The organism is Olsenella sp. SW781 (assembly GCF_012027725.1).
Taxonomy (GTDB): Bacteria; Actinomycetota; Coriobacteriia; order Coriobacteriales; family Atopobiaceae; genus Thermophilibacter.
Window position 1 is genome coordinate 1 of sequence record NZ_SJOU01000007.1, and the last position, 57,286, is coordinate 57,286.

Below are 57,286 nucleotides of genomic sequence, written 5' to 3' on the forward strand. Positions count from 1 at the left end.
GTCTCACCCGTCCCCCTTCGTCTCGCCCGCCCTTCGTCTCACCCGTCCCTGCGCTACAATGCGGCGTCGGACGAGGCTCAGGCGAGAGGAACCCTATGCAGACGCCCCAGGCGGTCATCTTCGACATGGACGGAACGCTCGTCGACACCGAGCGCGTGAGCCAGACGGCATGGCGGCGCGCGGCGTCCGACCTCGGAATCGAGGTCCCCGAGCGCATCTGGGACGCCTTCGTCGGCTGCAGCATGCCCGACGCCCACGCGATGGTCGACGCCGAGTTCGGCGACCCGGCCCTCACCGACCGGCTCTTCTCGCACCAGCACGAGCTCTACTTCGCCATCCGCGAGCAGAGCCTCGAGCCCTGCGAGGGCGCGCTCGACGCGCTCCGGGCGCTCGCGGAGGCCGGCATGACGCTCGCGCTGGCCACCTCCACCGCCTGCGAGCACGCGCTGCCCCTCATGGACCGCTTTGGGATGACGCCGTTCTTCTCGTCCATGACCTTCGGAGACCAGATCGGGCGCGCCAAGCCGGCGCCCGACATCTACCTCGAGGCCGCCAGCCGGCTTGGCCTCGGCCCCGCCCGCTGCGCCGCCGTGGAGGACTCGGTCAACGGGGCGCTTGCCGCCTGCGCCGCGGGCATGGCCACCTACCTCGTGCCCGAGTGGGCCACCCCCACCCCCGAGGTCGTCGAGCGGTGCGCCGCCGTGCTGGGAAGCCTGCGTGAGCTCCCCGCCGCCGTGCTGGGCCGGGACGCCCGCTAGACGAGAGAGGTGGGCCCGGAGGCCCCCGAGGGGAACGACCGGAGCCCGCCCGAAGCGGATCGTGTGGGTGCGGGGGCTACTTCTGCGGGGCCGCCGGCGGAACCTTGGAGCCCTCGTTCGCCTGCCCGGCGGCGAGCATCTGCTCGAACATGCCCGCGGTCTGCGTGAAGTCGCTCGGCAGCACCACGGTGGAGCTCTTGCCCGCCTTGGCGAACTCGCCCATCATCTCGGTCCACTGCGTGAACATGAAGAGCTGGTTGGCCTCGGCGGCGGAGACGCCCGTCTCCTGGATCGTGGCGAGCGAGTCGGAGATGCCGGCGGCGATGGCCTTGCGCTGGTTGGCGATGCCCTCGCCGGACTTCTCCATGGCCTCGGCCTCGGCCTGCGCCTCGGTCACGCGGCGGATGCGGTCGGCCTCGGCCAGGTCCTGCGCCGCGGCCTTGGTGCGCTGGGCGGCGTTGATCTGGTTCATCGAGTCCTCGACCTCGGCCGGCAGCGCGATCTTGGTGATGAGCGTGGAGACGAGCGTGAAGCCGTAGGCGGTCATCTGCTCGGACACGGTGTCGTTGACGTCGCGTGCGATGTCGTCCTTCTTGGCGAAGACCTCGTCGAGCGTGTAGACGGGGATCGACGAGCGCAGGGCGTCGGTGATGAAGTCGCGCATCTGCGCCACGGGCTGCTGCAGCATGTAGTAGCTCTTGTAGACGCCGGACTGCTGCGGCGTGGCCCCGGTCTCGTAGCTCACGTGGTACTGCGCGGAGACCTCGAGGCCGATGGTGACGTTGTCCTGCGTCTTGACGTCGATGTTGAAGCCGTTCTTCATCGTGCGCAGGGAGACCGTGGCGGCCTTGCGGTCAACGAACGGAATCTTGGCGTGGAAGCCCGCGCCCACGATGCGGTGGAACTTGCCCAGGCGCTCGATGATCACGGCGTGCTGCTGCTTGACCACGTAGAACAGGTTGCCCGTGACCAGCCCCACGATCAAGAACACGACAAGGACGAGAAGAACGAAGCCTAAGAGCTCCATAGTCACTCCCTAGAACGACCAACAGGTTCTTCTCAGCATACCCATCTGGCCGGACAACAATATACTGGAAGCTGAGTTTTTACCGTGAGCTGGCATTTCCGCCGGACGGAGGGAGCACCCATGCCCGCTTTCCGCTTCTCGCGCCGCGACGAGTCCCAGATCGACCCCTTCAACGCGGGCGAGCCCGTCCTGCCCTGGGATGACCCGGGCGCGCTGGCTGACGAGGGGGACGTCTTCGACGACCGCCCGTACGAGGGGGCGGGCGAGCCGGGGCCCCAGGCGGAGCCCGTCGAGTACGCGCCGCACGGCGAGCCGGGCGGCCAGCCCCACAAGCGCGAGGACAACTACCGGGCGCCCACCACGCGGGGGCACGACTACGACGCCCCCTCCATCGACGGGCCGCCGGCGGGCGGGCGCCGGGCGCGCCGGGCGCGACGGCCCGCGGCGGCCGAGCCCGTCAGCGCCCGCGGGGCCTCGGGCTCGAGGCTCGGGAAGCTCATCGCGGCGGTCGTCGCCGTCCTCATCGCCGTGAACGTGGCGGTGCCCGTCCTCATGCTCGTGGGCGAGTTCGTGGAAAACGTGTCCTCGTCCGCCGGAAGCGCCTTCGACGCCGCCGAGGACACGTCCTACCCGACCTCCTACGAGAGCGACGAGGCCGACGAGGGCGCCATGGAGCTCGCCGCCTCGGCCGCCCTCTCGGGCGCGCTCGCAGACCCCGAGTCCGGCGCCCTGCACGACCTCATCGCCGGCTACCTGGACGACAAGCTCCTCTCCGTCGAGGGCTACACCGCCGAGGAGCTGGGGATAGACGCGGACGCCTTCGCCGCGTGGGCGATCACCAGCACGTCCTTCTCGACCAGCGGCGCGTACGACCGCGGGGACGGGACGGCCGTCGTGTACGCCGACGTCGTCGCGCCCAGCGTCAACGACGTCTTCTGGGCCTTCGACGACGCGATCGCGGGATACCTCGTCGAGCAGGACCTCTGGGGCGTCTACGGCGGGGACCAGGCCACTGACCTCACCGACGAGCAGCGGGCGCACGTGGGCGACGTCTTTGCGGGCGTGCTCGAGGACGCCGAGGGCATCGAGGCCTTCAGCTCGATCGGCCTCCTGCGCGAGGGCGACGGGTGGGTCGCCGACGCCGACGGGCTCGCCGACGCCTTCACGAGCATCTACGGCCTCTGGTAGGGAGATTCTTTCCGCATGCCGCCTGACCTCTGATATCCTCGTGTCGTCCACAACCCCAAGGTCGACGGGAGGAGCCTCATGGCAAAGCCCGAGGAGCCGCCGGCGTATGCCTACGCGTCGCTCGCGGAGCGCGTTCGCGCGGAATGGAAGACCTATCTCGTGGCGCTGGTGTTCGCGGTCATAGCGAGCGCCATCGGCCAGATCTCGATCCCCCTGGGGCCGGGGACGCTCATCCTCTTCCCCATCTTCTACTCGCTCATCATGGGCGTCCTCTCGGGCCCGAGCGTGGCCAAGATCTTCAAGACCCCTCAGGTGAAGGCCGCCTCCAAGCTCGTGATCGTGGCAATCTGCCCCTTCATCGCCAAGCTCGGCATCAACGCGGGCGCCTCGCTCGACACCGTCATCTCGGCGGGGCCGGCGCTCTTCGCGCACGCCTTCGGCGACATCCTCACGATCCTCATCGCCGTGCCGGTGGCCCTGGCGCTCGGCCTCAAGCGCGAGACCATCGGCGCCGCGAGCTCGATCAACCGCGAGACCAACCTCGCCGTCACCACGGACGTCTACGGCGCGGAGAGCCCGGAGGCCAAGGGCAGCCTCGCCATCTACGTGGTGGGCGGCATGCTCGGCACCATCTACTTCGGGCTTCTCGCCAGCCTCGTGGCGGCGTTCGGCCTCTTTGACCCACTCTCCCTCGGCCTTGCCGCCGGCGTGGGCGCGGGCATCATGATGGCCGCGGCCACGGGCGTGCTCGGCGCCATCTACCCCGGGCAGGCCGACCAGATCACGGCGCTCGCCTCCGCGAGCCAGACCATCGCCGGCATCGACGGCGTGTACCTGGCGATGTTCGTCGCGCTGCCGCTCGCCGCCGGGCTCTACAGGACCCTCGAGCCGCGCTTCGCGGCGCTGAGGCACGAGCCCTCCGCGGTCCTCGCCGAACGCGAGGCGGCCGCGGCGGGCAGGGGCGACGCGGGCGAGAAGGACGGTGAGTAGCGTGCGCAGCATCGAATGGGCGTTTCTCTTCGTGGTGTCCGCGGTGGGCATCGCGCTGGCCAACCTCGTGGGCTTTCAGGTGGGCATCGTGGAGAGCCTGCCGGGGATCCTCATCCTCGTGGCGCTCTCCCTCGCGGGCATGGCGTGCACCAAGCTCATCCCGCTCAAGCTCCCGATCGTGGCCTATGTCTCGATCCTGGGCCTGCTCGTGGCCGGCCCGTGGAGCCCGGTGCGCGACTTTGTGATCGCCTCGGTGGGCGTGATCAACCTCACGGCGCCGCTCGCGCTCGTGGGCGCGTTCGCCGGCATCGGCGTGGCCGACCAGCTCGGCTTCTTCGCGCGCCAGGGCTGGAAGATGGTCGTCGTGGGCATCGTCTTCATGACGGGCTCCTTCGTCATCACCGCCATCATCTCCCAGCTCCTGCTCACCCTCACCGGCGCCGGTGGCACGCCCTTCGCACCGTTTCCTCTCAACATCCCCAGGAGGTAACCATGCTCGACATCCTCATCACGGACGCGACCGTCCTGCTCCCCCACGCCGCCGGCGTGGCCCGCCACCAGACCGTCGGCATCGAGGCGGGGCGCATCGCCCTGCTGCGCGCGGCGGACGCAGAGGCCGACGCCGCCCTCGGGGCCGCCGAGCGCATCGACGGCCGCGGCAAGCTCGTCATGCCCGGCCTCGTGGACTGCCACACCCACACCGGCCAGCAGCTGCTCAAGGGCCGCGTCCTCGACGAGCTCCCCATGATCTGGACGCGCATCATGCTGCCCTTCGAGTCCACGCTCACGCCCGAGCTCATGCGCCTCTCGGCCGAGCTCTCCGCGCTCGAGATGATCAAGTCCGGCACCACCTCGCTTGTGGACGCCGGCAGCTACTTCATGGACGAGGCCGCCTCCGTCTACGAGGCCGCCGGCCTGCGCGCCACGTTCTCCGTCTCCACGATGGACCAGCCGGGCCTTCCCGCCTCCATCGCCACCACGACCGACGAGGCCGTGGCCGTGGCCGACGCCCTCTACGAGCGCTGGGACGGCGCCGCGGGCGGCCGCATCCGTGTGGCCTACGCCCTGCGCGCGCTCATGAGCTGCTCCGAGGAGCTCATCCGCCGCACGGCAGAGCACGCCAACGAGCGCGGCGCCCTCATCCAGGCCCACATGAACGAGTACGCGGCCGAGGTCAACTACACCCTCCAGAGCCAGGGCGTGCGGCCCTTCGAGTACCTCGAGCGCCTGGGCGGCGTGCTCTCCGAGCGCTTCCTCGGCGCGCACTGCCTCATGCTCTCCGAGGTCGAGAAGAACATCCTCGTCGAGCGCGGCGTCAAGGTCTGCCACTGCCCGTTCTCCAACTGCGCCAAGGCCACGCCCGAGACCCCGAGCCTGCGCTCCCGCGGCGTCGTCGAGGGCCTCGGCACCGACGGCGCGGCCCACGGCGGGCTCTCCCTCTGGGCGGAGATGCACCTCTTCCGCTCGATCATGAACGTCACCCACGGCGTGCCCATCGCCGACCCCGCCGTCATGCCCGCCCGCGCGATCGTCAACATGGCCACCGAGAACGGCGCCGCCTTCATGGGCACCGAGGGCGCGGGCGCAGTCGAGCTCGGCGCCGTGGCCGACCTCATCACCGTCGACCTGGTGAACCCGGGCATGTATCCCACCGGCAACGTCGTGAACACCCTCGTGGAGTGCGCGGGCGCGGCAGACGTGCGCGACATGGTCGTGGACGGGCGGCTCGTCATGCGCGACCGCGAGGTCCTCACGCTCGACGAGGCCGCCATCATGGACCGCGCCGCGGACTACCAGGCCCACCTCGACGAGCTCGCCGACGCCGCCGCGCATGAGGCCGAGAAGAGCGGGGCGGTCGCGTAGTGGGCGCCGGCACGCTCGCGCTCGTCGCGGCCGCCAACGCGCTCGTGGGCGCCTGCGTGGGCCTCACGGGCATCGCGGGCTTCCTGCTGCCGATGTTCTACGCCGGCTTTCTCGGCCTCGCACCCGTGGAAGGCCTCGCGCTCTCCTTCGCGGCCTTCATCGTCTCCGGCGCCCTGGGCTGCCCCGCCTACCGCCGCACCGGCGACCTGCCGCTGCGCGCGAGCGCGGGGCTGCTCGCGGGGAGCTTCCTCGGCGCGCTCGCCGGCACGCAGGTGGGGCTCGTCCTGCCGGCAGACGTGCTGACCGTGATCCTCTACCTCGTGGTGCTGGGCTCGGGGGCCTCCGTCCTTCTCCGCATGCGCGCCGGCGAGAAGGGCGCGGCCGACGTCGCGCCCATGCCCGGCGCCGGGAGGCTCTTCGTCGTGGGCCTCGTGACCGCCGTGGTCTGCGCCGCCTCCGGCGCGGGCGGGCCCGTGCTCGTGGTGCCCGTGCTCATGCTCATGGGCGTGGGGCCGCGCACGGCCGTGGGCATGGCGCTGCTCGACTCCGTCGCCATAGCCGTGCCCGCGACCGTGGGCTACCTCCTCGGGGGCGGCGTCGGGGCCGAGGTGTGGTCGCTTCTGCCCGCGGCGCTGGTGGCGCACGGGGCGGGCGTCCTTCTCGGCAGCTTCAACGCGCACAGGATCAACGCCCCCCTGCTCAAGGGCATCGTCGCCGTGGGGTCGATCGCCGTGGCGCTCTTCAAGCTCGCCCAGCTCGCGCTCTAGGCGAGGCCTCGCTGCCCGGGGCCCGGCTCGCGGCGCGCCCTGCATCAAAATCGAGACGGGCCGCCCGGGACGGCGTACAATGGTCCCGGACCATCGAGGGAGAGGGGACCCATGATCGGATCAGAGACCACGCGCGTCGCGCCGTTCCAGGACGCCAGGGGCAAGCTCGGCTTCGGCTGCATGCGCCTGCCCAAGCTCGAGGACGGCGCCGTCGACATCGTCACGTTCACGCAGATGGTCGACGCCTTCCTCGACGGCGGCCTCAACTACTTCGACACTGCGCGCCCCTACCACTCCGGAGGCTCCGAGCCGGCGCTCGCGCAGGCGCTCACCTCGCGCCACGACCGCTCCGAGTTCCTGCTCGCGGACAAGCTCTCCCCCAACGGCTTCGAGCGCCGCGAGGACATCCGACCGCTCATCGAGGACCAGCTGCGCGCCTGCGGCGTGGACTACTTCGACTTCTACCTCATGCACTCGCAGGGCATGGGCAACTACGAGAAGTACCAGCGCGAGGGCGCCTACGAGGAGGCCTTCGCCGCGCGCGACGCCGGGCTCGTGCGCCACGTGGGCTTCTCGTTCCACAGCAACGCCGCCTTCCTCGACCGCATCCTGACCGACCACCCCGACGTCGAGTTCGTCCAGCTGCAGGTCAACTACCTCGACTGGGAGAGCGGCGTCATCCAGAGCCGCGCGTGCTGCGAGGTCGCGGCCGCCCACGGCAAGCCCATCATCGTGATGGAGCCCGTCAAGGGCGGCCGGCTCGTCAACCTGCCCGACGAGGCGCGCGAGGCGCTCGCCGCCGCGGGGCCCGGCTCGCCCGCGAGCTACGCGCTGCGCTTCGCCGCGGGGCTGCCGGGCGTCGAGATGGTCCTCTCCGGCATGGGCACGCCCGAGATGATTGCGGAGAACGTGGCGACGTTCTCGCCGCTCAGGCCGCTCTCCCCCGCCGAGCGCGACGCCATCGACCGCGTGACGCAGATCCTGCGCGGCCAGAACGCGATCGAGTGCACGGCCTGCCGCTACTGCGTGGACGGCTGCCCCAAGAAGATCAACATCCCCGACGTCTTCTCCTGCCTCAACGCCAAGCGCGCCTACGGGGAGAGCTCCGCCGGCTTCTACTACACGTCGGTCCACACGGGCCACGGCCACGGCCTTGCGTCCGAGTGCGTGGGCTGCGGCGCCTGCGAGCGCGCCTGCCCGCAGCACCTGCCCATCCGCGAGCTGCTCAAGGAGGTCGCGGCCGAGTTCGAGACCGAGGCCTAGGCGAGCCAGATGGTTTTTCTCGCCACGTGAATACGAGCGACCGTAGCGGGGAACAAAACACTGTCTGAAAACGACGAGACCCGGGAGGCCCCATGGAAGACACGCACGCCGAGAAGAACCCGGCCCCCGAGCACAACGCTCACTTCGCGAGCCCCGGCATCTTCGAGGTCGGCCACTCGCCCAACGAGGTCGTCCCCGCCGCGGACGGCCCCGAGCCGATCGAGGGCCGCCTGCGCAAGGCGCCGCTGCGCGTGCCTGACAACTACGAGGAGTGCAGCGGCTTCACGCTCTTCGGCCGGCGCATCCGGACGCTGCTCTACTCCACCGACGTCGCCGCGATCCGCAACTCCAACGCGGACGCGATCTTTGCCGTCTACCCGTTCACCGCGCAGCCCGCCATCACGCAGGCGCTGCTCACGGTAGCCGAGGCGCCGCTCTTCGTGGGCGTGGGCGGCGGCACCACCACGGGCCGGCGCGCCGCGGAGCTCGCCGCGGTCTCGGAGATGCAGGGAGCCGCGGGCGTGGTCCTGAACTCCCCCGCCACCCCGGAGATGGTCGCCCAGGTGGCCTCCACCGTGGACATCCCCGTGATCGCCACGATCACGCGCTTCGACAACGAGGCCGCCGAGAAGATCCAGTCCGGCGCGCGCATCATCAACGTGGCGGCCGGCCGGCGCACAGCCGAGGTCATCGCCGAGCTGCGCGCCGCCTTCCCCGCGCTGCCGATCATCGCCACCGGCGGGCGCGACGACGAGACCGCCGCGGCCACCATCGCCGCGGGCGCGAACGCGCTCATCTGGGCGCCGCCGAGCGTCGTCGAGCTGCAGCGCGACATGATGATGCGCTACCGCGAGAAGGCGGAGGCGGCGGCCGAGGCCGCGGGCGAGGAGCGTCCCGTCGCCACCGTGGTCCCCGACATCACCGACATGCCGGTGGCCGACGTGCCCAACGGCGTGGTGGAGAGCGTGCCTCCCGAGGTCGAGGCCGCCGAGCAGATCGGGGACGAGGACTTCGTGAGCCCGTACCGCGGGCGGCTGCCGCGCCTGCCGTTCTTCGGTCGGCGCGCCAAGTAGCGGGCGCGCGTCCTTCTCGCCCGCGCCCCTCTCGGCGTGCGTCCCGACGCTGCCAGCCGCTGACTCCCGACAATTCCAGACGAAGTTTCAGGTGAGCGGAACCAAATGCGCGCCGAGCGTGCATAATGGACGGGACGCCAACACCACACGAGAGGGGCAGGCACATGCTGGAGCTTGAGGACCGCATCCGCAGGGACGGGATCGTTCGCGAGGGCAACGTCCTCAAGGTCGACAACTTCCTCAACCACCAGTGCGACGTGGCCCTCTACGACCACATGGGCGCCGAGTGGGCGCGCCTCTTTGCCGGCAAGCGCATCGACAAGATCCTCACGATCGAGGCCTCCGGCATTGGCATCGCGTGCGTGGCGGCAACCCACTTCGGCGGCGTGCCCGTGGTCTTTGCGCGCAAGACCGAGTCCAAGAACCTCGACGGCGACCAGTACCGCACCAACATCACGAGCTACACCAAGGGCCGTGAGTACCAGGTCATCGTTGCCAAGCGCTTCCTCACGCCCGGCGAGCACGTGCTCATCATCGACGACTTCATGGCCATGGGCTGCGCGATGAACGGCCTGCTCCAGATCTGCGACGAGGCGGGCGTCATCGTGGAGGGCATCGGCATCGCCATCGAGAAGGGCTTCCAGCCGGGCGGCGACGAGCTGCGCCGCCGCGGCTACCAGGTGGAGTCGCTCGCCATCGTGAAGTCCATGGACGCCGAGACCGGCGAGATCGTGTTCGCGTAGGCGCGGCACCCTGCCCAGGCTTCGATTGTCGGTGGCTTTCTGGACGAGACTCCAGTACTACCCCGACTGTGACATTTTCTACCTGCGCTTCTTGTAGCCTCTTTTTGCCGCTACCGAGCATTCCGCTCAAAGATCACCGACAATCGTCACCCCTGTCCCCTGCCGTCTGGGGCACAGGGGTCCGTGCGCGTCCACGGCGCGACCAGACGCCAAATTCCCGTTGACATATGAACAGATGCTCATATAATCATGAGTAAGAAAACGTATGAACATCCGTTCAGATGTTCATTCTCACGTGAGAGGAGGCTCATCATGGCCGAGAAGGTAGCAGCCGGGGAGGCCCCCGACGAGATGCCCGACGAGGAGCTGCTCTACGACCTCGCCGACCTGTTCAAGGTCTTCAGCGACACCACGCGCATCAAGATCCTCTACGCGCTCATGGGTCGCGAGCTCTGTGTCGCGGACATCGCCGAGGAGACGGGGTCCACGCAGAGCGCCGTCTCCCACCAGCTGAGGACCCTCAAGTCGGCGCGCCTGGTGAAGTTCCAGCGAGACGGGCGCAACGTCCTCTACTCGCTTGCCGACGACCACGTCTACACGATGCTCAACCAGGGCATGTCCCACATCTGCGAGTAAGGAGACCGCGATGCGAAAGTCATTCAAGCTCGATGAGATCGACTGCGCCAACTGCGCGCGCAAGCTGCAGGACGAGCTCGCCAGGGTGGACGGCGTGGACGCCGTCTCGGTGAACTTCATGACGCAGAAGCTCACGCTCTCCGCGGCCGACGACCGCTTCGACGACGTGCTGGGCCGCGTGGTCGCGCTCGCGGCCAAGATCGAGCCCGACTGCGAGATCATCCGCTAGAAGGGGACGGGTTATTTCTCTCAGAGTTTTCGGGACAGGTCGATAACGCGCGCGGCACATGGCGCGCCACGCAGCCCAGGCCTGTCCCAAATTCTCTGAGAGAAAAAACACGTCCCCAATTTGCAGAGGAGCTAATGTGAACAAGAAGCAGAAGCGGTGGCGCAACCGCATCATCATCGCCCTGGCACTCTTTGCTGCGGCGTTCGCCGTCGAGGAGAGCGGGCTTCTCGCCACGCTCTTTGGGACGCCGGGCGATGTCTACGCGAGCTTCGTGCTCTTCTTCGTCCCCTACCTCATCGCGGGCTACAAGACCCTGCTCGAAGCCGCGCGCAACATCCGTCGCGGAGACCCCTTCGACGAGGCGTTCCTCATGTCCGTGGCCTCGCTCGGCGCCTTTGCGATGGTCTTCTTCCCCGACACCGACCCCCACATGGCCGAGGGCGCGGCGGTCATGCTCTTCTACCAGGTGGGAGAGCTCTTCCAGAGCTACGCCGTGGGCCAGAGCCGCAAGTCCATCGCCGCCATGATGGACATCGCGCCCGAGTACGCCAACGTCGAGAAAGACGGCGAGCTCGTAGAGGTGGACCCCGCCGAGGTCGCCGTGGGCGAGACGATCGTGGTCAAGCCCGGCGAGCGCGTCCCGATAGACGGCGTGGTCACGGACGGCGTCTCCCAGCTCGACACCGCCGCGCTCACCGGCGAGTCCGTCCCGCGCCACGTGGAGCCGGGCGCAGACGTCATCTCCGGCTGCGTCAACATGACGGGCGTCCTGCGCGTGCGCACGACCAAGCCCTACGGAGAGTCCACGGTCGCCCGCATCCTCGAGCTCGTGGAGAACGCGAGCGAGAAGAAGGCCCGCACCGAGAACTTCATCACCCGCTTCGCCCGCGTCTACACGCCGGCCGTCACGCTCTCGGCGCTCGCGCTCGCCGTGATCCCGCCGCTCGCCGGCATGGGCGCCTGGTCCGACTGGATCCTGCGCGGCCTCACCTTCCTCGTGGTGAGCTGCCCGTGCGCGCTCGTCATCTCCGTGCCGCTCTCCTTCTTCGGCGGCATCGGCGGCGCCTCGCGCCTCGGCATACTCGTCAAGGGCTCCAACTACCTCGAGCTTCTCGCCCACGTGGACACCGTGGTCTTCGACAAGACCGGCACGCTCACTTCGGGCACCTTCAACGTGGTGGCCATCCACCCGGAGGCCGGCGTGGACCCCGACTACGTGCTCTCCATGGCGGCGCACGCCGAGTCCTTCTCTGACCACCCCATCGCCGTCTCCGTGCGTGCCGCCTACTCCGGCGAGATCGACCGCGAGAGGATCGCCGAGGCCCGTGAGGAGTCCGGCCACGGCGTGAGCGCTCGCGTGAACGAGCACCTGGTCCTCGTGGGCAACGACAAGCTCATGGCCGAGCACGGGGCCGCCTGGCACGACTGCGACCTCACCGGCACGATCCTGCACGTCACCGTCGACGACGAGTACGTGGGCCACATCGTGATCGCCGACGTGGTGAAGGAGGACGCCGAGAAGGCCATCCGCGACCTCCACGCCGCCGGCGTGCGCCGCTGCGTCATGCTGACCGGAGACCGTCAGGACGTGGCCGAGGCCGTGGCCGCACGCCTCGGCATCGACGAGGTCCGCGCACAGCTCCTCCCCCAGGACAAGGTCGACGCCGTGGAGCGCCTGCTCGCGGGCGAGAAGAACGGGGCGCGCCTGGCCTTCGTGGGCGACGGCATCAACGACGCGCCCGTGCTCATGCGCGCGGACGTGGGCATCGCCATGGGCGCGATGGGCTCCGACGCCGCCATCGAGGCGGCAGACGTCGTCCTCATGGACGACAGGCCGTCCAAGATCGCCCAGGCCATGCGCGTGGCCCGAAAGACCATGCGGATCGTCTGGCAGAACATCGTGTTCGCCATCGGCGTGAAGGTGCTGATCCTCGTGCTCGCCGCCTTCGGCGTCGCCAACATGTGGCTCGCGGTCTTCGGGGACGTGGGCGTGGCGATGATCGCAATCCTCAACGCCATGCGCTGCATGCGCGCGGAGTAGCGCGCTAAACGGAACAGGGGGCGGCCCCGACGGACCGCCCCCTTCCGGTCTCTCAGCGGAGGTTTGCCCCGAGGTAGGCGATGATGTCCTCCGACTCGTACATCGGCTCGCCGTCGACGAAGAGGCAGGGGACCTGACCCTTGCCGCCCACGCGAACGAGCTCGTCGCGCGCGGCGGGGTCGGAGGTGATGTCCTCCACCGTCACGCGCCCGTCATCGAGCCCGACGCGGGAGAGGTACGCGAGGACCTTCTGGCAGTAGGGGCAGCCGGGCATGACGAACAGGCGGTATGAGGGGGAATCGGACGCGGGCATGGAGAGCTCCTCTCTGGTCGGGTTCTTCCGCCCGTATCCTACCCACGGCGAGCGACGCGATGCGCCCTCCACGAAAACTCGCCTAAATGGGGCCTGGCCCCTTTTAGGCGAGTTTTTCGGCGACGAGGGACTCGAGGACGTCGCCGAGCTCGTGGCCGGCGACGCGCATCATCTGGGGGAAGCGCGAGTAGTACGTGAGACCCGGCATGGAGTTGACCTCGTTGAAGACGACCTCGCCCCCCGGCGTGACGAAGAGGTCCACGCGCGCGAGTCCCTCGCAGCCAAGCGCCTCGTAGACAGCCGTCCCGGCGGCGCGGACGCGCGCGAGGACGTCCTCGGGGAGCTGGGCGGGGCAGCGGAGCTCGGTGTTTGCGCCCGGGTCCTTCTCGAGGTGGATGCGGAAGAACCCGTCGCCGGAGACCACGATCTCGTCGGGCTCGCCCATCCAGGTGCCGCGCACGGCGTCGCCCACGATGGCGCAGCCCACCTCGACGCCCGTGATGGCCTCCTCGACGGCGACCTTCTCGTCGAGCGCGAACGCCGCGTCGAGAGCCTCGGCGTATGCGGCCTCGTCGGCGGCGCGGGAAACGCCGATCGAGGAGCCTCCGCGCGCGGGCTTCACGAAGACCGGGTAGCCGCCGCAGGCCTCGACGGCCGCGGCACACTCCTCCGGGGAGCACCCGCGCCAGAGCACCTCGCAGCGCGGCGAGCGCACGCCGGCCGCCGCGGCCAGCCGGTGAGACGCGTCCTTGTCCATGCACACGGCGCTCGCCATGACGCCGCAGCCAACGTACGGGACGCCGGCGACCTCGAGCGCGCCCTGGACGGTCCCGTCCTCGCCGCCCTGGCCGTGCAGGACGGGAAGGGCGACGTCAACCGCGAGTGGACGCGCGACGCCGCCCTCTCCCAGCTCGACGAGGCCCGACCCCGGGACGAGCGCCACGGGCGCGCAGTCGTGCTCCTCCCACGACCCGGTGAGCTCCGCCGGGTCCCCCGCGTAGCGCAGCCAGCGTCCGTCGCGCGTGATGCCCACGAGCACGAGCTCGAAGCGACCGCCCAGCGCGGAGATGACGTTGTCCGCGGACTTGCAGGAGATGTCGTGCTCGGTGGAGACGCCACCGAAGATGAGTGCAACCCTCGTCATGACCAACCCTTCGTCGGATACCTTCACGCGCCCCATTATAAGGATGACGGGAGACAGCGCGCGGTATAGTTGAGGTGACCGTCACCCTAAGGAGGAACCATGTCAAAAGAGCGCAAGCTCCTCAAGATCGTCTGCTTCCTGTACGTCCTCGACGCCCTCGCCTGCCTCGTCTTTGGCGGCATAACGCTCGCCGGCATGGGGCTGCTCGACCCCGCCGACGTCGTGAGCGTGGGCGGCATCGACTTCAACCTGCAGGCCTGGGCCGTCATCTTCGGCATCTGGGGCATCGTGTCCGGCGTCTTCTACCTCATCTACGCCGGAGCGGGCATCCGCGGCGCCAACACGCCGCGCAAGATCGGGCCCTTCCGCGCCATGAGCCTCGTCGCCGTCGTCTTCTCGGTGGTCGGCCTCGTGCTCGGCGTCGCGCTCGACGGCGCTGCCGCCAACATGAGCATGTACGTGGTCTCGATCGTCTTCGCGGTGCTGTGCTTCGTGCTGTCCGGCAAGATCAAGGAGCAGGCAGAGCGCTAGGGCGAGAAGGACCTGCCATACAGGCCCCTTTCATGCGGCGCCCGCCCCCCGGGGCGGGCGCCGCTCGCATGAGTGCCGCGCCTTCGGGCCGCTCCCGAAAGACCTCGCAAGGGGGCATGAGACCTGATGCCATGCTGCTATCCCTCTGGCTCTGGTTACGCTAGAGTCTCCCCCGGAAACGTCGAGCCGCGACCGTACGAAGGGAACCCATGGCCTCCCCCACGCCCCGCATGACGACGCGAGAGCTCCTCCCGCTCGTCGCCCTCACCCTGTCAGCCTTCCTGCTCAACACCTCGGAGTTCGTGCCCATCGGCCTGCTCACGGACATCGCCGGGGCGTTCTCGCTCAGCGAGTCGGGCGCCGGCGCCATGATCTCCATCTACGCATGGGCCGTGGCGCTCCTCTCGCTGCCGCTCATGCTCGCCGCGAGCCGCATCTCCCCGAGGGCCCTCATCGTCTCGGTGCTCGCCGTCTTCTGCGGCGGGCAGGTCGCCTCGGCCCTTGCCCCCACGTTCGAGCTGCTCGTGGCATCCCGCCTCATCGTTGCCGCCGCGCACGCGGTCTTCTGGTCGGTGGCCTCCCCCTTTGCCGTGCGCGTGGCGGCGCCCGAGAGGTCCTCGCTCGCCATGAGCATGATCGTCACGGGAACCTCCGTCGCCATGATCTTCGGGCTGCCGCTCGGCCGCGCGCTCGGGCTCGCCCTCGGCTGGCGGATGACCTTCGTCTGCGTGGGGGCGGCCGCCGCGGTGGCGCTGGTCGGCCTCGTCGCGTTCTTCCCGCGGCTCGAGGCGGGAGAGCCGTTCACGCTCGACCGCCTGCCCGAGCTCGCTCGCAACCGCGCGCTCGTGGGGCTCTACCTCGCCACCATCCTCTTCGCGACCGGATACTACACGGGCTACAGCTACATCGAGCCCTTCCTCAAGCAGGTGGCAGCCATGCCCGACGCGCTCATCACCGCCGCGCTCACCGTATTCGGCGTCGCGGGGCTCGGCGGGAGCTGGCTCTTCGCCCGCCTCTTCGACGCGCACCGCCGTCCCTTCCTCACCGCAACGATGCTCGGCATGGCGGCGGCGCTCCTCCTGCTCCTCCCCCTCGCGGGGGTTCCGGCCGGGCCCTTCGCGGTCTGCGTCATCTGGGGCGTCTCCGCCACCGCCTACAACGTCGCCGCGCAGGCCGAGGTCATCCGCAGCACCTCGCAGGCTGCCACCCCGGTTGCCATGTCGGTCTTCTCCGGCCTCTTCAACGTGGGGATCGGCACGGGCTCGATCATCGGCGGCCTGGTGTGCGACGCCGCGGGGCCCGTCGGCGTGGGACTCGTGGGCGGCGTCATCGCCGCCGCCGGGGCGCTCTACTGCCTCGCGCGCCTCGGGCGACTCCTCGAGGGGGAGGGGCAGCGCTGAGCCCGGCATCCCGACGGCCCTGGGGCGGCCATCGCCTGCAATCAGGCGGATAGTGTGAAACTTTCCCCGAGCGGCCTGCAATCAGGCGGATAGTGGGAAGCCTTTTCCGGCCCCGCTCCCCAGGAGACGCCGCTGCCAACTGGCCGTTTTGCCCCGGGCAGGGGACGGACACCCGACGGGGCGCCTCAGAAGGCGGATAATTGCTTCGCACTATCCGCCCGATTGCAGACCAGTCGGCAGATTCTTCGCACTATCCGCCCGATTGCACGACGGGCCGGGCCCGCCGACCCGTCCCGCACCCAAGGAGGCCTCATGCGCCACCTCGTATTTGACCTGCACTGCGACACCGCCGACCGCCTCGCGTGGCAGACGCTGCCGGAGGACCTGCGCCGCGCCTGCGGGACGGACTTCTACGGCCCCGGCGACGGGGAGGACCCCGAAGGCTGCCGCGAGCTCGCCCGGAGCCGCTGCCACGTCTCCCTCGAGGCCGTCGGCGAGACGCCCTGGGCTCAGTGCTTCGCCTGCTTCATCCCCGACGAGCTCTCCCCCGAGCAGGCCGCCCGCTTCTACCGGCACGTCGCGGCGTACCTCGAGGCCGAGGTCCGGAAGAACGCGAGCGCGGTCGCCCTCGTGAGCGGTGGCGACGAGATCCGCCCCGCCCTCCGGTCGGGCCGCATGGCCGCCGTCCGCACGATCGAGAACGCGCGCCTCTTCGCCGCGGACCTCGGCCTCGTGGGACGCCTCGCAGAGCAGGGCGTCCTCATGGCCTCTCTCAGCTGGAACGCCGAGGGCCCGCTCGCAAGCGGCTGCGACTCCCATGCCGGCCTCACCCCGCTCGGCGCGCGGGCGCTGGCGGAGATGGAGCGCGCCGGCATGGTGCTCGACGTCTCCCACCTCAACGACGAGAGCCTCGCGGACGCGCTCGCCCTCGCGACGCGCCCCGTCGTGGCGAGCCACTCCAACTCCCGCGCCGTCTGCGCACACCCGAGGAACCTCACCGACCGGCAGTTCCTGGAGATTCGCGACCGGGGAGGCCTCGTGGGCCTCAACCTCTGCTGCGGCTTCCTGCGCGAGGGGGCCGGCGCCGACGACGTCACGTTCGATGACGTGGCGGCCCACGTCGAGCACTGGCTCGACCTCGGGGGCGAGGGGGTCGTCGCGCTCGGGGCCGACTTCGACGGCGCCACCGTCCCCGCCTTCCTCGACGGCGCGCGGACGCTGCCCTCCCTCCAGGCCCTTCTCGCCAGGCGCTTTGGCGATGAGGTATGCGCGCGGCTCTGCTCGGGCAACGCGCTCGCGTTCTTCGAGCGCGTCGGGCGCAGCCGCTGAGTCGACGCCCCTCGCACGCATTCTGCGCGACGAGCCCCGCAGGGGCGCAGATGGCGAGAAGGACGCGGCGCAGAATGCATGATGCGCGCCGTCCCACTGGCCCCCCCGCCCGCAAAACGCCGCGCCCCGCCTGTGCTGGGAGGCGGGGCGCGGCACTGGAAAGGAGGCTCGGCGAGGGGTGCATGGCGGGACCCCGCGTCGAGATGGGTCATCGATGATGGCTAGGGCGTTGCCGGGTCGGCGTCGGCGGGAAGGCCCATGTAGGCGAGCATCCCCTCGACGGCGCGCTTGGCCCCGGCAACGGCGTGCACCACGGTCCGCGGGCCGGTGGCCACGTCGCCCGCGGCAAAGACGCCCGGGACGGTGGTCATGCAGGACTCGTCGACCTCAAGCAGGCCGCGCTCGTTGGTGGCAAGCCCCGTCGTGGTGAGCACGAGCTTGTTCTTGGGGAGCTGGGAGACGGCGATGATCACGGTGTCGCAGCGCACGTGGTCGAGCTCGTCCTCGTAGCCGACGACGTCGTTCTTCTCGTCGAAGATCGCGGTGCGGAAGGTCGGGCCCTCGTCGTCGATGGAGACGACGTCCTTGCCGTAGACGATCTCGGCGCCCTCGAGCTCGGCGTACTCGACCTCCTCGGAGCTGGCGGTGACCTCGTGCGTGTTGGAGTAGAGCGTCACGCGGCGCGCGCCGTGGCGCAGGGCCGAGCGCGCCACGTCCATCGCGACGTTGCCCACGCCGATGATGGCCACGTCGCGGCCGATGGACACGCTCGAGGGGTCGACGAGGTAGTCGATGCCAAAGAAGACGTTGCCGCGCGCCTGCCCCAGGATGTCGAGCTTGCGGGCGCGCCAGGTGCCGGTGCCCACGAAGACCGCGTCGTAGCCGTCGCGGAAGAGGTCGTCGATGTGCAGGGCGCCGCCGATCGTGGTGGAGGGGCGCACGCGCACCCCGAGCGCGCACATGACCTCGCGATACCGCTGGACGAGCTCCTTGGAGAGGCGGAACTCGGGGATGCCGTACTGCAGCACGCCCCCGATCTCCGTGCGCTGCTCGAAGACCGTGACCGCGCAGCCGCGCTCGGCGAGCTTGATCGCCACCGTGATCCCCGCGGGCCCCGAGCCGATGACGGCGACGGACTTCCCGCAGGGCTGCGGCCGCTCGGGCTCCAGCCGGTCGAGGTAGGTGCTCGAGATGTAGTGCTCGATGCTCGAGAAGTGCACGGGGTTGCCCTTGCGCGCCTGGACGCAGTTGCCCTCGCACTGGTTGGAGTGGTTGCACACGAGCGAGCACACGGCGCTCATGGGGTTGTTCTCGAAGAGCAGCGCGCCGGCCTCGTCCATCCTGCGCTCCTTGAAGAGCCGGATGACCTCGGGGATGGGCGTGTGGACGGGGCAGCCACGCTCCTGGCACATCGCCCGGCGGCAGCCCAGGCAGCGGTTGGCCTCCTCGATGACGTGGACGGCCACGACTAGCCCCTGATCTCGCGGACGAGCGCGGAGGCCTCGGCGGTGAGCTCGAGCATGCGGTCGAACTCGCCGGCGCGGATGAGGTCGGGCTTGACCATCCAGGTGCCGCCGCAGGCGAGGATCGCCGGGCACTCGAGGTACTCGCGCAGGTTGGACGCCGACACGCCGCCGGTGGGCATGAAGCGGTGCCCAACGAAGACCGAGGCGAGCGCCTTGATCGTGGCGAGGCCGCCGTACTGCGCCGCCGGGAAGAACTTGGTGACCTCGAGGCCCGCGTTCACGAGCGCGGTGACCTCGGTGGGGGTGACGCCGGCGGGCAGCACCGGCACCTCGTGCTCGAGGCACCAGTCGACGACCTGCATGTTGTAGCCCGGGGAGACGATGTAGCGAGCGCCCGCGTCAACGGCGCGGCGCGCCTGCTCGAGGTTGAGCACGGTGCCGGCGCCCACGAGGAGGTCGGGGCACTTCTCGCTCATCTCGTGGATGGCGTCGGCGGCGCAGGCGGTGCGGAAGGTGACCTCGGCGGAGGGCAGGCCGCCCCTCACGAGCACGTCCGCCACCGGCAGCGCGTCCTCGACGCGGTCGAGCACGACGACCGGCACCACGCCAACCTTCTCCACCTCGCGGTAGAACCCGTCCATGTATCCCATGTCTCTCCCCTCCTGCCGGGACCCCCGGCAAAACCTGACGAACGTGCCAAATAAACCTGACGCCAGTGGCGCGGCGGCGCGGCTAGCGGGCGACGCGCGTGCCGGCGCCCTTCGACGCCACCGCCTCGATCTCGGCGGGCGTCACGAGGTTGGAGTCCCCGTGGATCGTGAGCTTGAGGACGCTCGCCGCGATGGCGTACTCGCTCGCGTGGTCGAGGTCGAAGCCGTGGAGCAGCGCGTGGACGAGCCCGGCGCCGTAGGCGTCGCCGGCGGCCACGCCCTCGAGCACGTGCACGTGGTGGACGGACGAGAAGTGCGGCGCGCCGTCGGCGTAGACCATGCCCATCCAGTCGGAGTCCTCGACGGAGCGAACGTCGCGGATGACGGAGGCCACCATCCTGCAGCCGTAGCGCTCGCAGATCTGGCGCGCCATCTCGACGTAGTCCTCGCGCTCCTCGATCCCGTTGGCGAGCGAGCCGGAGACGCAGGTCATCCCCAGCGCGGAGGGGGCGTCCTCGTCGTTGGCCACGCACACGTCGACGTGGGGCATGAGGCGCGCCATCACGGCCTGGGCGCGCTCGGGGGACCAGAGCTTGCCGCGGTAGTTGAGGTCGAGCACGGTGGTGATCCCGCGCTCGCGGCAGGCGGCGAGAGCCTCCTCGCACGCGAGGGCCATCTCCTCGGAGACGGCGGGGGTCACGCCGGAGACGTAGAAGGCGCCGACGCCCTCGAGGATGGCGTCCCAGTCGAGCTCGTCGTGGCCCGCGAGCGAGATCGCGGAGTACTTGCGGTCGTAGACGCAGCCGTTGGAGCGCACCGACGCGCCCACCTCGAAGAAGTAGGACCCGAGGCGGTCCCCCGAGCGGACGACGCGGGAGACGTCGACGCCGTAGGACGTGAGCGAGCGCAGCGCGCAGTCGCCGATGCGGTTGGCGGGGACGATGGAGACGAAGGCCGCGTCGTCGCCCTGGAACGCGAGGGAGAGCGCGACGTTGGCCTCGGCGCCGCCGTAGCGGACCTCGAACGTCGAGGCCTGCTCCAGTCGGAGGTTGTCCGGCGGCGAGAGCCGCATCATGATCTCACCGAACGCGAGCACCTTGGTCTTCTCGTCCACCACGTCTCCCCTCTTTAGCGTGTCTAGCTTTGGGAAATCGATTTCCCAACGGCATGTAGTATAGTACCGAGAAGAACGATCTGCGCGTGAAGGCGCGCGCACACGAAGTCTCGACAAACGCGAGGGGGCGGCATGGCGCGCACGAGCATACGGGACGTCGCCCGCGAGGCGGGCGTGAGCCCGGCCACGGTGTCGCGGTTCCTGAACGGCCGCTGGACCTCCATGTCGGCCGAGACGCGCGAGCGCATCGCCGAGGTGGTGGAGCGCACGGGCTACCGGCCGAGCAGCGTGGCGCGCAGCCTCCGCCTCGAGACCTCCCACACGCTCGGCGTGGTCATGGCGGACGTGCGCAACCCCTACTCCGGCGAGGTCCTGCAGGAGCTCTGCGACCAGGCCGAGTCCGCGGGCTACACGCTCATGTGCTCCTTCTCCGAGAATGACCCCACGCGCGAGGCGGAGGCCATCGAGCGGCTCGTGGACGCCCGCGTGGACGGCCTCGTGGTCAACACCACCGGCGGCAACGACGAGCTCATCGCCGAGACCGCGGCGCGCGTCCCCACCTGCCTGCTCGATCGCGCCATCTCGGGACCGGACGGGGGCGCGTGCGCGGTCGACCTCGTGACCTCGGACAACGCCCGGCTCGTGGAGCACCTGCTCGACCTTCTCGCCCGGCGCGGGGCGAGAAGGTCCGCGCTGCTCACGGAGCCCGTCTCCACGAGCGCCACGCGGCGCGCCCGAGCCGAGGCCTTCGCATCTGGCCTGGCCAGGCGCGGCATGGTCGGCTCCGTCGAAGGGCTCGGCGAGGGGGGCGAGGGCATCGAGGAGGTGCTCGGCCGCCTCGCGCACGAGCGCGGGGAGGGGCCGCTCGCCATCGTGGCGGTAAACGGCCTCGTCTTCCTGCGCCTCGCCGAGGCCATCAGGGGGAGCGGCCTTGCGGTCGGTCATGACGTGGCGCTCGCCACCTTCGACGACTACGCCTGGAACCGCGTGCTCTTCGGCGGCGTGACCACGGTCGCCCAGGACACGGCACGCGTGGCCGGCGAGGTGCTCGTGCGCGTGCTCGCCCGGGCGAAGGACCCGGCCCGCCCGACGGGGCGCGTCGAGGTGCCCGGCACCGTCATCGAGCGCGCGAGCACGCGGCTGGCGTGACGGCGGGGACGCCCCTCGTGCCGAGAAGAACGTCGCGAGCCCCCCGCACGGTAACGGAGCGGGGCGAATGCGACGTTCTTCTCGGCGCTTCTGTCGCGAGGGCCCCGCACGGCCGTCGTGCGGGGCGTTTGCGACGCTCTTCTCGGCTCTTTCGTTGCGAGTCCCCCGCACGGTGACGGAGCGGGGAGTTTGCGACGCTCTTCTCCCCGCTTTCGTCGCGAGGGCCCCGCACGGTGACGGAGCGGGGCGTTCGCGACGCTTTTCTCGATGCAAGCGTCGCGAGCCCCCCGCACGAACCCGTGCGGGGCGCTCGCGACGAATCCGGGCGGACGGGGGCGGCTACTCCTTCGGATCCGGGTAGCGCGGCGGGACGAGCCCGGCGCGCTCGAGCGAGACCACGATCGGCACCACGACGGCGAGTTGCAGGACGATGCCCGCGATCGCCGTCACGAAGGAGGCCGTGAGCCAGGCCTCGAGCGAGTAGGCGCCCGCCGAGAAGATCAGCGCGCGCAGCACGCCGTTCACCACGCGCCCGGCGAGCATGGCGCCCACGAGCGAGATGTAGAGGTCGGCGGTGGTGCTGCCCGTGCGGACCACGCGCGAGAGCAGGCCGGAGACCAGGCCGTAGACGAGAAGCTCGCAGGTCATGGGCGGCAGCATCGGCGCGGGCGGCATGCCCGTGAGCAGGCCGGACAGGACGGGCGCGAGCACGCCGGTCGCGGCGCCCGCGACGGGGCCGGCCACGAGGCCGGAGATCATCACGGGAATGTGCATGGGCAGCCAGGTGGCGCCCGCGTTGGGAATGGAGTGGAACGCCATCGGGAGCACGATCCCGAGCGCCGCGCACACGGCGGCGACGACGACCTTCTTCACCTGACTCATTGGTACCTCTTCCCCTCTCCCGTCGTGTCGGCGGCGCGCGGGCGGTCGATCCGGTACCCGCGGGCCTCCATGGCGCAGGAGAGCTCGTCGGCTCGCCTCATCGCCGATACGAAGATGGGTACGAGCAGCCGTACATAGCTGACGGCTCGTCGCACAATACCATGAGAAGCGACGCCACCGCAACGTATTTCCTGGGCGCGCATGAGCTGCCGGCTCTCCCGCAGGAGCGTCGGCACAAACTGTACCGTCACGCCCACGGCGAGCGCGGCCGCCTCCGTGGGCAGACCGAGGCGCCCGAGCGGGCGCAGCAGGCGCCGCACGCCGTCCACGAGCTCCTGGGGGCGCGTGGTCGCCGTGAGGAGGGTGCCCAGGACCACCACCAGAAGCGTCCGCACCACCACGCGCGCGCCCTGCGCGAGCCCCGCGGGGGTGAGGTGCGCGGGCCCGAGCGAGACGAGGGGGTCGGCGTCGCTGAAGAAGAGGGCGTTCATGGCGAGGACCATGAGCAGGAACCAGCGCAGGCCCCATGCGGCCCGTCCCGCGGCGTGCCAGCCCACGCGCGAGACGGCCACGAGGGCGCAGACGCCCGCCGAGACGGCGAGCAGCTCGAGCGGGGTCGTGGCGAGCACGACGAGAAGGGCACAGGCGAGAAGACCGACGAGCTTGGGACCGGCCCCCATGCGATGGAGCGGCGAGTCCACCCACACGTATCCGGCAAGCGACCTCATGACGCCCTCCCCCGCGCGATGGCCGACGCGAGCTCCTCGGCCGTGAGGGGCGCGCCCGGCACGTCGATGCCGGCGCGCCTCAGGGCCGAGGCGGCACGAGCGGCGCAGGCGCCCTCGAGGCCGTGGGCGCGCATGAGCCCCGCGTCTCCGAGAAGGGCGCGCATCGGCCCGTCGAGGGTCACGCGTCCGGCCTCGAGCGCCACCACGCGGTCCGCGACCGCGGCAAGCGCGTTGGCGTCGTGGCTGGCCACGACGACCGTGGCCCCGTCCTCGGCCGCGGCGCGCACCGCCGCGAGGCACGCCGAGCGGGCGCGCGGGTCGAGCCCGGCCGTGGGCTCGTCGAGCAGCAGCAGCGCGGGACGCAGCGCCAGCACGGACGCTATGGCGACGCGCCGCTGCTGGCCGCCCGAGAGCGCGAACGGGGAGCGGTGGCCCAGCTCGTCCAGGGAGAGCCCCATGAGCGCGAGCGCCGAGCCCGCCCGCTCGCGCGCCTTGGCCGCGCCCATGCCGCGCGCGAGCAGCCCGAAGGACACCTCGCGCTCCACCGTGGCCTCGAAGAACTGGCGCTCGGGGATCTGGAAGACGAGCCCGACGGACGCGGCGAGCGCTCGGGCGCCGGGGCCCCGCAGGGCGTCCGCGCCGTCCACGAGCAGCTGCCCGGAGTCGGGCGGCAGCACGCCGGCGAGGACGTCGAGCAGGGTCGACTTGCCCGAGCCCGTCTGCCCCATGAGCCCGGTGACGCCGACCTCGAGCGAGAGCGTGACGTCGTCGAGAGCACGGTTCCTCTCGCCCGCCGCGCCCTCGTAGGTGACGGAAACCCCCTCGAGCCTCACTCGCACAGCGCGCTCACCAGCCCCTCGACCGTCACGGGCGCAGGCCCGGCCACGACGCCGGCCCCCTCGAGCTCGCGCCAGGCGCGGACCACGAGCGGCGGCTCCAGGCCGGCCCCCTCGAGCAGCGCCTCGTCCGAGAGCACGTCCGCCGGGGCGCCGTCGGCCGCGACCTCCCCGCGGCGCATGACCACGACGCGGTCGGCGCGGGCGGCGAGCTCCATGTCGTGCGTGATCCAGATGACCGTGGTGCCCCGCTCCTCGCGCGCCCGCGCCACGGCGCGCACGAGCTCGTCGCGCCCCCGCGGGTCGATCATCGAGGTCGCCTCGTCGAGCACGATGACGTCGGCGTCGCACGCGAGCACGCCCGCGAGGGCCACGCGCTGCTGCTGGCCTCCGGAGAGCGCGTGCGTGTCGCGCCGCTCGAAGCCCGCGAGCCCCACCGCGGCGAGGGCCGCCGACGCCGCCTCCCGCGCGCGTGGCCCGTCGGCGCCGAAGTTCAGTGGCCCGAAGGCCACGTCCTCCCCCACCACGGAGGAGACGAACTGGTTCTCGGGGTTCTGGAAGACCATGCCGCAGGCGCGGCGCAGCTCCCAGACGCGCGACGGGTCCGCCGCGTCTATTCCGGCGACGCGCAGCTCGCCCGCCTGCAGCGGGACGAGCGCGTTCAGGTGCCGCGCGAGGGTGGTCTTGCCGGAGCCGTTCTCGCCCACGATGGCCACGAGCTCGCCGGGCGCGACGTCGAGCGAGACGTCGCGCAGCGTGGGGCGGCCCCTCACGTACGCGTGGCTGACGCCGCGCGCGTCCACGATCTTCTCGCCCATCCCACCTCCCTCGACGGCCGACGCAGCGGCGACAATCTTACCTCACGCCGGGATGACGGGAGGGCGCGCCCGGGCGGGCTTCTCGCCGCGCGCCGAGACAGAGCATCCGGACAAAACCCTGCCCTCGAGGGGAGGTTTTTGTCGATTGGCTCTGTCTGGGCGAGGGGCATGCCAGGCCCCGCCATGCCGGGGCGTTGTCTCGCCGAAAGTATAACGGTGCGCACCCCGGCACCCCCTACCTGCGGTATTCTTGAGGCGCTACCGAGAAGAACCAGGAGGAGGACCCGTGCTCACCTTCGAGAAGTACGTCCGCCCCGGCACCACGCGACAGGCCTACGAGCTCCTGCGGGAGAACCGCCAGGCCACGGTGATCGGCGGCATGATGTGGCTGCGCCTCGCCGACCGGACCTCGCCGCTCGGCATCGACCTCTCCGGCTGCGGGCTAAACAAGGTCGAGGAGACCGAGGACGCGTTTCGCATCGGCGCGATGGTGACCCTGGGCGAGCTCGAGAACCATGAGCGCTTCCAGGCCGCCACCTGCGGCATCTTCACCGAGGCGGTCCGTGACATCGTGGGCACGCAGTTCCGCAACCTCGCCACGGTGGGCGGGTCGCTCTACGCGCGCATGGGGTTCTCCGACATCGTCACGGCGCTGCTGGCGCTCGACACCGAGGTCGAGCTCGAGGGCGCGGGCACCATGCCCGTCATCCCCTTCGTGGAGCGCGGGGCCAGAAACGACGTCCTCACGCACGTCGTCGTGCGCAAGCACCGCTACCAGGCCGCCTTCGAGTCCGTCCGCAACGCCGCGACGGACTTCTCCGCGCTCAACGCGGCGGCCGCCTGCTGGCAGGGATCCTGGCACGTCACCGTGGGCGCGCGCCCCAAGAAGGCGACGCTCGTGACCGGCGGCGAGCGCATCCCGCTGAGACGCGACTTCTCCCCCGCCGAGCTCGACGCCATCTGCGAGCTCGCCGAGAGCCTGGACTTCGGCGACGACCTGCGCGGCACCGCCGCGTGGCGCCGTGCCGTGGCGCCCACGCTCGTCCGCCGCGCCGTCGAGCGCGCCGCTGAGAAGCCCCGCGCAGAGAAGGAGGCCTAGGGATGCTCGTCAACCTCACCTTGAACGGCGCGCGCCTCGAGGAGGACGTCCGCCCGGACATGACCCTCTTCGACTTCTGCCGCGCGCACGGCTACAAGTCCGTGAAGTGCGCCTGCGAGACCTCCAACTGTGGCCTCTGCACCGTGCTCCTGGACGGCGAGCCCGTGCTCTCCTGCTCCGTGCTCATGGCGCGCGTGGACGGCCACGAGGTCACCACGCTCGAGGGCATGCGCGACGGTCGCCGCGAGCTTTTGGCCCAGTGCCTCGCCGAGGAGGGCGCCGAGCAGTGCGGCTTCTGCGCCCCGGGCCTCGAGATGGCCGTGCTCGCGCTCGACGCCGCGCGCCCGGGCGCCGACGACGAGACCATGCGCCGCTACCTCTCCGGCAACCTCTGCCGCTGCTCCGGCTACGCGAGCCAGATGCGCGCGATCCGCCGCTTCCTCGCCCGCCACGCGAACGGCGGCGAGCTGCCCCCGCGCGAGGTGCCCGCGGACGCCACCACCGAGTCGGGCGCCCAGCACCGCGAGATCGCGCGCCCGGTGGCGAAGAAGGACTCCGGGGCGCTTCTCGCCGGCGCGCCCGTCTACACCGCCGACCTCGCGCCCGAGGGTGCCCTCGTGGTGAAGCTCGTACGCAGCCGCCACGCCAACGCCATCGTCACGGACGTCGACAAGAGCCGCGCGCTCGAGGTCCCCGGCGTCGTGGCGGTCTTTGGCCCGGACGACGTGCCGCACAACCGCTTCACCCTGGCCGGCCAGAGCTTCCCCGAGCCGAGCCCCTACGACACCGTCCTTCTCGACAGGCACGTGCGCTACGTGGGCGACGAGGTCGCCATGGTCGTGGCCGAGACCGAGGCCGCGGCCGCCGCGGGCGCGAAGGCCGTGAAGGTCACCTACGAGCAGCTCCCCGCCATCGTCGACGTGGAGGAGGCGCTCGACAACGAAACCGTCATCCACGACGAGGACGACTGGACGCCCGGCGGCGACAGGTCCGGCGACCCGAGCCGCAACCTCGTGGCGCACGGCGAGCGCGTCCACGGGGACCTGGAGGCCGCCTTCGCCGCCTCCGACGTGGTGATCGAGCGCACCTACCGCACGCAGGCCACGCAGCAGTCCATGATGGAGACGTTCCGCTCCTTCGCCTACACCGACGCCTTTGGCCGCCTCACCGTGGTGAGCTCCACGCAGGTGCCCTTCCACATCCGCCGCCAGGTGGCAAACGCCCTCGGGATCCCCAAGCACCAGGTGCGCGTCATCAAGCCACGCGTGGGCGGCGGCTTTGGCGCCAAGCAGAGCGGCTGCAACGAGCCCTTTGCCGCGTTCGCCGCGATGAGGACCGGCCGCCCGTGCGTGTGCACCTACACGCGCGCGGAGACCATGAGCTGCTCCAACACGCGCCACGAGATGGTCCTCAAGGTCCGCATGGGGGCCCGGCGCGACGGCACGATCGAGGCCATCGACCTCTACGCGCTCTCCAACGCCGGCGCCTACGGCTACCACGGCACCACCACGGTCACGCTCGTGGGCGGCAAGGCGCTCCCCATCTACAACCACGCCACGGCGAGCCGCTTCTCCTACGACGTGGTCTACACCAACACCACGCCGGGCGGCGCGTACCGCGGCTACGGCGCGACGCAGGGCTGCTTCGCCGTGGAGTCCGCCGTCAACGAGCTGGCCGACGAGCTCGGCATGGACCCGTGCGAGCTGCGCCTCAAGAACCTCGTGAAGCCCGGCGAGACCCTCTGGCAGCTGAACGACGAGCACCTCTACAGCTGCCGCCTCGACGAGTGCCTCGAGCGCGCGATGGACATGGTGGGCTGGAAGGGCCGGCCCCTCTCCGAGGACCTCGGCGACCGCGTGCGCGGCCTGGGCGTGGCCCTCACGATGCAGGGCTCCGGCATCGCGATGGTCGACATCGCCAACGTGGACATCCGCCTCGAGGACGACGGCTTCTACGTGCTCTCCATCGGCGCCACCGACGTGGGCACCGGCGCGGACACCATCCTCGCCCAGATGGCGGCCGAGGCGCTCGGCTGCGACGTGGACCGCATCGTCACCAAGGGCGTGGACACCGACACCTCCCCCTTCGACACCGGCGCCTACGCGTCCTCCGGCACCTACACCACCGGCGGCGCCGTCGTGCGCGCTGCCGAGGACCTCGTGCGGCAGATCCGCGAGCAGGCCGCCCGCGTCTTTGGCGTGGACGAGAAGGACGTGGAGTTCGACGGCGAGTCCGTGCGCTGCGTCGGTGCGGACGGCACCGAGCAGGAGATGACCGTCGCCGCGCTCGCCAACAAGCTCATCGGCTTTGGCCTGCACCCCGGCATGCTCGAAGGCCACGGCACCAACGCCCAGCCCACCTCGCCGCCGCCCTACATGGCCGGCGTCGCCGAGGTCGAGGTCGACAAGGCCACGGGCAAGGTCACGGTCACGGACTACGCGGCCGTCGTGGACTGCGGCACCGTCATCAACCCGGCGCTCGCGCGCGTGCAGGCCGAGGGCGGCATCGCCCAGGGCATCGGCATGGCGCTCACGGAGCAGGTCTCCCGCGACGAGCGCGGGAACCTCCGCACCGGCGACCTCATGACGTACAAGCTGCCCACCCGCATGGACGTGCCTGAGCCGCGCGTGGAGTTCATGCCCAGCTTCGAGCCCACGGGCCCCTTCGGCGCCAAGTCCATCGGCGAGGTCGTCATCAACACGCCCTCCCCCGCGGTCATGAGCGCCGTGGCCCACGCCACGGGCCGCTACGTGCGCGAGCTGCCCATCACGCCGAGCAAGGTGCTCGCCGCGGAGTAGGCGGACCCAACGACGCGCGTCGGGCGGCGCGCGGAGGCCCCTCTCGACGAGACCTCCGCGCGCCGCCCGCCCTTCTCGCCTGTCCTTCTCGGCCGTCCGCCCGCCGCGGCGCGCGGACGGGTCAACCTGCCGAGAAGGACCTCCCCTCGCGGCTCGCGCTAGAATCGAACGGTTGACCGCTCTTCCCGGAGGCCAGATGTTCAAGCTCAGACGCTACCTCGTCGGGCACTACGCCGAGTGCGTGCTCGCCCCGCTCTTCAAGATGCTCGAGGCGCTGCTCCAGCTCCTCGTCCCGCTCGTGATGGCGCAGGTGATCGACGTCGGGATCGCCTCCCGCGACGCCTCCTACGTGCTCTGGCACGGCGCGCTGCTCGTGGGCATGGGCGTCTTTGCCTGGGCCATCTCGGTCACGGCGCAGTACTTCTGCTCCAAGCTGGCCTCTGCCTTCGGCACGGCGCTGCGCGACGACCTCTTCCGCCACGTGCTCAGCCTCTCGCGCGCCGACGTGGAGCGCCTGGGCCGCACCACGCTCGTCACCCGCATCACGAACGACTCCCAGCAGGTGCAGGACGGCCTCAACATGTTCTTCAGGCTCATCCTGCGCTCGCCCTTCGTGACCTTCGGCACCGTGGTCGCGGCCTTCCTCGTGGACGGCGTCGAGGGGGCGGCGCTGCTCGTGGCCGTGCTCGTCTCGGGCGCCGTCGTCATGGGCTTCATGCGCGTGACCACGAGCCGCTACCGCGAGATCCAGCGCGGGCTCGACGACGTGCTCCTGGCCACCACGGAGAACCTCGAGGGCGTGCGCGTGCTGCGCGCCTTCCGCCGCGAGGACGCGGAGCGGGCCGCCTTCTCCGACGCGGCCGGCACCGTGCGCGACCGGCAGGTCTCCACGGGCGACATCTCCGCCCTCGTGAACCCGCTCACCTACCTCGCCATCAACTGCGGCCTCATCGCGCTTCTGTGGTTCGGCGGCCTGCGCGTCGACGCCGGTCACCTCACGCAGGGGCAGCTCGTGGCGCTCGTGAGCTACGTGAGCCAGGCGCTCGTGGAGCTCCTCAAGCTCACGAACCTCATCGTGCTGCTCTCCAAGGCCTCGGCCTGCGCCAAGCGCGTGAACGAGGTCTTCGAGACGCGCCCCTCCATGGCCGACGGCGCGCGCGAGGCCGAGCTTGCGCCCGGCGAGCCCGCCCTCGCCTTCGACGACGTCAGCTTCACCTACGCCGGGGGCGCCGGGCACGCCCTCAGCCACGTGAGCTTTGCGCTGGCGCCCGGCGAGACGCTCGGCGTCATCGGCGGCACGGGCTCGGGCAAGTCCACGCTCGCGAGCCTCGCCATGCGCTTCTACGACGCCACGGAGGGCGCGGTCCGCGTGGGCGGCGCCGACGTCCGCGAGCTCACGCGAGAGAGCCTGCGCCGCGAGGTCTCGCTCGTGGAGCAGGGCGCCACGCTCTTCTCGGGGACCATCGAGTCCAACCTGCGCTGGGGCGGCCCGGACGCGGGCGAGAAGGACCTCGAGGCCGCGCTCGCCACGGCGCAGGCCGCCTCGGCCGTGGACGGCAAGGGCGGGCTCGCCGCCGAGGTCGAGCAGTTCGGCCGCAACTTCTCCGGCGGCCAGCGCCAGCGCCTCGCCATCGCGCGGACCCTCGCGCGCCGGCCGGGCGTCCTCATCCTCGACGACGCCTCCTCGGCGCTCGACTTTGCCACGGACGCGGCGCTGCGCCGCGCCATCGCCCGCGACTGCGCCGGCACCGCCGTCGTGACCATCTCCCAGCGCGTGACCGCCGTGCGCCACGCAGACCAGATCCTCGTGCTCGACGGCGGGCGCCAGGTGGGGCTCGGCACCCACGAGGAGCTCCTCGAGGGCTGCCCCGTCTACCGCGAGATCTGCGAGTCCCAGCTCACCGCCGAGGAGGTGGCCCGATGAGCGAGAAGAACACGCGCGGGGGCGGCGTGCGCCCCTCGGACGGCACCGTCCGCCGCATGGCCGGCCTGTTTGCCGGGCGGCGCGGCGCGCTCGCGCTGACCGCCCTGCTCACCGTCGCCGTCGTTGTGGGCACGCTCTCGCTGCCCGTGCTCTCCGGCCGGGCGGTCGACTGCGTGGTGGGCCCGGGCGAGGTCGACTTCGCCGGCCTGCGCGGCGCGCTCGCCTGGATCGCCGGCACGCTCGCCGCCACGGCCGCGTGCCAGTGGGCCCTCACGGCCGTGACCAACCGGCTCGCCTTCGGCGCGACGCTCGACCTGCGCCGCCGCTGCTTCGACCACCTGCAGCAGCTGCCCCTCTCCTACCTCGACTCGCACGGCCACGGCGACCTGGCGAGCCGCATCGTCACGGACGCCGACATGCTCACGAACGGCCTGCTCATGGCCTTCCAGCAGCTTCCCACGGGCATCCTCACCATCGTGGTGACGCTCGTCTTCATGTTTGCGCTCAACCCCGCCATCGCCGCCGTGGTGGCGCTGCTCACCCCCGTCTCGGTCTTCACCGCCCGCTTCATCGCCACGCACAGCGCGAAGCACTTCTCGGGCCAGTCGCGCATCCGCGGCGAGCTCACCGCCTACGTGGAGGAGATGGTCGGCGGCATCTCGGCCGTCGAGACCTTCGAGATGCAGGGGGCCGTCGCCGCGCGCTTCGCCGAGACGGACGCGGCGCTCGGGGAGGAGAGCTTCAAGGCGGTGTTCTTCTCGTCCCTGGTGAATCCCACGACGCGCTTCGCGAACGCCCTCGTCTACGCCGCCATCGGCATCTTCGGCGCCTTCGTGGCCATGGGCGGCGGCATCACCGTGGGCGGCCTCTCGGCCTTCCTCGGCTACGCCGACCAGTACGCCAAGCCCTTCAACGACATCTCCGGCGTGGCCACGGAGCTCCAGAACTCCGTGGCGTGCGCGCGGCGGCTCTTCTCCCTTCTTGACGAGCCCGCCGAGGAGCCCGACGCCGCGGACGCCGCCGTGCTCGCCGAGCCTCGCGGCGAGGTGCGCCTGGACCACGTGGCCTTTGGCTACGACGCCGACCGCCTGGTGCTGCGCGACGTCGACCTCGCCGTGCGCCCCGGCATGCGCATCGCCCTCGTGGGCGAGACGGGGTGCGGCAAGACGACCCTCATCAACCTCATCATGCGCTTCTACGACGTGAGCGCGGGCGCCGTGCGCGTTGACGGACGAGACGTGCGCGCGTGGACGCGCGAGAGCCTGCGCGCCGGCTGGGGCATGGTGCTGCAGGACACGTGGGTCCGCCGCGCGACGGTGCGCGAGAACGTGAGCATGGGACGCCCCGACGCCACGCTCGAGGAGGTCCGCGCCGCGTGCCGAGAGGCCTACGCCGACGACTTCATCATGCGCCTGCCGCAGGGGTATGACACGGTCCTCGACGGCTCGAGCGCCCTTTCCGCGGGCCAGCGCCAGCTCCTGTGCATCGCGCGCGTGATCCTCGCCCGCCCGGCGATGCTCATCCTCGACGAGGCCACCTCGAACATCGACACGCGCACCGAGCTGCTGGTCCAGCGGGCGCTCGCCAACCTCATGGCCGGCCGCACGAGCTTCGTCGTGGCGCACCGCCTCTCCACCGTGCGCGACGCCGACCTCATCTGCGTCATGGCCGACGGCGTCATCGCGGAGCGCGGCACCCACGACGAGCTGCTCGCCGCCGACGGCCGCTACCAGCGCATCTACGAGTCCCAGTTCGCCCCCACGGAGTAGTCGGGGGCGTGCGAAAGGCGTGCAAAGGGGACAGGCACTTTCGCACGGGCCCCGTGCGAAAGTGCCTGTCCCCTTTGCACGCCTTTCGCACGTCACAACCAGCCGAGTGACTGATTTCGTACAAACGGAGCCCCCTACGGGGCCTCATCCGTCCAAAACACGTCACTCACTCGCGCAGGAGGGTCGAGAAGGACGTGCGTCACGCCAGCCCGCGCACGTGCGCGACGGCGAGAAGGGCGCTCTCGAGCTGCGTGGCAACGAGGTCGCGGATGGGAATCGCCCGGTAGCTCGAGCGCGCCTCGAAGTCGGCGCAGGCCTCGCGCAGCCATGACTCCGCCTCGGCCCCGACCTCCGCCGCGACGACGCGCTCGGAGGGGGAGAGCCGGCGCTCGGACGCCTCCCAGTCGATCGCGGAGAGCAGCATGCCCACGTTCCTCGAGCGGTAGAAGCGGCGCACGACGTCGGCGTCGAAGGCCTCGGCGACGGTCGCCTCGCGCGCGAACGCCGGGTCGTCCGTCGCCTGGCGCCGCAGGGCCGCGTCGGAGGCCGCGAAGGACTCCGCGGCGAGCGCCCGGCGATACGGGTTCTTCTCGCCCAGGACGCCGCCGAGCGCGGACAGCCATCCCTCGACGAGTCCCCCGCACGCGCCGACCCAGTCGAGCCGGGCGAGAAGGACCTCGGAGAGGGCGCGCCCGCACCCCGAGCCGTCCTCGATGGCGCGGTCGTAGAAGTAGGGGATCTCGCACACGAGGCCGAAGGTGCCGTGGCGGCGCGCCGCGTAGGCCGCGCTCGTCGTGCCGTGCCCCACGAGCGCGGCCGGGTCCCCGGCGCCGAGAGACTCGTAGTAGTCGTAGGCGTCCTCCGCCCCGAGGGCCCCCAGGACGGCCGGCGCGAGCTGCCGGGCGTAGGGCATCTCGGGCGTGGAGAGGTCGAGCGGGACGCCCCTGCGCCGGGCGGCCTCGCGAAGCGGCTCCCAGAGCGCGGGGGTGGGCTCCGTCTCGTACCAGTACGCCCCGCCGAAGCTGCAGTTGTGCAGCGAGAGCAGGAGGTCGGGCCGCACCTCGTCGATGAGGCGCATCCCGCAGGCCGCCTCGGGCGTGGGGGCGTCGAACGCGAGCCGCTTGTGCCGCACGGGGAAGGTCCAGTCCGGCTGGTCCGCGAAGTCGGGGCGGAAGTAGTGGCGCGCGTAGTCGAAGAGCGTGAAGGGGCCCTTGAGCCAGCCCTCGTTGAGGGCGAGCCCGTCTATGTCCCACGCCTTGACGAGGTGCCAGGTGACGCCCAGCTCCGCGGCGAGGTCGGGCTCCGCGGCGAGGCGCTCGGCGAGGTAGCTCACCGTCATCACGCCCACGGGCTCGTTGGGGTGCGGCGCCCCGAGCGCCACGGCGGCGCGCTCCCCCGTCCCGACGGTGAGGCACCTGACGGGCCTGCCCTCGCGCGAGCGGCCGAGCTCCGTCACGCGCACGGCGTGGGCACAGGCGAGCTCGTCCGTGGCCGCCTCGAGCTCGTCCACGGTAAGGAAGCACGGGTAGTCCGGGACTCCCCGGAGAAGGCTCTCGCACGCGCTGGCAAACGACATGGCACCTCCCGCAGACCTGATGACGTAACGTCTCGTCTTTGTTGCTACGATACGCTACATCCGCACATTCAGATACCTTGGAGGCCACCATGTCGCACTCTGACCCCACAACGACGCCGCTCATCACCCGTCGCTGCGCGCTCGCCGGCGCGGGAGCCCTCGCGCTCGGGCTCGCCGCGTGCTCGGATGACGGGGGCGCCTCGGGCGACGCCGCCCAGGAGCGCGTCTTCACCTGGGGCGTCAAGAACACCAAGGAGACCCTCGACATGCAGCACTCCACGCAGAACGGGACCATCCCGGGCGCGATCTGCGAGTGCCTCGTGTCCTTCTCGCAGGACGACGGCACGGTGTCGCCCGTCCTGCTCACGGGGCTGCCCGAGGCGAGCGAGGACGGCCTCACCTACTCCTTCGAGCTCGCGGAGGGCATCACCTTCCACGACGGCTCCGCCCTCACCTCGGAGGACGTGCGCTACACCTTCACGCGCATGTTCGTCCCCGAGCAGGCGTCGGTGTGCTCGGGCTACTACGTGATGATCGTCGGCGCCCAGGCCATGCTCGACGGCGAGGCCACCGAGCTCGAGGGCTTCACCGTGGAGGACGAGCGCCACTTCACCATCAGGCTCGAGTACCCCTACGCGCCCTTCGTGAGCGCGCTCACGCTCGCCTTCGCGGAGATATTCCCGCACGAGGCCTGCGAGGCGGCGGGCGACGACTGGGGCATCGGCACGCTCGTGGGCACGGGCCCCTACCGGCTCGTCTCCAGCACCGAGACGGGCGTCTCGCTCGAGGCCTTCCCCGACTACCACGGCGGGGCGCCGTCGCTCGACCGGCTCGAGATCGTCTACATCGACGACAACAACACCAAGATGCTCAACTACAAGGCCGGCGACGTCGACGCCTGCGAGCTCGACGCGACCCTGCTCTCCCAGTACCAGGGAGACGCCGAGGTGGCCGACCAGATCATCTCCTACGAGCCGATGGGCACCTGCTTCGTCAACATCAACCTCGGCATGCCGGAGTTCTCAGACCCGCGCGTGCGCGAGGCGCTCTCCCTCGCCATCAACCGCCAGGAGCTCGTGGACACCCTGCTCTCGGGCGCGGGCACGCCCGCGACGCAGTTCCTGAACCCGCGCGAGATCGGCTACGACGACTCTCGCGAGGCCTACGCCTACGACCCCGAGCGCGCCCGCGAGCTGCTCGCCGAGGCCGGGGCCGAGGGTCTCTCCTTCACCGCGATGACGCGCGCCTCCGAGCAGAACATCATGGTGGCGCTCCAGGCCTACTGGGCGGAGATCGGCGTGGACGTGAAGGTCGAGACGCTCGACAACGGCGTCTGGACGGAGACGCGCGCGCAGGGCGGCATGCCCGCGACCATCGTCACCTGGCTCACCACCGTGCCGCTCGAGGGCGCCGTGCACCTCTCCTCGTGGTTCAAGACCGAGAACGCGGCCAAGCGGAGCTCCTTCTACGCCAACCCCGAGTTCGACGCCACCTGCGACGAGGCCCTCTCCGAGCTGGACGAGGACGGGCGCGCCGAGCTCGCCCAGCAGGCCGACCGCATCCTCACGCAGCAGGACTGGGGCACGATCCCGCTCTACTATCCCAAGCGCCAGATCGTCTGCCGGCCGTGGGTGTCCGGCATCGAGTTCCAGAACGCCATCATCGTCCTGAACGACGTCTCCGTGGACATGGAGCAGAAGAGCGCGTAGCGAGGCGTGCAAAGGGGACAGGCACTTTCGCACGGAAGACCCGTGCGAAAGTGCCTGTCCCCTTTGCACGCTGACTCGTTTTGAGTTGCCTAAAAGGGGCCTGTCCCCTTTTAGGCCCTTTTAGGCAACTAGCGCAGGACGACGCCCTCGCGGACGCGGTCCACGGCCTCGTCCCCCAGGTAGTGGCGGACGATCTCGAGCGCGAAGAGCATGGCCGTGCCCGCGCCCTGGCTCGTGATGAGGTTGTCGTCCACGACCACCGGCTCGTCGGCGAGAAGGACGGCACCGTGCTCGACGAGCACGTGCTGGAAGCCGGGGTTGGAGGTGGCGCGTCGCCCCTCGAGCAGGCCGAGCTCGGCCAGGATGGACGGGGCGGCGCAGATGGCGGCGAGCGGCCGGCCGGCGGCGGCGCGGGCGACGAGCTCCTCGCAGAGCGGCCCGCACGCCCTCAGGTTCGGCGTGCCGGGGATGCCCCCGGGCAGCACGAGCATGTCGTAGTCGTCAAACGAGAAGCCCTCGTCGAAGAGCGAGCGCTTGCAGGCGATCGTGACCTCGTGCGACGACGTCACCGTGCGCTCGGGCGTGATCGCCACGGTGTCGCAGGGAATCCCCGCGCGAAAGAGAAGGTCGACGACCGTGAGGCCCTCGATCTCCTCGAGCCCGGGCGCCACGAACACGGCCACGCGCCTCTCGCTTGCCTGCTTGAACATGTCTTCCTCCTTCGGGCTGCGCCGCGCGCCGCCGCGCTAGTCCACCGCGATTCCCGCGTTGATGGCATCCGCGATGGCCTGCGGGTCGTCGGTGCCGCGAATGACGGTCTTGAAGTCGTCCTTCATGAGAAGGACGGCGGTCTTGGAGAGGAGCCTGATGTGCACGGTCCCCGCCTCCCCCTCCGGGACGAGCAGGGAGATGGCGACATCGATGGGCTTGTCGTCGAAACTCGGCCAGGAGATGGGGTGGTCGTTCTTCACCACGATGACCGATGCCTCGAGAATGGCGGGCGACTTCGCGTGGGGCACGGCAAAGCCGTCGGTCATGCCCGTCTCCCCCATCGCCTCGCGGGCGAGGAAGGCGTCGCAGACCACGTCGGCGTCGCTCGCGAAGCCGAGCTCGACCGCCCGCTCCGAGATGAAGCGGAGCATGTCCTCCCGCGTGTCGATGCTCTGGCCGACGAAGACGCTCTCTGCCCTGACGAAGTCGCTCACGTGAGTCTCCTTTGCTCCCGGCGCGCCCCCAAGGCCCGCCCTGTGCCCATGATAGCGGTTACGAGGCGGGCCCGCAGGACACGCTAGCGCTCCGGCGGCTCGATCCCCAGGTGGTCGAAGGCGGCGAGCGTAGCCTGGCGGCCCTGCGGCGTGCGCACGATGAGCCCGCGCTGCAAGAGGTACGGCTCGTAGACGTCCTCAAGCGTGGAGGGGTCCTCGGAGACGGCGCTCGCCACGGTGGTGAGCCCTACCGGGCGGCCGCGGAAGGTGCTGCAGAGCGCGGTCAGGATGCGCACGTCCATGGTGTCGAGGCCCATGGCGTCGATCTCGAAGAACTCGAGCGCCTCGGCGGCCACCTCCCAGGTGATCGTCCCCTCGCGCTTGACCTGGGCGTAGTCGCGCACGCGCTTGAGCAGGCGGTTGGCCAGGCGCGGCGTGCCGCGCGAGCGCGAGGCGATCTCGGCCGCGCCCTGCTCGTCGATCTCAACCCCGAGGATGTGCGCCGAGCGGCTCACGATGACGCCGAGCTCCGCGGGCGTGTAGTAGTCGAGGCGGTACGAGATGCCGAAGCGGTCGCGGAGCGGCCCCGTGAGCAGGCCCGTGCGTGTGGTGGCGCCCACGAGCGTGAAGTGCGGGACGTCGATGCGGATGGAGCGCGCCGCCGGCCCCTTGCCGATCACGATGTCGAGGAAGAAGTCCTCCATCGCGGGATAGAGGATCTCCTCGATCTGGTGGTTGAGGCGGTGTATCTCGTCGACGAACAGGACGTCGCCCGCCTCGAGGTTGGTGAGGATGGCAGCGAGGTCGCCGGCGCGCTCGATGGCGGGGCCCGAGGTGGTGTGCATCTTGGCCCCCATCTCGTTGGCCACGATGCCCGCGAGCGTGGTCTTGCCGAGGCCCGGGGGGCCCGAGAAGATCACGTGGTCAAGCGCCTCGCCGCGGTCGCGCGCGGCCTGGATGAGCACGCGGAGGTTCTCCCGCACGCGCTCCTGGCCGATGTACTCGTCGAGCGTCCTCGGCCTGAGCGTGCGGTCCTGGTCGAGGTCGTCGGCGGTGAGCTCGCCCGTGACGTCGCGCGGGCCCGCGGGACGGGCGGGCGCGGCGCTGGCGAAGAGGTCCTTCTCGCTCGCCTCCCACATCATCGGCCACTCCCCAGGCGCCTCAGGGCGTAGGCGAGGACCTGCTCGATGGTGACGGCTCCGGCCCCCTCATGCCCCTCGAGGGCGAGCTCGGCCTCCTGGGAGGTGAAGCCCATCGAGAGCAGCGCCTCGGTCGCCTCCGCGGCGACGCCCGCGCCCGAGGCGGCCGCCGGCAGGGGCGTGGCGTCGGGCTCGGCGAGGCCGACGAGCCCGCGCAGCTCGGCGCTCTTGGAGAAGACGTCGGAGAGCTCCACGATGAGGCGGCTCGCCTTCTTGCGGCCCACTCCCGGGACCTGCGCCATCCGCGCCGCGTCCTGCGTCGTCACGATCTGCGCGAGCACGGAGGGCGAGAAGGTCGAGAGGACCGAGAGGGCGAGCTTGGAGCCCACGCCCGAGATGGCGCGCAGCTGGTCGAAGAGGGCGCGCTCCTCGCGGGTGGCAAAGCCGTAGAGCTCCATCGAGCCGTCGCGCACCACCATGCGCGCGAGCAGCGTCACGCCCGCCTCGCCCACGTGGGGCAGCGACGCGGCGGTGGTCGACGAGACGCCGAGCTCGAAGCCGACGCCCCCCACGTCGAGCACGACATGGGTGGGCAGCGCCTCGATGAGCGTGCCGGTGAGCTGGACTATCACGTGAGGACCCTCCTTGCCTCCCCGAGGCTCTTCGTTCTGACGACGTTCGCGTGGCACACGGCGGCGGCGAGCGCGTCGGCCGCGTGGTCGGGACGCGGGTCGTGGTCGAGCGCCAGGACGTTTCTCACCATGTAGATGACCTGGTGCTTGTCGGCCGCGCCTGTCCCCACGACGGCCTGCTTGATCTGCATGGGAGTGTACTCCCCCACGGCGAGCCCCGCCGTCGAACACGCGACGATGGCGGCGCCGCGGGCCTGGGCGGTGGCGATGGCCGACTTGGTGTTCTCGCCGAAGTAGATGCTCTCGATGGCGAGCTCGGTGGGGCCGTAGCGGTCTATGACCCTCCTGAGCTCCGAGTAGATTCTGCCCAGCCGCAGGTCGATCGGCTCGGAGGCGTGCGTCGTCACGCAGCCGTACGCCCGCGCCCGGCAGGTGGCGCCCCTGGTCTCAACGACGCCCCAGCCCGTGTGCGCGAGCCCTGGGTCGATGCCGAGTACGACCATCTGCCTCCTCCCATGATACGAACGTTCGTTCTATCATAGCACGGCACGTCCTTCTCGCAAGCCTCAGTTTTCCGAGAAGGGCCCGTCCCAGAGCGGGTGCGGCCCCTCCCCCTGGGCGCCGTGCCGCCCGCCGGGCTCCCCCGTCTGGCCGAGGGGCGAGAGCCCGCCCCCTTGGGAGAAGTCACGCAGGTAGCCGAGAAGGTCGCGTACGTCGCGCTCGTGCCCCGCCGCCGCCGCGGGCGACCGGGGCGCGGCGGGCGCCTCGACGCCGCCCTCCTCCGCCTCGCGGAGCCGCTCGAGGGCCTCTGCGGCCCGGCCCATCGCCCGCTCGTCTTCGGCCCGCGCGCGGTCCCGCCAGGCGAGCCCGCGGGGCGAGCGCGCCTCGGCGAGCGTCTTCGACGAGAGCTCCAGGACGAGCCCGCGGGAGACCCGCGCGGAGTCGAGGTCGCGCAGGCGTCCGACGATGGCGTTGACGGCCTCCTCGTTCCCACGCTCGGACACGATGTCCGAGACGGGAAGCTCCCACTCGACGTAGCTCGAGAGCACGAGGTCGACGAAGCCGAGGCGCGCCTCGGGCGTGGGGTGGGAGCGCTCGAGCCCCGAGAGGGGAAGCTCCGGCCGGGGGACGGCCGCGTCGGCGGGGATCACGGGCGAGATGGTGTTGCGCAGGTGCGCGAGGGCCACGACGTCCGACCGGTAGAGGTCGCCGATCGGCTGGAGGCGCGCCGCGCTGGCGCGGGCGCGGCCGTCGAGCGCGAGCGCGGTCTTGTCGGCAGAGCCCAGCGGCACCGCGCCCGTGCGCCGCGCGAGGTCCGCGAGGCGCGCCTCGGCGAGGTCGCGCGAGAGCTCCTCGTCCGCCCCGTCCGCCGGCGCGAGCCGCTCGACGCGCTCGTCGGGGATGCGAAGCGCCCGGACGAGCGACTCCGCCACCGCGTCGCGCCCCGCGTCACCCGTGCGCCGCACGAGCGCGCGGACGCGCAGGGGCCCGAGCGCGTCGGTCGCGAGCGTAGCCACGAGCAGGGAGCCGATCTGGTCGTCAACCAGCACGCAGGCGCCGGCCTCGCCGCCGCACTCCTCGGCGAGGCCCGCCGTGAGCGCCCCCCAGGTCATGAGCGGCGCGTCATAGACCTCGGGCGCGAGCGGCTCGGCAAGGGGGCCCTCCGCGGAGGGGTCCACGTCGCACACGAGCAGCGCCTCCTCGAAGCTCGGCGCCTGGGCGGCGAGCTCGCCCCACGGCGCGAGCACGAAGCTCGACCCGCAGAAGACCTGCCCGTCGTAGCAGCCCACGCCCCCGACGCCCACGACCCAGGCCCCGGTCGCCTCGGCGTCGGCGAGGTAGCGCCCCTCGCTGATCGAGCTGCCGAGCGCGCTCGAGACGTCGTCGGCCGCAAAGCCATAGCCGGAGAGGAAGAGGATGACGTCGACGTCGTACTCGAACTCGTCGTACTCGTCGAGGTCCTCGTAGGTGAAGGCGACGCCGATCCGCGCGCCCGCGAACTCGAGCTCCGGCAGGGCGTGCGCGTCCCCCTCCTCGGATGCCGCCGCCTCGAGGTACGACGTCAGGCGCACCGGCACGACGGCCCCCGACGAGACGAGCATCGCCTCGGGAAGCGCGACCCCGTCGAAGTCCGTGAGCACGGGGACGAGGCACGGGCAGGCGAGCTCGTCGGCCAGGCCGAGCAGGCACTCGGCCAGGTCGAGGAGAAACCCCTCCCGGTCGACGTAGGGCACGGGCGAGGCGCCGCAGAGCGCGGTCGCAGGAAAGACGAGCAGGTCCACGTCCTTCTCGGCCGCCGCGCGCGACTGCTCGGCCATGCGCCTCGACGTCTCCTCGAAGTCGCCCGCGCGGGTCCCCATCTGCGCGATCGCAATCCTCATGTCCGCCCCCGTCCTCTCGTTCCCAGTCTCATCCGATTGTGCCACAGCGCGGCCCGGCCATGCGAAGGGCCCCGGTTCCCCGGGGCCCTGAGTCGCCGCATGCCTAAAAGATGCCTAAAAGGGGCCTGTCCCCTTTTAGGCGAGCTCGGTCTTCCAGAGGCCGTGGAGGTTGCAGTAGGCGTAGACGGTGCCGCCCTCGGAGCAGCAGGCGCCGAACTTTGCCTTGGGCTCGTCGCCCGGCTTCAGGTGCTTGAGGCAGAGCTTGCCGTCGGTGGCGAGCGCGACCCACTCGATGTAGTGCTCCTCGGCCATGGGGTGGGCGACCTCTCCGACGGTCACGACGATGTGGTTGCCGTCCTTGACGGCCACGGGGACGTGCTTCTCGGTCGCGGCGTCGGTGGAGCCGGCGACGAGCAGCTCCATGGGCTCGCCGCAGCAGCTCGGGGTCACGCCCCCGTCCTTGACGACGGCCACGATGTTGCCGCAGTGGTTGCAGCGATAGAACTTGACCTCAGCCATGGTGGGTCCTCTCTCTGGGATTGGGCGGCGCCCTCTGCGTCGCCTTTCCCCATTGATACCCAACAGGCCGCAATTCTAGCCACGTCGCGAGGAGCGTCGCGAATCCCCCGCACAGCGGCTCCGCGGGGCCGAGGAGACGCTCTTCTCGTGCGAAGGGGACAGTCACTTTTGCACGCTATGTCCCCAGCGTGCAAAAGTGACTGTCCCCTTCGCACGGTCCCCTTCACGCGACGCCCTACGCCACCTTGACGTGGCCCTGGCGCCCCACGAGGTCGACCATCTCGGCGAGAAGGACCATGTTGCGCGCGTCGATGCGCGCGGGGAGCTCCATGCGCATGATGTCGCCCGTGCTCGACTCCACGCGCATCTCCACGCGGTCGAGGCCGGGGTAGCGCCCGAGGATGGAGCAGAGGCTATCCATGTAGGGCCGCGTGAGCAGCCCCGCGGGGATGTTCACCTCGAGCACCTTGGGGCGGTTGCTCCGCTCGTCCAGGACCAGGGGCTCGACGTTCATGCAGATGACCTGGTTTCCGCGGTCGCCGCGCTCGAGCTTGCCCTCCACCTTCACGAAGACGTCTCCCTGGGTCTCGCCCGTCTCCTCGTCGACCTGGCCCACGAGGGCGCCCGCGCACTTCTTGTAGAGCTTCGGGAAGACCACGAGCGTGACCTCGCCCTCCATGTCCTCGAGGGTGACGATGGCCATGGAGTCGCCGTTCTTGGTGGTCTTCTTCTGCACGGCGTTGACCATGCCCGCGAGGCGGATGACCTTGCCCTCGGGCACGCGGAAGCGCTCGTGCACGCCGCCCGTGGGGTCCGTGTACTCCTCGGCGACCTCGATGTCCGCGATCGTGTAGTCGCGGTTCTTGGCGAGCGCGTACTCGTACGGGCGCAGAGGGTGGTCGGAGACGTAGAGGCCGAGGACCTCGTGCTCCTTGGCCAGCTTGACCGAGCGGTCCCACTCGACGCCGTCGGGCTCGGGCACGGTGTTCTCGAAGCCGGAGCCCTCCACGTCGCCGAAGAGGTCGAACATCGAGAACTGACCCGCGGCGCGCGTCTTCTGCCGCTTGGCGGCAGCGTCGATGATGTTCTCGGGGTTCGTCTTGTCGACGAAGCGCATGAGCTGCATGCGGGTGTATCCCGTCGAGTCGAAGGCGCCCGAGCAGATGAGCGCCTCCACCACGCGGCGGTTGGCCTGGCCGGAGTCCATGCGGTCCACGAAGTCGTGGAGGTTGACGAAGGGCCCGTTCTTCTCGCGCTCCGCCATGATGGCCTCGCCCACGCCCTCGCCCACGCCGCGGATGCCCGCGAAGCCGAAGCGCACGCCCTCGGGGACGGCGGTGAAGTCGCGGCCGGACTCGTTGATGTCCGGCGGCAGGATGGCCACGCCCTCGTGGCGGTAGGCCGTGACGTAGTGGACGATCTTGTCGGTCTTGCCCATGTAGGACGTGAGGACCGAGGCCATGTACTCGCGCGGGTAGTGCGCCTTGAGCCAGGCCGTCTGCATGACGAGGATGGCGTAGCCCGCCGAGTGGCTCTTGTTGAACGCGTAGGACGCGAACTCGAGGACGTCGTCCCAGATCTTCTGGGCGATATCCTTCTTGTAGCCGTTCTTGACGGCGCCGTTCATCCAGTGGTCGTAGGTGGTCTCGTCCTTGCCGTCGTCCCAGTGGAAGACCGTGGAGGTGAGGAGCTTGATCTTCTTCTTGGCCACGGGCTTTCTGATGCGCGAGTCAGACTCGCCGGCCGAGAATCCCGACATCTTCATCGAGATCTTCATGACCTGCTCCTGGTAGACCATGGTGCCGTAGGTCTCCCCCAGGATGTCGTCGAGGCGCGGGTCGTAGGAGACGGCCTCCTCGCGGCCGTTCATGCGGTTGATGTAGCTCGTGACCATGCCGGCGCCCAGAGGGCCAGGGCGGTAGAGGGCGATAAGAGCGACGACCTGCTTGTACTCGGTGGGGCGCATGTTCTTGATCGTGGACGTCATGCCCGCGGACTCGATCTGGAAGACGCCCGCCGTGCGGCCCTCGCGCATGAGCCTGTAGATCTCAGGGTCGTCGAAGGGGATCTCGTCGACGTTGATGTCGATGCCGTGGTTGGCCTTGATGTTGGCGAGGGCCTTTGAGATGACCGTGAGGGTTCGAAGCCCCAGGAAGTCCATCTTGAGCAGGCCCATGTCCGCGACCGAGTGGCCCTCGTACTGGGTGATCTCGACGCCGCCCTTGGTGTCCACCTTGGTGGGCACGTGGTCGTTCACCGGCGTGGGCGCGATGAGGACGGCGCAGGCGTGGACGCCCTCGCCGCGGTGCATGCCCTCGATCGAGAGCGCCGCGTCGATGATGGAGCGCGAGTCGGCGTCGTTCTTGTACGCGTCCTCGAAGTCCGGGGAGTACTGGTCGGGTGCCTTCTCCGACTTGTGGAGGGCGTGGTCGAGCGTGAGCTTGGGGTCGTTGGCGAGCATCTTCGAGAGCTTCTGGCCCTGCCACACGGGAAAGCCCAGGACGCGCGCGGCGTCGTTGATGGCCTGCTTGGCCTTGATCGTGGAGTAGGTGATGACGTGGCAGACGCGCTCGGGGCCGTAGAGCTGGCGGACGTGCTCCACGACCTCGAGGCGACGCTCATCGTCGAAGTCCATGTCGATATCGGGCATCTCGGAGCGCTGCGGGGAGAGGAAGCGCTCGAACATGAGGCCGTTGTCGAGCGGGTCGAAGGTGGTGATGTCCATCGCGTAGGCCACGATGGCGCCAGCGGCCGAGCCTCGACCCGGGCCCACGCCGATGCCGTTGCGCTTTGCCCAGCGCACGTACTCCTGGACGATCAGGAAGTAGTCCGCAAAGCCCTTCTCGCAGATGACCTTGTACTCGTACTCGAAGCGCTCGCGGACGTTCTCGCCGCCGATCTCGAGCTCGCGCCAGTTCTCGCCGTAGCGCTTGGCCAGTCCCGTCTCGCACTCCTTGCGGAAGCGCTCCTCCGAGGTCTCGCCGGGGTCGAGGTCCGGGAACTTGGGCAGGTACATGTGCGACCAGTCGAGCTCGAAGGCGCACTTCTCGGCCACCTCGAGCGTGTTGTCTATCACCTCGGGGGCCCACGAGAAGAGCTCGCGCATCTCCGCCTCGCTCTTGAGGTAGAACTCGGTGCCGGTCATGCGCTTGCGGTTCTCGTCGTCGAGCTTCGAGGCGGTGCCGATGCAGGAGAGGACATCCTGCGTGGGCGCGTCCTCGCGGGTGAGGTAGTGGTTGTCGTTGGTGGCGATCACCTTGATGCCGAGCTCGTGGCCGAGCCGCAGGATCTGCTCGGAGAGCGTGCGGTCCGTGAAGCCGCCCCAGTTGGGGTCGGCCAGGCCGTGGTCCTGCACCTCGAGGTAGAAGTCCTCCCCGAAGATCTCCTGGTAGGCGAGCGCCCAGCGCTTGGCCTCGTCGGGGCGCCCCTGGAAGTACATGCGCGGGATGATGCCCGAGACGCAGGCCGAGGTGCAGATGATGCCCTCGTGGTAGCGGCGCAGCATGTCGAGGGTGGTGCGCGGGTAGTAGTAGAACATGTCGCCGGAGGCCGCCTCGCTCATCATCTTCATGAGGTTGACGTAGCCGGTCTCGTTCTTGGCGAGCAGGATCAGGTGGTAGCGGTGCTGCTTGGTGCCCTTCTCGATGCAGTCGTCCGTGATGAAGTAGGCCTCGCAGCCGAAGATCGGCTTGATGAGCAGGCTCGGGCGGTTGGCGCGCACGGCGTCGAGGTCATGGGTCTCGTTCCAGATGCGCACGTCCGCGGCCCACTGGGCGTGGACGCGGTCGTGGGGGCGGGCGTCGTCGGCGTCCGGCTCGGGCTCCTCGAGCTCCCAGCCCTTCTGGAAGCACTCCACGTCATGGCGCCACTGCCCCATGTCCTTCTGGGCGTCGTTGTACTTGCGGCACTCGAGGTCGAAGTCCGGGATGCCGAACATGTAGCCGTGGTCCGTGAGCGCGAGCGCCGGCATCTCGAGGTCGACGGCGCGCTTGACCATGTCCGAGACGCGCGTCGCCGCGTCAAGGATGGAGAAGTCGGAGTGGTTGTGCAGGTGAACGAATGCCATGCGTGGTCCCCGTCAGCTATGCGTCAGTTGTGTGTCACCTAGTCTAGCCGATGGCCCGGACGCAGGGTGCCGGGGCCGTGGGCACCCGACCTGCGACGAGTCACGTTTCCGCAGGTGACAACCACAGGAATTCTTCATGACGGCTGGCGAGAAGAACGGGCGGGGCGGCGACGTTTCCGGCCGGCAGGGCGTCGCGAATCCCCCGCGCGACGACTCCGCGGAGCCGAGGCGACGTCTCTGGACGGCAAAACGTCGCGAATCCCCCGCACGGCAACTCCGCGGGGCCGAGACGACGTTCCCGGGCCGCGGGGCGTCGCGAATCCCCCGCATACCGGCCGTGCGGGGCCGAAGCGACGTTCCCGTCCCCGGGTTTGTCGCGAATCCCCCGCGCAACGGCTGTGCGGGGCCGGGGCGACGTTCCCGAGCCCAGGTTTGTCGCCAATCCCCCGCGCGGCGGGTGTGCGGGGCCGAGGCGACGTTCCCGGGCCGCGGGGCGTCGCGAATCCCCCGCATACCGGCCGTGCGGGGCCGAAGCGACGTTCCCGTCCCCGGGTTTGTCGCGAATCCCCCGCACGACAGCCGTGCGGGGCCGAGGCGACACCCACGGGCGGCGCGGGGCGACCGAGCGGCCATCAGCAAACGCGCCTGATAGACTCCCAGTCCGGGACCATCCCCGTGCCGTCCGGCAGCGCCAGCTCCGAGCCGCGCCGCGGGACCCCGTGGCGGTCGAGGTGCTCCGCAAACGCGACCGGGTCGTCCGTCAGCCCGAAGCGGAATCTCATCATGACGACGTTGTAGAGGCTGATGCGCGACTCGCGGTTCTTCTCGTCCGAGAGCACCTCGTCGAGGCTCCGCCCGCGCGTCATCTCATCCACCACGTATTTGTCCGTGCCGTCGAGCTCGCCGAGGATGACGACCCCGTCCGCCCTCACCCAGCAGTAGTCAGCCCGGAAGGGCGCTCCTCCCTCGACGAGGTTGGGCACCTCGACCTGGAGCTCGGGGCACGCGAAGCCGAGCAGGAGCATGCGCGCCCGGGCGATGGACTCCCCGCCGTTCTCGCTCCTCGGGTCCGCCCAGGCAAGGGTGCCGCGGACGAGGTCCTTCCCCCGGGACCCGTCGCGCACGGACTCGACGTACGACGCGAACTCCTCGCGCGACACCACGCCGGAGCGCAGGGCGGAGTCGATCATCCCGAGCCCGCGCGGGAAGTCGGTCCTCCGAAGGCAGTCGAACATCGTCCTCTCCGGGCCGGTGACGCGCAGGCCGCCGACCACCTCGATCCCGCTCGTCCCCTCCCCCTGGCGCAGGATGGGGTGCCTGTGGACCAGCGTCCCGTTTGGGCTGTGCCCGCCGCGCGTCGTCGCAACGTGGACGTTTCCCTGAAGCGACCACGAGACGTCGACCCCGTACGCGACGGCGGCCGTCGGCCCGCAGAACACCCAGTCGGGATGTTTCTCCTGAAGCCCGCGCGCGAGGAACATCGTGCGCTGGTCCGTCTTGAGCCCCTCCCAGCGCCCCGCGCTCACGTAGAGCCCGCGGGCGGGCGAGACCACCGTCCCGGCGGCGACCCTCCGCTCGAGCGCGCGATAGACGCGCGCTGACCCGCGCCCCCTCAGGACGAGGCAGCGCCCGCCCTCCTCCGCCTCCGCAAGCAGTTCGGCGACCTCGCCCTCAACGCCACGACTCATGCGATCCCCCCTCTCAACACGCTTCCCTTTCTTTTTCGATTATCACAAGGAGGTATCTCTTTATGATGCTGTATTCAATTTATGATTTATTTTTCCACGCAGTTTTGTGGCAGCTGCGTGGCAGTGTCCGGCAACGTTTCCCTGGCGAGAAGAACGGGTGGCCGCAGATCGCACGGGATCGCACGCCTTGTCGAGGATTCCCCGCACGGCGGGTGTGCGGGGGCCTGGCGACATTCCTGGGCGACAGGGTGTCGCGAATCCCCCGCTCAGTCCCCATGCGGGGCCGAGGCGACACTTCCCACCCCGGGTTCGTCGCCAAACCCCCGCATCTCGGCTGTGCGGGGCCGAGGCGACATCCCAGACCGGCGGGGCGTCGCAAAATCCCCGCACGACGACTCCGCGGGGCCGAGGCGACATCCCAGACCGGTGGGGCGTCGCGAATCCCCCGCATCCCGGCCGTGCGGGGGTTTGACGACGCTTCGTGCGGGGAAAACGTCGCCTCGGCCCCGCTTGGCAGGCGTGCGGGGCCGAGGCGACGTTCTGAGGCGACGTTCTCGAGCGGCAGGACCGCGGCGCCCGGCGTCACGCCGCCCGGCTCATGCCGAGAAGAACGCGCGCAGGCAGTTGTGCAGGTGCGTGCCCCAGCTCGGATAGGAGTGCTCGCCGCCCGGCAGGCGCACCCAGGCGAGGTTCTCCCCATCCACGAGACGGTCGGGCAGCGACTCGAGCGCGGCGCGGAGGAACTGCTCGTGGTCCGCGAGCGCGAAGTCGAGGCTCCCGTTGCCGTTGTACCAGAACCCCACGGGATAGCCCGCGAAGTCCCCCTCGAGCGCCGAGCGGAACTCATCGACGTCCGCCCAGGCCCCCGAGAACGAGCCCACCCGGGAGAACCAGTCGAGGCAGTGCATCATGACGCTGTTGACGCTCGTCATGGAGCCGCGGGAGAGCCCCGCGAAGGCCCGGTGGTCGCGGGAGGCCGCGAGGGCGTCCGCGGACACGTCTCCCTCGGCATGGGTGGCATAGGAGCGCTCGACGAGCGGAACGATGTCGTCCCTGAGCTCGCGCCAGAAGTGCAGCGGCCAGAGGTCGGCGTAGGGGTCGTCCCCTCCCATGCTGCGGTCGACCTCGAAGCCCTCCGGAACCGAGTAGTACGACGGCGCCACCACGACCGTGGGCGAGATCGCGCCCTGGTCGTGCAGGGCGTCGAGGATGGCGCGCGTGCTCCGCCCGAAGTTGCCCTCCTCGTCGGAGAGCCAGTAGCGCTCGTCGCCCGCCGTGCCGTGCAGGAGGTAGAGCACCTCGTGCGGCGCCGAGGCGTCGTAGCCGTGCGGCAGGTAGACGAGCAGCCGCTTCTCCACGACGAGGTCGTCTCTGCCCTCGGCCTCCTCGACGGCGTAGGCGTGGCAGGAGTACGCGAGCTCCTCGACCGTCCCCGGCGTGGGCGAGGCCGCCGAGAAGAGCTCGTCGGCGGTGCCGAGCGTCGTGAGGAAGCCCCGGCCGTAGAACGCGGCCGCCTCGCGGGCGCCGCGGCCGAGCACCTCGTCGGGCGTGGGCGCGGTCGCCTCGGGGGCGTCGGCGGGGGCATCCGCCTCCCGGGAGCACCCGGCGAGCGACGCCGCCCCCAGCGCGGCGGCGAGCACGAGCGCCCTTCTCGTCATGGTCGTCCGCGGCATCACGCCTCACCTCCGTCGAGGGGCGTGGCCCCTCCCCCGCCGCCGAACTCGTAGCGGGCCACGAGGGGCTCGCCGGGGGCTGCCGGGTCGTCGCGCTCCACGCAGACGAAGGCGCACGTCACCCGCTCGAAGCCCTCGCGGAGCAGGACCCCCGCGTAGAACTCCGCCTGCATGGCATGACGCTCGCGAACCTCGTCGAGCGAGAGGCCGGCGTCGCCGGTCTTGTAGTCGACGACGAGCGCGCGGCGCCCCGCGGCGTCCGTGCAGAGAAGGTCGATGGCCCCCTCGAGGTGCTCGCCGTAGTCGGACTCCACCCGCTGGAAGAACGGGACCTCGGCGCGCGCGAGCGGCCACGAGAGCGCCTCGGCGCGGATCTTCGACCCCTCCCAGCGCGCGAGCGCCGCGCGCAGGCGCGCCGCGGCGCGCGGGGACAGGTTCCAGCGGCGGACCTGCGCGGTGACGCGGGCCTCGTCGGCGGCGCGACCGGACTCGACCATGGCCTGGGCGAGCTCGTGGAAGGCGGAGCCCAGATTGGTCGCCCGGTCGGCATCCTCGGTCGAGGGGGCGCCCGCGGCCTCGGCCTCGCGCTCCTCGCGCGTGGGGAGGGCCCGGGGGGCGGCGTCGGCGTCGAGCAGGGCGTGCACGCTCGAGTAGCTGAAGACGCCCTCGCGGGCGCGCCAGGTCACGGGAGCGCCGGGGCGCGCGGAGGCGTCCTGCTCGTAGAGGTCGAAGGCGCCCGCGCCCCCGGGTGCCGGGCCCACCGCGGCGTCGGTCCCCAGGCGGGCGAGCGCGGAGGGGTCGGCCGGCAGCTCCCCGTCGAAGCCGGGGAGCGTCCCGGCCGAGTCCGCGACGACGGGCGCGCCCGCGCCGCTCCCCTGGCGCTCGACCGTGACGCAGCGCAGGCGCGCCGGCGCGGAGCCGCCGTAGTCGACCTCCCGGACGCCCGGCTCGGGGTCCCAGTCGCCGCCCGAGAGGGCGCGGAGCGCGGAGGCGGCGAGCGCCGAGGAGACGCCCCCCTTGCCCGACGCCGCGGAGACGCCCACCACGAGCGCCTCGCGGGCGCGGGTGAGGGCCACGTAGAGGAGCCGCGCGCGCTCCTGCGCCTCGGCGGCGTCGTCCGCCGCGCGCAGGGCGAGGTAGCGGGCGGCGAGCGGCAGGCTCCGCGAGCGGTCCGCGCTCTCCTCGAGCTCCTCGGGGTCGACGTCCGCGAGCTTGGGCGCCTCGGCCGGGCGGAGCACGAAGACGCGCCCGCCCCCGGCCGCGGGCCCCGAGGCGACCTGCGCGTCCCCGCGCGGGTTGCCCCAGCACTCCGCCACGGCGCACACCCCGAACTCGAGGCCCTTCGAGGCGTGCACCGTCATGACGCGCACGGTGCCCTCGCCTGCGTCCCCCTCGCCGCCCGCGAGCGAGGCGGGCGGGACCTTGGACGCCGCGAGCCAGAGGTCGAACTCCGTCGCGGCGCGCGCCGCGCCGAGGCCAAGGTCGACGGTGAGGTCGCGCACGTAGCGCACCGCGGCCAGGACGTTGGCCGCGCGGGCGAGCCCCTCGGCCCCGCCCGCCTCGAGGCGGGCGAGCCAGCCCGAGTCGCGCACCACGTCGGCGACGACGTCGGCCACGGGCCGGCGGCGCACGTCGTCGAGCGCGCGGGCGAGGACCTCGTGGGCGCGCGCCAGGCGTCCCGAGGGCACCGCGTCGCGATAGAACTCCATGTCGGCGAGGCCCCGGTCGATCGTGCGCTTGGTGGGGGCGTCGAGCTTGACCTGGGCGCGCGTCCCCAGCTCGCAGAAGTCGTTGGCGTCGAGGCCGAACATCTCGCTCGCGAGCAGGGGGAAGAGGCCCGACTGGGTGTCCGCGGGGTTGGCGAGGGCGTGGAGCAGCGCCCGCACCACCTTGACCTCGTCGGTGGAGGTGAACGTGGAGCCGCCCGTGACCACGCACTCCATCCCCCGCGCACGGATGGCGTCGATGTAGGCGTCCGCATGCGTGGTGACCCCGAGGAGCAGCGCCATGTCCCCGGGGCGCTCGCCCGCGTCGCGGTACCGCGCGAGGGCGTCGGCCACCTGGGCCGCCATCGCGACCGTCTGATGGCGGGTCGCCCGACCGGCCCTGCCCTGTCCCGCGCAGACCTCGATGTCGATGCGCGGCAGGTCGCGGGCGCGATAGCGGTCCTCGCGCGCGGGGTTCGCGTCGAGGTGCATGAAGTCGGGCATGGCGCCCTGGCCCGCCGCGCCCCCGGTGCACACGCGCTCCACGAGCGCGAGCACGTCCGCGTGGCTGCGGTAGTTGGTGTCGAGCCTGACCACGTTCCTCTCGTCCACCTGGGCCCCGCGCCCGCGGAAGACGCCCACGTCCGCGCCGCGGAAGCGGTAGATCGACTGCTGGGCGTCGCCCACCGTGCAGAGGTGGCGGGCGTCGCTGCCCGAGAGGAGGCCGATGAGCTCGAGCTGCATCTCGTCGGTGTCCTGGAACTCGTCGACCATCACGAGCCTGAAGCGCCCCGCGTACGCGCGGCGCACCTCCTCGTGGTCGCGCACGGCGAGAAGGGCGAGGCGCACGAGGTCGTCGTTGTCCAGGCAGGCCTGGTCGAGCTTGAGCTCGTCATAGCGGGCGCGGACCCTGCGGGCGAGCTCGAGCAGTCCGCCTGCGAGCGGGGCCACCCGCGCGAACTCGACCTCGGCCCGGGCGAGGGCGAGCGCGGACTTTGCCGCGGCGACCTCGGCCTTGATCGCGCCGCGCGCCTGCGGCAGGGAGACCTCGGAGAGCGCGGCGGATACGGCCTCCGGGGTGAGCTCCGCGGGGGACGCCCCCTCCAGGCGGCGCAGCGCCTCGAGGGAGGGCCCCACCTTCGCGGCTGCCGCGGCGGTGAGCCGGAGGGCGCCGAGCTCCTCGACGCGCATGGCCAGCTCGCGGACCGCGTCGGCGACCGCGCCGGGGTCGCAGGGCGCCGGCGCGAGGTCGTCGAGCCCGCCCGGGAGCGACCCGCCCTCCCGCACGAGGCGCTCGACGAGGCCCATCGCCCCGGTGTAGCCGCTCTGGGGCGCGTAGGTCCCGAGCTCGAACTCGGCGAAGACAGGCGCGAGGGCGGCCTCGGAGCGCGCGGCGCGCATGACGTCGTCCATGGCGCGGTCGAAGAGCGCCGCCTGGCGGGAGTCCGCGATGACCGAGAAGGACGGGTCGAGCCCGAGGTCGAGCGCATGGCGGGAGAGGATCCGCCGGCACATGCCGTGGATCGTGGATATCCAGGCCTCGTCCACCGCGAGCGCCGCCTCCCCCATGCCCGCGCGGCGCAGCGTGGAGCGCACGCGCTCCTTGATCTCGCGCGCGGCGGCCTCGGTGAAGGTGATCACGAGCACCTGGTCGAGCCCGTCGAGGAAGGGGGCTCCCCCCGCGCCCGAGCCCGGCGAAAGCGCCCAGGCGACGCGCTGCGTGAGGGTGAAGGTCTTGCCCGAGCCCGCGCCCGCCTCGACGAAGAGCGGCTCGTCCAGGGTCTCGGCGATCTTGCGCTGGCGGTCGTTCAGGCAGGAGAGGTCGATCGTCGGCGTCAGGTCCTTCTCGCTCACTTCCCGAGCCTCCTCTCGCAGTTGAGCACCGGGCAGAAGAGGCACGCGTCCGCATCGACCGGCGCGGCCTCGATGTCCCCCGCGAGCATGCGGGAGATCGCGGCCGCGACGGCCTCCTCGCAGGAGTCGAGCAGGGCCTCCATGCCGCCCTCTCCCGCCCGGCCGAATCCCTCCGCCCGCGGGACGCAGACCCGCTCGAGGCGCGAGGCCGACGGCGCACGGCCCCCGAAGACGTTGTCCGCGATGTTCTCGTCCACGGCGCCGGCGAGCGCGTGGCCCCCCTTGGTGCAGAGGTAGACCGCGGCGCGCACGGTGAGGCCGGGGAAGGCACGGCGCACCACCTGGCCGTAGATGAGCGACTGCACGCGCCGGGGGAGCGCGGGCGCGCCGGGCGCGGGGCCGCCCTTGGGGAAGACGTCGTACTCCCGCGCGAAGCCCACGTCGGACTTGTGCTTGTAGTCGATCACCACCGCCTGGCCGTGGGCGTCCACGTCCACGCGGTCGATCGTGCCGGTGAGGCGCACCCCGGCGTACTCCACCTCCGTACCGCCGCGGCCGAACCCCCACTCGAAGAGGCGCGGCTCGAAGCCCTCGAGGAGGCCCGCCTCGTAGTCGAGCAGCGACGCGAGGTCGCGCCTGAGGCCTCGCAGCTGCCCGGCCTGCTGCGCGCTGTGGGCGACGAGCGCCTGCGGCAGCGGGCGGGGCCGCTTGCGCCCCATGAGCTGGTACTGGTGGGAGAGGTGCGCGTCGAACTCCTCCTCGAGGACGGCGCGGGCGCGCTCGAGCTCCTCGGGCGAGCGCGGGGCCGACCCGGGGACGCGCTCGGCGGGCGCCCCCTGCGCGAGGGAGACGAGCTCCTCGACGCGCGCGCGGTACTCGTCCGACTGCGTCGCGTCCGGGGACGCCGCGCGCAGGTCCTCGAGCACGTGCGCGCCCATCTGGCGCTCGAGCGCCCGGGCGAGCAGGTCGCGGTGGGTGACCTCGAGGACGCGGTGCGCGAAGGTGCCCATCTCGGCCCCGGTGAAGCCGGCGTCGGCGTCGCGCAGGCGGAGGCGCCGCAGGCTGAACCACTTGTAGGGGCACTCGAGGTAGGTCTCTATCTGGGAGGCGGAGAGGAGCGGGCGTCTCGGAGCCGACGCGGGCGGGGGCGCGGCCGGTCGTCGCGGCGTTCTCCCCCACGGGCGTCTCAGACCCCGAGGCCACAGACGACGCGCCCAGGGCGGCGCGCAGGTCCTCCGCGCCCGCGTCCGCCGCCAGGCCGTAGCACGCGAGGAGCTCGGTCAGCATGACGGACGGGTACGCGGGGCGCCCGTCGGCGCCGAAGAGCGGCCGCTCGAGCACCACGCGGCGGCGCGCGGCGCGCAGGGTCGCGAGGAAGGCGTCGCGGGCGGCGCGCAGGGCGTCCGAGCGCCGCTCGACGCGATAGGCCTCGAGCAGCGCCGAGGCGACGTCGTCGGCGACGGGTATCGCGGACTCCGTGGAGGTCTGGCCGAGAAGGACCAGCGCGTCGACGGAGCCGGGCGCGAGCGACGCCGCGGCGGACGGGGACATGACCCGAGCCACGCAGGACGCGCCTGGGACCGCCCGCTCGAGGCGCATCGTGGCGGGCTGGGCCTCGAGCGCGGCCTCGGCGACGGAGACGAGCTCCGCGAGGGGGACGGCGCCCGGCTCCGCGGGGTCGGCGGTGAGCCCGAGCTCCTTCAGGCACTTGGCGGCGCCCAGGACGGCCGAGAGCACGGACGACGCCTCGGGGGCCAGAGGCGAGGCGTCGTCCGCCCCCTGCACGTACGACGAGAGGAGCTTGGACGCCGCGGAGCCGAGCCTGCCGCGCGTGAGCTCGCGCGTGGCGGCGGCGACCTGCGGCGAGACGTCCCGCTCGGACGAGAGCTGGTCGAGCAGCGCGGCGGGCGCGAGCAGGCGGTTGGAGCGCCAGGAGGCGTCGAGCGCGCGGGCGCGGGAGGCGTCGACGTGGGAGACCTCCGAGAGGAGGAAGTCCGAGAGCTCGCGCGGCGGCCACCAGGACATGTCGGCGAGCGCCACGCGCACGCCGCCCTCGACCGGCGTGGGCGCGGGCCAGGAGGCGGCGAGCTCGGACAGGCGCGCGACCGAGCGGACGAGCTCGAGGTAGGCGCGGCCGCACTCGGTCCTGGTAACGGGGACGGAGAGCTGCGCCCGCACCGAGACGCCCCGGGCGCAGAGGCGGCCCGAGAGGTCGCGCCACGCGGCGGCGGGGTCGGGCGCCACGACGGCCACCTCGGACGTGCCCTCCCGCGCGAGGCGCCCGACCTCGCGGGCCACGAGCTCGGCGCGCGCCGACGGGCCGGCGGGCAGCAGCACGCGCACGGCGCCCCCCGGCCGGCACGGGCCCGCGTCGGCCCGGAAGAGCGAGGCGAGAAGGGCGTCGAGCTCCCCCTCGCGCGCGACCGGCCCGGCCATGGCCGTCGCGCGGGACTCGGAGACGTCGGCGCCGCGCTCCCCCGCGAGGCGGGCGAGCTCGGCCGCGAGCGCCTCGCGCCCGGCGAGCGCCGGGCTGGCGGCCTCCAGGGACACGAGCGTCACCGCCCCTCGCGCCGCGAGCCCGGCGACAAGCTCGCGCGCGGCGCGGGGCATCTCGGAGAACCCGGCGACGACCACCGGGGGCACCGCCGCCCCCGCGTCATGGAGCAGGTCGGCGAGGCCCGCCATGACCTCGCACTCCTCGACGAGGCCCGCGGCGGCGAGCTCCGCCCGGTAGGCTCCGAGCAGGCCCACGAGCGCGCGCTCCGCCGCGCTCGCCCCCTCGGCGGCATCGGCGTCGAGCATCCAGGGAAGGCCGCGCCGAGCGAGGCGTGCGAGGAGCGCGGAGGTGCCCGGGGACGGACGCGGGGAGCCGCCCGGCAGATCGGCCGCGCGAGCGAGGACGCGCGAGCAGAGGACCTCGCGCGAGACGGCGTCGACGACGCGGCGACCGTCCCCCCAGACCTCCCAGCGCTCCTGGGCCCAGGCGGAGGGGGTGGTGACGGTGACGCCGAGAGCGAGCCCGCGCCCCGCGAGCGAGCGCTGCGCGTCGAGCGCCTGGGCGAAGCTCGGGACGAGCAGCGCCGCGCGCCCGCGCTCCGCGAGCGCCCCTCTCAGCGCCCTCTCGACGGCGGCGCCGACGAGGGCCTCCTCGGTTGTTCTCACGACATGCAGCGACATGCGATCCTCACGACGCGACGGTTCTTCTCGCCTGAAATCGTACCGCAGGGCGTGGACGGAAAAGCGGTCACGCACCGTCGCCGATGCGGGCGAGGACCATCCGGTAGCCGCCCGCGGGGCCGTTGAGGCACTTGGAGACGCGCGAGACCGTCGTCGACGAGGCGCCGGTCGCATGCGAGACGTCGACATAGGAGGCGCCGGCTGAGAGCATCGACGCGACCTCGAGCCGCTGGGAGAGGTCGTCTATCTCGCGCGCGGTGCAGAGGTCCGCGAGAAACGCGCGCGCCTCCTCGGGCGTCGAAAGCGAGCAGAGCGCGGAGAGGAGCCGCGCCACCTCGTTCTTCTCGACGTTCCCTGCGCCCCGCTCGGCCATCCCGCTCCCCTCTCGTCCGCGTCCGGGAATACTTTAGCGTAATAAAGCAATCTGGCAAGTGGAATCTCGGGGTCGCCCCCTCTCGCGTTTGCTCGTGCAAACGTCACGGGCTCAGAGGGGCCCGAAGCGAGAAGAACCTGCATTTTTGCAGATCAAAGCCTATGTTTGCTTTTCGGGCGGCCTCCATCTCACCCGAGTTTGCTCGTGCAAACGCGGGAGGACGGCGCATGAAAAAACGGCCGGCGCCCTGAGGCGTCGGCCGTCGCGGTCACGCTGCGACAGACGGCTACACGCGGCTCACGAACTTGCCGGTGCGGGTGTCCACCTTGATGCGCTCGCCCTGGTTGAGGTACATCGGGACCTGAATCACGGCGCCGGTCTCGATGGTGGCGGGCTTGGTGCCGCCCTGGACGGTGTCGCCCTTGAAGCCGGGGTCGGTCTCGGTGATCTCGGCCTCGATGAACATCGGGGGCTCAACGCCGAGAAGCTCGGTGTCGGCGTAGAGGAGCTGGGCGTTGTCGTTCTCCTTGAACCACTTGGCGTTGTCGCCGATGAAGTCGGTGGGCAGCTCGACCTGCTCGTAGGTCTCGTTGTCCATGAAGTAGTAGGTGTCGCCGTCGTTGTAGAGGTACTGCATCTCCTTGGTGATGAGCTGCACGTTCTCGAACTTGGTGCCGGCGTTGCAGGTCTGGTCGATCACGCGGCCGCTCTTGAGGTCGCGGATCTTGTAGCGGACGAAGGCGCCGCCCTTGCCGGGCTTGACGTGCTGGAACTCGACGATCGTGTAGTACTTGTCGTTGATCTTGAGGCCCATGCCGTTCTTGAAGTCTGCGGTGCTGATGGTTGCCACGTGTGCTCTTTTCCCTCTATGCCCCTGCGGGGCGCGTACATACGGCACTGTATTCTATCACGCGCGCGGCGCGGCCATCAAAATGCCACCGGCGTCAGGCGTGCGCCACTGTGCCACTGGCGTCAGGTTTGTTTGGCACGCACATGGGGCGTGCCAAACAAACCTGACGCCAGTGGCACAGTGGCGCACCTCAGCCGCGGCGGGTGATGC

The 57,286-nt window shown here is 71.1% G+C and carries 48 protein-coding genes (1 of these 48 cut by a window edge); 22 read left to right on the forward strand and 26 right to left on the reverse strand.

Features of this window, described 5'->3' with window-relative positions; all coding sequences use genetic code 11:
• Positions 1–95: 95 nt before the first annotated feature.
• A complete protein-coding gene (locus tag E0L17_RS05410; protein WP_167930238.1) occupies positions 96–758 on the forward strand; it encodes an HAD family hydrolase in 663 nt (220 codons plus the stop codon).
• A gap of 76 nt (positions 759–834) precedes the next feature.
• Here the strand turns inward: E0L17_RS05410 and E0L17_RS05415 are convergent, their stop codons facing one another.
• A complete protein-coding gene (locus E0L17_RS05415) occupies positions 835–1,785 on the reverse strand; it encodes an SPFH domain-containing protein (protein WP_167930239.1) in 951 nt (316 codons plus the stop codon).
• 120 nt (positions 1,786–1,905) lie between these two features.
• On the opposite strand from E0L17_RS05415, the gene E0L17_RS05420 reads away from it, so the two are divergent.
• The 11 genes from E0L17_RS05420 to E0L17_RS05470 all read left to right on the forward strand — a co-directional run bounded on the left by E0L17_RS05420 (position 1,906) and on the right by E0L17_RS05470 (position 12,578).
• Positions 1,906–2,973 (forward strand): hypothetical protein, encoded by a 1,068-nt coding sequence (locus tag E0L17_RS05420; protein WP_167930240.1) that lies wholly within the window; start codon positions 1,906–1,908, stop codon positions 2,971–2,973.
• A gap of 78 nt (positions 2,974–3,051) precedes the next feature.
• On the forward strand, positions 3,052–3,963 hold the full coding sequence (locus tag E0L17_RS05425; protein ID WP_167930241.1) for a DUF3100 domain-containing protein: 912 nt from the start codon (positions 3,052–3,054) through the stop codon (positions 3,961–3,963).
• A 1-nt stretch (position 3,964) separates the two neighbouring features.
• Positions 3,965–4,453, forward strand: coding sequence for a hypothetical protein (locus E0L17_RS05430; RefSeq protein ID WP_167930242.1), 489 nt, complete (start codon positions 3,965–3,967; stop codon positions 4,451–4,453).
• A 2-nt stretch (positions 4,454–4,455) separates the two neighbouring features.
• The gene (locus E0L17_RS05435; RefSeq protein WP_167930243.1) at positions 4,456–5,826 is read left to right on the forward strand and encodes an amidohydrolase family protein; all 1,371 of its coding nucleotides are present in this window, start codon (positions 4,456–4,458) and stop codon (positions 5,824–5,826) included.
• Positions 5,826–6,593, forward strand: a complete 768-nt coding sequence (locus tag E0L17_RS05440) for a sulfite exporter TauE/SafE family protein (RefSeq protein WP_167930244.1) — start codon at positions 5,826–5,828, stop codon at positions 6,591–6,593. Before E0L17_RS05435 ends, E0L17_RS05440 begins: the two co-directional genes overlap by 1 nt.
• A gap of 111 nt (positions 6,594–6,704) precedes the next feature.
• Positions 6,705–7,856 (forward strand): aldo/keto reductase, encoded by a 1,152-nt coding sequence (locus tag E0L17_RS05445; protein ID WP_167930245.1) that lies wholly within the window; start codon positions 6,705–6,707, stop codon positions 7,854–7,856.
• A 92-nt stretch (positions 7,857–7,948) separates the two neighbouring features.
• The gene (locus E0L17_RS05450; protein ID WP_206109019.1) at positions 7,949–8,929 is read left to right on the forward strand and encodes a hypothetical protein; all 981 of its coding nucleotides are present in this window, start codon (positions 7,949–7,951) and stop codon (positions 8,927–8,929) included.
• A 164-nt stretch (positions 8,930–9,093) separates the two neighbouring features.
• Positions 9,094–9,672: a xanthine phosphoribosyltransferase gene (locus tag E0L17_RS05455; RefSeq protein ID WP_167930246.1), complete on the forward strand. Its 579-nt coding sequence runs from the start codon at positions 9,094–9,096 to the stop codon at positions 9,670–9,672.
• A gap of 312 nt (positions 9,673–9,984) precedes the next feature.
• Complete coding sequence (locus E0L17_RS05460; RefSeq protein WP_167930247.1) at positions 9,985–10,308, forward strand: ArsR/SmtB family transcription factor; 324 nt, start codon at positions 9,985–9,987, stop codon at positions 10,306–10,308.
• 10 nt (positions 10,309–10,318) lie between these two features.
• A complete protein-coding gene (locus tag E0L17_RS05465) occupies positions 10,319–10,537 on the forward strand; it encodes a cation transporter (RefSeq protein ID WP_167930248.1) in 219 nt (72 codons plus the stop codon).
• A 136-nt stretch (positions 10,538–10,673) separates the two neighbouring features.
• The gene (locus E0L17_RS05470) at positions 10,674–12,578 is read left to right on the forward strand and encodes a heavy metal translocating P-type ATPase (RefSeq protein WP_167930249.1); all 1,905 of its coding nucleotides are present in this window, start codon (positions 10,674–10,676) and stop codon (positions 12,576–12,578) included.
• Positions 12,579–12,630: 52 nt separating this feature from the next.
• Here E0L17_RS05470 and E0L17_RS05475 read toward each other — a convergent pair whose 3' ends face one another.
• The gene (locus E0L17_RS05475; RefSeq protein WP_167930250.1) at positions 12,631–12,891 is read right to left on the reverse strand and encodes a glutaredoxin family protein; all 261 of its coding nucleotides are present in this window, start codon (positions 12,889–12,891) and stop codon (positions 12,631–12,633) included.
• A gap of 103 nt (positions 12,892–12,994) precedes the next feature.
• Positions 12,995–14,035: a D-alanine--D-alanine ligase family protein gene (locus E0L17_RS05480; RefSeq protein ID WP_206109021.1), complete on the reverse strand. Its 1,041-nt coding sequence runs from the start codon at positions 14,033–14,035 to the stop codon at positions 12,995–12,997.
• A gap of 99 nt (positions 14,036–14,134) precedes the next feature.
• Here E0L17_RS05480 and E0L17_RS05485 point away from each other — a divergent pair, with 99 nt between their 5' ends.
• The 3 genes from E0L17_RS05485 to E0L17_RS05495 all read left to right on the forward strand — a co-directional run bounded on the left by E0L17_RS05485 (position 14,135) and on the right by E0L17_RS05495 (position 17,295).
• On the forward strand, positions 14,135–14,566 hold the full coding sequence (locus E0L17_RS05485) for a hypothetical protein (protein WP_167930251.1): 432 nt from the start codon (positions 14,135–14,137) through the stop codon (positions 14,564–14,566).
• Between the two features lie 230 nt (positions 14,567–14,796).
• Positions 14,797–15,966 carry an MFS transporter gene (locus E0L17_RS05490; RefSeq protein ID WP_286163311.1) on the forward strand — a complete coding sequence of 390 codons (1,170 nt, stop codon included), beginning with the start codon at positions 14,797–14,799 and terminating at the stop codon, positions 15,964–15,966.
• A gap of 312 nt (positions 15,967–16,278) precedes the next feature.
• Entirely contained in the window at positions 16,279–17,295 is a 1,017-nt protein-coding gene (locus E0L17_RS05495) for a dipeptidase (protein ID WP_167930253.1), read from the forward strand.
• A 221-nt stretch (positions 17,296–17,516) separates the two neighbouring features.
• Here E0L17_RS05495 and E0L17_RS05500 read toward each other — a convergent pair whose 3' ends face one another.
• The 3 genes from E0L17_RS05500 to E0L17_RS05510 all read right to left on the reverse strand — a co-directional run bounded on the left by E0L17_RS05500 (position 17,517) and on the right by E0L17_RS05510 (position 20,525).
• The gene (locus E0L17_RS05500) at positions 17,517–18,761 is read right to left on the reverse strand and encodes an FAD-dependent oxidoreductase (RefSeq protein ID WP_167930254.1); all 1,245 of its coding nucleotides are present in this window, start codon (positions 18,759–18,761) and stop codon (positions 17,517–17,519) included.
• Between the two features lie 2 nt (positions 18,762–18,763).
• Complete coding sequence (gene eda / locus E0L17_RS05505; RefSeq protein ID WP_167930255.1) at positions 18,764–19,411, reverse strand: bifunctional 4-hydroxy-2-oxoglutarate aldolase/2-dehydro-3-deoxy-phosphogluconate aldolase; 648 nt, start codon at positions 19,409–19,411, stop codon at positions 18,764–18,766.
• Positions 19,412–19,493: 82 nt separating this feature from the next.
• Positions 19,494–20,525 (reverse strand): PfkB family carbohydrate kinase, encoded by a 1,032-nt coding sequence (locus E0L17_RS05510; protein ID WP_353652953.1) that lies wholly within the window; start codon positions 20,523–20,525, stop codon positions 19,494–19,496.
• Between the two features lie 132 nt (positions 20,526–20,657).
• Between E0L17_RS05510 and E0L17_RS05515 the strand changes: the two genes are divergently transcribed.
• Positions 20,658–21,674 carry a LacI family DNA-binding transcriptional regulator gene (locus tag E0L17_RS05515; protein WP_167930257.1) on the forward strand — a complete coding sequence of 339 codons (1,017 nt, stop codon included), beginning with the start codon at positions 20,658–20,660 and terminating at the stop codon, positions 21,672–21,674.
• Between the two features lie 339 nt (positions 21,675–22,013).
• On the opposite strand, the gene E0L17_RS05520 is transcribed toward E0L17_RS05515, so the two are convergent.
• The 4 genes from E0L17_RS05520 to E0L17_RS05535 are packed head-to-tail and all read right to left on the reverse strand — an operon-like array spanning position 22,014 to position 24,938.
• Positions 22,014–22,556: an ECF transporter S component gene (locus E0L17_RS05520; protein WP_167930258.1), complete on the reverse strand. Its 543-nt coding sequence runs from the start codon at positions 22,554–22,556 to the stop codon at positions 22,014–22,016.
• Positions 22,553–23,284 (reverse strand): energy-coupling factor transporter transmembrane component T family protein, encoded by a 732-nt coding sequence (locus tag E0L17_RS05525; RefSeq protein WP_167930259.1) that lies wholly within the window; start codon positions 23,282–23,284, stop codon positions 22,553–22,555. Before E0L17_RS05525 ends, E0L17_RS05520 begins: the two co-directional genes overlap by 4 nt.
• Complete coding sequence (locus E0L17_RS05530; RefSeq protein ID WP_206109022.1) at positions 23,281–24,117, reverse strand: ATP-binding cassette domain-containing protein; 837 nt, start codon at positions 24,115–24,117, stop codon at positions 23,281–23,283. Before E0L17_RS05530 ends, E0L17_RS05525 begins: the two co-directional genes overlap by 4 nt.
• Positions 24,114–24,938 carry an ATP-binding cassette domain-containing protein gene (locus E0L17_RS05535; protein ID WP_167930260.1) on the reverse strand — a complete coding sequence of 275 codons (825 nt, stop codon included), beginning with the start codon at positions 24,936–24,938 and terminating at the stop codon, positions 24,114–24,116. The genes E0L17_RS05530 and E0L17_RS05535 overlap by 4 nt, the downstream gene beginning before the upstream one ends.
• Before the next feature lie 286 nt (positions 24,939–25,224).
• Here E0L17_RS05535 and E0L17_RS05540 point away from each other — a divergent pair, with 286 nt between their 5' ends.
• From E0L17_RS05540 to E0L17_RS05555, 4 genes are all read left to right on the forward strand, one after another.
• Positions 25,225–26,037 (forward strand): FAD binding domain-containing protein, encoded by an 813-nt coding sequence (locus tag E0L17_RS05540; RefSeq protein ID WP_167930261.1) that lies wholly within the window; start codon positions 25,225–25,227, stop codon positions 26,035–26,037.
• A gap of 2 nt (positions 26,038–26,039) precedes the next feature.
• On the forward strand, positions 26,040–28,835 hold the full coding sequence (locus tag E0L17_RS05545; RefSeq protein ID WP_206109023.1) for a molybdopterin-dependent oxidoreductase: 2,796 nt from the start codon (positions 26,040–26,042) through the stop codon (positions 28,833–28,835).
• Positions 28,836–29,031: 196 nt separating this feature from the next.
• Entirely contained in the window at positions 29,032–30,759 is a 1,728-nt protein-coding gene (locus E0L17_RS05550) for an ABC transporter ATP-binding protein (RefSeq protein ID WP_167930262.1), read from the forward strand.
• On the forward strand, positions 30,756–32,528 hold the full coding sequence (locus E0L17_RS05555) for an ABC transporter ATP-binding protein (protein ID WP_167930263.1): 1,773 nt from the start codon (positions 30,756–30,758) through the stop codon (positions 32,526–32,528). The genes E0L17_RS05550 and E0L17_RS05555 overlap by 4 nt, the downstream gene beginning before the upstream one ends.
• 199 nt (positions 32,529–32,727) lie before the next feature.
• On the opposite strand, the gene E0L17_RS05560 is transcribed toward E0L17_RS05555, so the two are convergent.
• Positions 32,728–34,104: a M14 family zinc carboxypeptidase gene (locus tag E0L17_RS05560; protein WP_167930264.1), complete on the reverse strand. Its 1,377-nt coding sequence runs from the start codon at positions 34,102–34,104 to the stop codon at positions 32,728–32,730.
• Between the two features lie 89 nt (positions 34,105–34,193).
• Here E0L17_RS05560 and E0L17_RS05565 point away from each other — a divergent pair, with 89 nt between their 5' ends.
• Positions 34,194–35,813: an ABC transporter substrate-binding protein gene (locus E0L17_RS05565; protein WP_167930265.1), complete on the forward strand. Its 1,620-nt coding sequence runs from the start codon at positions 34,194–34,196 to the stop codon at positions 35,811–35,813.
• 128 nt (positions 35,814–35,941) lie between these two features.
• Here E0L17_RS05565 and E0L17_RS05570 read toward each other — a convergent pair whose 3' ends face one another.
• The 12 genes from E0L17_RS05570 to E0L17_RS05625 all read right to left on the reverse strand — a co-directional run bounded on the left by E0L17_RS05570 (position 35,942) and on the right by E0L17_RS05625 (position 53,881).
• Positions 35,942–36,523: a DJ-1 family glyoxalase III gene (locus E0L17_RS05570; protein ID WP_167930266.1), complete on the reverse strand. Its 582-nt coding sequence runs from the start codon at positions 36,521–36,523 to the stop codon at positions 35,942–35,944.
• A 36-nt stretch (positions 36,524–36,559) separates the two neighbouring features.
• Positions 36,560–37,018, reverse strand: a complete 459-nt coding sequence (locus tag E0L17_RS05575) for a PTS sugar transporter subunit IIA (protein WP_167930267.1) — start codon at positions 37,016–37,018, stop codon at positions 36,560–36,562.
• 83 nt (positions 37,019–37,101) lie between these two features.
• A complete protein-coding gene (ruvB, locus tag E0L17_RS05580) occupies positions 37,102–38,157 on the reverse strand; it encodes a Holliday junction branch migration DNA helicase RuvB (RefSeq protein ID WP_167930351.1) in 1,056 nt (351 codons plus the stop codon).
• Entirely contained in the window at positions 38,157–38,789 is a 633-nt protein-coding gene (gene ruvA / locus E0L17_RS05585) for a Holliday junction branch migration protein RuvA (protein ID WP_167930268.1), read from the reverse strand. Before ruvA ends, ruvB begins: the two co-directional genes overlap by 1 nt.
• A complete protein-coding gene (ruvC, locus tag E0L17_RS05590) occupies positions 38,786–39,292 on the reverse strand; it encodes a crossover junction endodeoxyribonuclease RuvC (protein WP_167930269.1) in 507 nt (168 codons plus the stop codon). Before ruvC ends, ruvA begins: the two co-directional genes overlap by 4 nt.
• Before the next feature lie 63 nt (positions 39,293–39,355).
• A complete protein-coding gene (locus tag E0L17_RS05595) occupies positions 39,356–41,170 on the reverse strand; it encodes a nitrilase-related carbon-nitrogen hydrolase (protein WP_167930270.1) in 1,815 nt (604 codons plus the stop codon).
• Between the two features lie 135 nt (positions 41,171–41,305).
• Positions 41,306–41,689: a desulfoferrodoxin gene (locus tag E0L17_RS05600; RefSeq protein WP_167930271.1), complete on the reverse strand. Its 384-nt coding sequence runs from the start codon at positions 41,687–41,689 to the stop codon at positions 41,306–41,308.
• Between the two features lie 235 nt (positions 41,690–41,924).
• Positions 41,925–45,755, reverse strand: a complete 3,831-nt coding sequence (dnaE, locus tag E0L17_RS05605) for a DNA polymerase III subunit alpha (RefSeq protein WP_167930272.1) — start codon at positions 45,753–45,755, stop codon at positions 41,925–41,927.
• Between the two features lie 632 nt (positions 45,756–46,387).
• Complete coding sequence (locus E0L17_RS05610) at positions 46,388–47,443, reverse strand: type IV toxin-antitoxin system AbiEi family antitoxin domain-containing protein (RefSeq protein WP_167930273.1); 1,056 nt, start codon at positions 47,441–47,443, stop codon at positions 46,388–46,390.
• 596 nt (positions 47,444–48,039) lie between these two features.
• Entirely contained in the window at positions 48,040–49,116 is a 1,077-nt protein-coding gene (locus tag E0L17_RS05615; RefSeq protein ID WP_167930274.1) for an alpha/beta hydrolase, read from the reverse strand.
• A complete protein-coding gene (locus E0L17_RS05620) occupies positions 49,116–52,676 on the reverse strand; it encodes a UvrD-helicase domain-containing protein (protein ID WP_353652954.1) in 3,561 nt (1,186 codons plus the stop codon). Before E0L17_RS05620 ends, E0L17_RS05615 begins: the two co-directional genes overlap by 1 nt.
• Positions 52,673–53,881, reverse strand: coding sequence for a PD-(D/E)XK nuclease family protein (locus tag E0L17_RS05625; RefSeq protein WP_167930353.1), 1,209 nt, complete (start codon positions 53,879–53,881; stop codon positions 52,673–52,675). Before E0L17_RS05625 ends, E0L17_RS05620 begins: the two co-directional genes overlap by 4 nt.
• A 763-nt stretch (positions 53,882–54,644) precedes the next feature.
• On the opposite strand from E0L17_RS05625, the gene E0L17_RS05630 reads away from it, so the two are divergent.
• A complete protein-coding gene (locus E0L17_RS05630) occupies positions 54,645–55,979 on the forward strand; it encodes a hypothetical protein (RefSeq protein WP_167930275.1) in 1,335 nt (444 codons plus the stop codon).
• Here the strand turns inward: E0L17_RS05630 and E0L17_RS05635 are convergent.
• The 3 genes from E0L17_RS05635 to E0L17_RS05645 all read right to left on the reverse strand — a co-directional run.
• Positions 55,921–56,226 (reverse strand): YerC/YecD family TrpR-related protein, encoded by a 306-nt coding sequence (locus E0L17_RS05635; RefSeq protein ID WP_167930276.1) that lies wholly within the window; start codon positions 56,224–56,226, stop codon positions 55,921–55,923. The two genes, E0L17_RS05630 and E0L17_RS05635, sit on opposite strands and share 59 nt — an antisense overlap.
• Positions 56,227–56,512: 286 nt before the next feature.
• Entirely contained in the window at positions 56,513–57,076 is a 564-nt protein-coding gene (gene efp, locus E0L17_RS05640; protein ID WP_167930277.1) for an elongation factor P, read from the reverse strand.
• 190 nt (positions 57,077–57,266) lie between these two features.
• A protein-coding gene (locus E0L17_RS05645) for a DUF956 family protein (RefSeq protein WP_167930278.1) crosses the window boundary here: on the reverse strand, positions 57,267–57,286 show its 3' portion. The gene runs 367 nt beyond the window's last position; the window shows 20 of its 387 coding nt (coding positions 368–387); the start codon falls outside the window, past its right edge; its stop codon occupies positions 57,267–57,269.

Bases quoted from the DNA above. Each gene is read 5' to 3' on its own strand.
- E0L17_RS05410 (WP_167930238.1), top strand. From the start codon at position 96: ATGCAGACGCCCCAGGCGGTCATCTTCGACATGGACGGAACGCTCGTC.
- E0L17_RS05415 (WP_167930239.1), bottom strand. From the start codon at position 1,785: ATGGAGCTCTTAGGCTTCGTTCTTCTCGTCCTTGTCGTGTTCTTGATC.
- E0L17_RS05420 (WP_167930240.1), top strand. From the start codon at position 1,906: ATGCCCGCTTTCCGCTTCTCGCGCCGCGACGAGTCCCAGATCGACCCC.
- E0L17_RS05425 (WP_167930241.1), top strand. From the start codon at position 3,052: ATGGCAAAGCCCGAGGAGCCGCCGGCGTATGCCTACGCGTCGCTCGCG.
- E0L17_RS05435 (WP_167930243.1), top strand. From the start codon at position 4,456: ATGCTCGACATCCTCATCACGGACGCGACCGTCCTGCTCCCCCACGCC.
- E0L17_RS05445 (WP_167930245.1), top strand. From the start codon at position 6,705: ATGATCGGATCAGAGACCACGCGCGTCGCGCCGTTCCAGGACGCCAGG.
- E0L17_RS05450 (WP_206109019.1), top strand. From the start codon at position 7,949: ATGGAAGACACGCACGCCGAGAAGAACCCGGCCCCCGAGCACAACGCT.
- E0L17_RS05455 (WP_167930246.1), top strand. From the start codon at position 9,094: ATGCTGGAGCTTGAGGACCGCATCCGCAGGGACGGGATCGTTCGCGAG.
- E0L17_RS05460 (WP_167930247.1), top strand. From the start codon at position 9,985: ATGGCCGAGAAGGTAGCAGCCGGGGAGGCCCCCGACGAGATGCCCGAC.
- E0L17_RS05465 (WP_167930248.1), top strand. From the start codon at position 10,319: ATGCGAAAGTCATTCAAGCTCGATGAGATCGACTGCGCCAACTGCGCG.
- E0L17_RS05475 (WP_167930250.1), bottom strand. From the start codon at position 12,891: ATGCCCGCGTCCGATTCCCCCTCATACCGCCTGTTCGTCATGCCCGGC.
- E0L17_RS05480 (WP_206109021.1), bottom strand. From the start codon at position 14,035: ATGACGAGGGTTGCACTCATCTTCGGTGGCGTCTCCACCGAGCACGAC.
- E0L17_RS05485 (WP_167930251.1), top strand. From the start codon at position 14,135: ATGTCAAAAGAGCGCAAGCTCCTCAAGATCGTCTGCTTCCTGTACGTC.
- E0L17_RS05490 (WP_286163311.1), top strand. From the start codon at position 14,797: ATGACGACGCGAGAGCTCCTCCCGCTCGTCGCCCTCACCCTGTCAGCC.
- E0L17_RS05495 (WP_167930253.1), top strand. From the start codon at position 16,279: ATGCGCCACCTCGTATTTGACCTGCACTGCGACACCGCCGACCGCCTC.
- eda (WP_167930255.1), bottom strand. From the start codon at position 19,411: ATGGGATACATGGACGGGTTCTACCGCGAGGTGGAGAAGGTTGGCGTG.
- E0L17_RS05515 (WP_167930257.1), top strand. From the start codon at position 20,658: ATGGCGCGCACGAGCATACGGGACGTCGCCCGCGAGGCGGGCGTGAGC.
- E0L17_RS05520 (WP_167930258.1), bottom strand. From the start codon at position 22,556: ATGAGTCAGGTGAAGAAGGTCGTCGTCGCCGCCGTGTGCGCGGCGCTC.
- E0L17_RS05525 (WP_167930259.1), bottom strand. From the start codon at position 23,284: ATGAGGTCGCTTGCCGGATACGTGTGGGTGGACTCGCCGCTCCATCGC.
- E0L17_RS05535 (WP_167930260.1), bottom strand. From the start codon at position 24,938: ATGGGCGAGAAGATCGTGGACGCGCGCGGCGTCAGCCACGCGTACGTG.
- E0L17_RS05545 (WP_206109023.1), top strand. From the start codon at position 26,040: ATGCTCGTCAACCTCACCTTGAACGGCGCGCGCCTCGAGGAGGACGTC.
- E0L17_RS05550 (WP_167930262.1), top strand. From the start codon at position 29,032: ATGTTCAAGCTCAGACGCTACCTCGTCGGGCACTACGCCGAGTGCGTG.
- E0L17_RS05555 (WP_167930263.1), top strand. From the start codon at position 30,756: ATGAGCGAGAAGAACACGCGCGGGGGCGGCGTGCGCCCCTCGGACGGC.
- E0L17_RS05560 (WP_167930264.1), bottom strand. From the start codon at position 34,104: ATGTCGTTTGCCAGCGCGTGCGAGAGCCTTCTCCGGGGAGTCCCGGAC.
- E0L17_RS05565 (WP_167930265.1), top strand. From the start codon at position 34,194: ATGTCGCACTCTGACCCCACAACGACGCCGCTCATCACCCGTCGCTGC.
- E0L17_RS05570 (WP_167930266.1), bottom strand. From the start codon at position 36,523: ATGTTCAAGCAGGCAAGCGAGAGGCGCGTGGCCGTGTTCGTGGCGCCC.
- ruvB (WP_167930351.1), bottom strand. From the start codon at position 38,157: ATGTGGGAGGCGAGCGAGAAGGACCTCTTCGCCAGCGCCGCGCCCGCC.
- ruvC (WP_167930269.1), bottom strand. From the start codon at position 39,292: ATGGTCGTACTCGGCATCGACCCAGGGCTCGCGCACACGGGCTGGGGC.
- E0L17_RS05595 (WP_167930270.1), bottom strand. From the start codon at position 41,170: ATGAGGATTGCGATCGCGCAGATGGGGACCCGCGCGGGCGACTTCGAG.
- E0L17_RS05600 (WP_167930271.1), bottom strand. From the start codon at position 41,689: ATGGCTGAGGTCAAGTTCTATCGCTGCAACCACTGCGGCAACATCGTG.
- dnaE (WP_167930272.1), bottom strand. From the start codon at position 45,755: ATGGCATTCGTTCACCTGCACAACCACTCCGACTTCTCCATCCTTGAC.
- E0L17_RS05610 (WP_167930273.1), bottom strand. From the start codon at position 47,443: ATGAGTCGTGGCGTTGAGGGCGAGGTCGCCGAACTGCTTGCGGAGGCG.
- E0L17_RS05615 (WP_167930274.1), bottom strand. From the start codon at position 49,116: ATGCCGCGGACGACCATGACGAGAAGGGCGCTCGTGCTCGCCGCCGCG.
- E0L17_RS05635 (WP_167930276.1), bottom strand. From the start codon at position 56,226: ATGGCCGAGCGGGGCGCAGGGAACGTCGAGAAGAACGAGGTGGCGCGG.